This window comes from Micromonospora sp. NPDC048169 (assembly GCF_040652815.1).
GTDB lineage: Bacteria > Actinomycetota > Actinomycetes > Mycobacteriales > Micromonosporaceae > Micromonospora.
The window spans coordinates 113,020-170,690 of the sequence record NZ_JBEZMS010000004.1 but is presented as its reverse complement, the minus strand read 5'-3'; the positions used below and the strand labels follow the sequence as shown (position 1 = coordinate 170,690).

At 73.5% G+C, this 57,671-nt stretch carries 49 protein-coding genes (2 of these 49 only partly in view); 15 read left to right on the top strand and 34 right to left on the bottom strand.

Features of this window, described 5'->3' with window-relative positions:
* On the bottom strand, positions 1-167 hold the 5' end (the start) of the coding sequence (locus AB0D28_RS05730) for a vitamin B12-dependent ribonucleotide reductase (protein ID WP_269701242.1). Its footprint begins 2,731 nt before the window's first position; only the first 167 of its 2,898 coding nucleotides appear in the window; its start codon is at positions 165-167; its stop codon lies beyond the left edge, outside the window.
* A 34-nt stretch (positions 168-201) separates the two neighbouring features.
* Positions 202-702: a transcriptional regulator NrdR gene (nrdR, locus tag AB0D28_RS05725; protein WP_269701244.1), complete on the bottom strand. Its 501-nt coding sequence runs from the start codon at positions 700-702 to the stop codon at positions 202-204.
* Positions 703-1,192: 490 nt separating this feature from the next.
* Here nrdR and lexA point away from each other — a divergent pair, with 490 nt between their 5' ends.
* Positions 1,193-1,975 (top strand): transcriptional repressor LexA, encoded by a 783-nt coding sequence (lexA, locus tag AB0D28_RS05720; RefSeq protein WP_357382601.1) that lies wholly within the window; start codon positions 1,193-1,195, stop codon positions 1,973-1,975.
* A gap of 57 nt (positions 1,976-2,032) precedes the next feature.
* On the opposite strand, the gene AB0D28_RS05715 is transcribed toward lexA, so the two are convergent.
* Complete coding sequence (locus AB0D28_RS05715) at positions 2,033-3,787, bottom strand: hypothetical protein (protein WP_357382599.1); 1,755 nt, start codon at positions 3,785-3,787, stop codon at positions 2,033-2,035.
* 50 nt (positions 3,788-3,837) lie between these two features.
* Positions 3,838-5,301, bottom strand: coding sequence for a GTPase HflX (gene hflX / locus AB0D28_RS05710; RefSeq protein WP_357382597.1), 1,464 nt, complete (start codon positions 5,299-5,301; stop codon positions 3,838-3,840).
* A gap of 196 nt (positions 5,302-5,497) precedes the next feature.
* On the opposite strand from hflX, the gene AB0D28_RS05705 reads away from it, so the two are divergent.
* Positions 5,498-6,970: an NAD-dependent malic enzyme gene (locus tag AB0D28_RS05705; protein ID WP_357382595.1), complete on the top strand. Its 1,473-nt coding sequence runs from the start codon at positions 5,498-5,500 to the stop codon at positions 6,968-6,970.
* 304 nt (positions 6,971-7,274) lie between these two features.
* On the opposite strand, the gene dapF is transcribed toward AB0D28_RS05705, so the two are convergent.
* From dapF to AB0D28_RS05690, 3 genes are read right to left on the bottom strand one after another with little or no spacing between them, the layout of a single operon-like run.
* The gene (dapF, locus tag AB0D28_RS05700; RefSeq protein WP_357382593.1) at positions 7,275-8,123 is read right to left on the bottom strand and encodes a diaminopimelate epimerase; all 849 of its coding nucleotides are present in this window, start codon (positions 8,121-8,123) and stop codon (positions 7,275-7,277) included.
* A 7-nt stretch (positions 8,124-8,130) separates the two neighbouring features.
* Positions 8,131-9,036 carry a tRNA (adenosine(37)-N6)-dimethylallyltransferase MiaA gene (miaA, locus tag AB0D28_RS05695; RefSeq protein ID WP_357382591.1) on the bottom strand — a complete coding sequence of 302 codons (906 nt, stop codon included), beginning with the start codon at positions 9,034-9,036 and terminating at the stop codon, positions 8,131-8,133.
* Positions 9,033-9,752: a hypothetical protein gene (locus AB0D28_RS05690; RefSeq protein WP_357382589.1), complete on the bottom strand. Its 720-nt coding sequence runs from the start codon at positions 9,750-9,752 to the stop codon at positions 9,033-9,035. The genes miaA and AB0D28_RS05690 overlap by 4 nt, the downstream gene beginning before the upstream one ends.
* Before the next feature lie 201 nt (positions 9,753-9,953).
* Between AB0D28_RS05690 and AB0D28_RS05685 the strand changes: the two genes are divergently transcribed.
* A complete protein-coding gene (locus tag AB0D28_RS05685; RefSeq protein WP_357382587.1) occupies positions 9,954-11,162 on the top strand; it encodes a DUF349 domain-containing protein in 1,209 nt (402 codons plus the stop codon).
* Positions 11,163-11,494: 332 nt separating this feature from the next.
* Positions 11,495-13,117: a cellulase family glycosylhydrolase gene (locus tag AB0D28_RS05680; protein WP_357382585.1), complete on the top strand. Its 1,623-nt coding sequence runs from the start codon at positions 11,495-11,497 to the stop codon at positions 13,115-13,117.
* Between the two features lie 98 nt (positions 13,118-13,215).
* On the opposite strand, the gene miaB is transcribed toward AB0D28_RS05680, so the two are convergent.
* The 3 genes from miaB to selD form a co-directional block, all read right to left on the bottom strand.
* Positions 13,216-14,715, bottom strand: coding sequence for a tRNA (N6-isopentenyl adenosine(37)-C2)-methylthiotransferase MiaB (miaB, locus tag AB0D28_RS05675; RefSeq protein ID WP_357382583.1), 1,500 nt, complete (start codon positions 14,713-14,715; stop codon positions 13,216-13,218).
* Positions 14,716-14,974: 259 nt separating this feature from the next.
* Entirely contained in the window at positions 14,975-15,454 is a 480-nt protein-coding gene (locus AB0D28_RS05670; RefSeq protein ID WP_357382581.1) for a hypothetical protein, read from the bottom strand.
* A 213-nt stretch (positions 15,455-15,667) separates the two neighbouring features.
* The gene (gene selD, locus AB0D28_RS05665) at positions 15,668-16,657 is read right to left on the bottom strand and encodes a selenide, water dikinase SelD (RefSeq protein WP_357382579.1); all 990 of its coding nucleotides are present in this window, start codon (positions 16,655-16,657) and stop codon (positions 15,668-15,670) included.
* Positions 16,658-16,855: 198 nt separating this feature from the next.
* Between selD and AB0D28_RS05660 the strand changes: the two genes are divergently transcribed.
* The 4 genes from AB0D28_RS05660 (at position 16,856) to AB0D28_RS05645 (ending at position 20,209) form a co-directional block, all read left to right on the top strand.
* The gene (locus AB0D28_RS05660; RefSeq protein WP_357382577.1) at positions 16,856-17,611 is read left to right on the top strand and encodes an amino acid ABC transporter ATP-binding protein; all 756 of its coding nucleotides are present in this window, start codon (positions 16,856-16,858) and stop codon (positions 17,609-17,611) included.
* Between the two features lie 52 nt (positions 17,612-17,663).
* On the top strand, positions 17,664-18,599 hold the full coding sequence (locus tag AB0D28_RS05655; protein ID WP_357382575.1) for a glutamate ABC transporter substrate-binding protein: 936 nt from the start codon (positions 17,664-17,666) through the stop codon (positions 18,597-18,599).
* 78 nt (positions 18,600-18,677) lie between these two features.
* Positions 18,678-19,334, top strand: coding sequence for an amino acid ABC transporter permease (locus tag AB0D28_RS05650; RefSeq protein ID WP_357382574.1), 657 nt, complete (start codon positions 18,678-18,680; stop codon positions 19,332-19,334).
* The gene (locus AB0D28_RS05645; protein ID WP_357382572.1) at positions 19,331-20,209 is read left to right on the top strand and encodes an amino acid ABC transporter permease; all 879 of its coding nucleotides are present in this window, start codon (positions 19,331-19,333) and stop codon (positions 20,207-20,209) included. The genes AB0D28_RS05650 and AB0D28_RS05645 overlap by 4 nt, the downstream gene beginning before the upstream one ends.
* Before the next feature lie 67 nt (positions 20,210-20,276).
* Here the strand turns inward: AB0D28_RS05645 and rny are convergent, their stop codons facing one another.
* The 8 genes from rny to AB0D28_RS05605 all read right to left on the bottom strand — a co-directional run bounded on the left by rny (position 20,277) and on the right by AB0D28_RS05605 (position 28,690).
* A complete protein-coding gene (gene rny / locus AB0D28_RS05640; protein WP_357382570.1) occupies positions 20,277-22,043 on the bottom strand; it encodes a ribonuclease Y in 1,767 nt (588 codons plus the stop codon).
* A gap of 693 nt (positions 22,044-22,736) precedes the next feature.
* Complete coding sequence (locus tag AB0D28_RS05635; RefSeq protein WP_357382568.1) at positions 22,737-23,441, bottom strand: 3-keto-5-aminohexanoate cleavage protein; 705 nt, start codon at positions 23,439-23,441, stop codon at positions 22,737-22,739.
* A 49-nt stretch (positions 23,442-23,490) separates the two neighbouring features.
* On the bottom strand, positions 23,491-24,183 hold the full coding sequence (locus tag AB0D28_RS05630) for a regulatory protein RecX (RefSeq protein ID WP_357382566.1): 693 nt from the start codon (positions 24,181-24,183) through the stop codon (positions 23,491-23,493).
* A gap of 11 nt (positions 24,184-24,194) precedes the next feature.
* Positions 24,195-25,244: a recombinase RecA gene (recA, locus tag AB0D28_RS05625; protein ID WP_013284729.1), complete on the bottom strand. Its 1,050-nt coding sequence runs from the start codon at positions 25,242-25,244 to the stop codon at positions 24,195-24,197.
* A gap of 185 nt (positions 25,245-25,429) precedes the next feature.
* A complete protein-coding gene (locus tag AB0D28_RS05620) occupies positions 25,430-25,630 on the bottom strand; it encodes a DUF3046 domain-containing protein (RefSeq protein ID WP_073830228.1) in 201 nt (66 codons plus the stop codon).
* A gap of 4 nt (positions 25,631-25,634) precedes the next feature.
* Entirely contained in the window at positions 25,635-26,933 is a 1,299-nt protein-coding gene (locus tag AB0D28_RS05615) for an MFS transporter (protein ID WP_357382563.1), read from the bottom strand.
* A 69-nt stretch (positions 26,934-27,002) separates the two neighbouring features.
* On the bottom strand, positions 27,003-28,145 hold the full coding sequence (locus tag AB0D28_RS05610; RefSeq protein ID WP_357382561.1) for an acyl-CoA dehydrogenase family protein: 1,143 nt from the start codon (positions 28,143-28,145) through the stop codon (positions 27,003-27,005).
* A 20-nt stretch (positions 28,146-28,165) separates the two neighbouring features.
* On the bottom strand, positions 28,166-28,690 hold the full coding sequence (locus tag AB0D28_RS05605; protein WP_357382559.1) for a hypothetical protein: 525 nt from the start codon (positions 28,688-28,690) through the stop codon (positions 28,166-28,168).
* A gap of 82 nt (positions 28,691-28,772) precedes the next feature.
* Between AB0D28_RS05605 and AB0D28_RS05600 the strand changes: the two genes are divergently transcribed.
* Entirely contained in the window at positions 28,773-29,429 is a 657-nt protein-coding gene (locus tag AB0D28_RS05600) for a 4a-hydroxytetrahydrobiopterin dehydratase (protein ID WP_357382557.1), read from the top strand.
* A 1-nt stretch (position 29,430) separates the two neighbouring features.
* On the opposite strand, the gene AB0D28_RS05595 is transcribed toward AB0D28_RS05600, so the two are convergent.
* Both AB0D28_RS05595 and AB0D28_RS05590 read right to left on the bottom strand, forming a co-directional pair.
* Positions 29,431-30,129 (bottom strand): UdgX family uracil-DNA binding protein, encoded by a 699-nt coding sequence (locus AB0D28_RS05595; protein ID WP_357382555.1) that lies wholly within the window; start codon positions 30,127-30,129, stop codon positions 29,431-29,433.
* Positions 30,130-30,209: 80 nt separating this feature from the next.
* A complete protein-coding gene (locus AB0D28_RS05590) occupies positions 30,210-31,547 on the bottom strand; it encodes an aminotransferase class I/II-fold pyridoxal phosphate-dependent enzyme (RefSeq protein WP_357382553.1) in 1,338 nt (445 codons plus the stop codon).
* 38 nt (positions 31,548-31,585) lie between these two features.
* On the opposite strand from AB0D28_RS05590, the gene AB0D28_RS05585 reads away from it, so the two are divergent.
* Both AB0D28_RS05585 and leuE read left to right on the top strand, forming a co-directional pair.
* Positions 31,586-32,833: a bifunctional pyridoxamine 5'-phosphate oxidase family protein/GNAT family N-acetyltransferase gene (locus AB0D28_RS05585; protein WP_357382551.1), complete on the top strand. Its 1,248-nt coding sequence runs from the start codon at positions 31,586-31,588 to the stop codon at positions 32,831-32,833.
* Entirely contained in the window at positions 32,830-33,492 is a 663-nt protein-coding gene (gene leuE / locus AB0D28_RS05580; protein ID WP_357382549.1) for a leucine efflux protein LeuE, read from the top strand. The genes AB0D28_RS05585 and leuE overlap by 4 nt, the downstream gene beginning before the upstream one ends.
* 74 nt (positions 33,493-33,566) lie before the next feature.
* On the opposite strand, the gene AB0D28_RS05575 is transcribed toward leuE, so the two are convergent.
* From AB0D28_RS05575 to AB0D28_RS05530, 10 genes are all read right to left on the bottom strand, one after another.
* A complete protein-coding gene (locus AB0D28_RS05575) occupies positions 33,567-34,496 on the bottom strand; it encodes a sporulation protein (RefSeq protein ID WP_357382547.1) in 930 nt (309 codons plus the stop codon).
* 102 nt (positions 34,497-34,598) lie between these two features.
* Positions 34,599-35,663: a hemolysin family protein gene (locus AB0D28_RS05570; RefSeq protein ID WP_357382545.1), complete on the bottom strand. Its 1,065-nt coding sequence runs from the start codon at positions 35,661-35,663 to the stop codon at positions 34,599-34,601.
* Positions 35,660-37,015 carry a hemolysin family protein gene (locus tag AB0D28_RS05565; RefSeq protein ID WP_357382543.1) on the bottom strand — a complete coding sequence of 452 codons (1,356 nt, stop codon included), beginning with the start codon at positions 37,013-37,015 and terminating at the stop codon, positions 35,660-35,662. Before AB0D28_RS05565 ends, AB0D28_RS05570 begins: the two co-directional genes overlap by 4 nt.
* A gap of 163 nt (positions 37,016-37,178) precedes the next feature.
* Positions 37,179-37,514 (bottom strand): monovalent cation/H(+) antiporter subunit G, encoded by a 336-nt coding sequence (gene mnhG, locus AB0D28_RS05560; protein WP_357382541.1) that lies wholly within the window; start codon positions 37,512-37,514, stop codon positions 37,179-37,181.
* A 58-nt stretch (positions 37,515-37,572) separates the two neighbouring features.
* Positions 37,573-37,836: a monovalent cation/H+ antiporter complex subunit F gene (locus AB0D28_RS05555; RefSeq protein ID WP_357382539.1), complete on the bottom strand. Its 264-nt coding sequence runs from the start codon at positions 37,834-37,836 to the stop codon at positions 37,573-37,575.
* Positions 37,833-38,483: a Na+/H+ antiporter subunit E gene (locus AB0D28_RS05550; protein ID WP_357382537.1), complete on the bottom strand. Its 651-nt coding sequence runs from the start codon at positions 38,481-38,483 to the stop codon at positions 37,833-37,835. The genes AB0D28_RS05555 and AB0D28_RS05550 overlap by 4 nt, the downstream gene beginning before the upstream one ends.
* Positions 38,480-39,985 (bottom strand): Na+/H+ antiporter subunit D, encoded by a 1,506-nt coding sequence (locus AB0D28_RS05545; protein WP_357382535.1) that lies wholly within the window; start codon positions 39,983-39,985, stop codon positions 38,480-38,482. The genes AB0D28_RS05550 and AB0D28_RS05545 overlap by 4 nt, the downstream gene beginning before the upstream one ends.
* Positions 39,982-40,461 carry a Na(+)/H(+) antiporter subunit C gene (locus AB0D28_RS05540; RefSeq protein ID WP_357382533.1) on the bottom strand — a complete coding sequence of 160 codons (480 nt, stop codon included), beginning with the start codon at positions 40,459-40,461 and terminating at the stop codon, positions 39,982-39,984. The genes AB0D28_RS05545 and AB0D28_RS05540 overlap by 4 nt, the downstream gene beginning before the upstream one ends.
* Before the next feature lie 55 nt (positions 40,462-40,516).
* Complete coding sequence (locus tag AB0D28_RS05535) at positions 40,517-43,351, bottom strand: Na+/H+ antiporter subunit A (protein ID WP_357382531.1); 2,835 nt, start codon at positions 43,349-43,351, stop codon at positions 40,517-40,519.
* A 272-nt stretch (positions 43,352-43,623) separates the two neighbouring features.
* On the bottom strand, positions 43,624-43,947 hold the full coding sequence (locus AB0D28_RS05530) for a hypothetical protein (protein WP_357382774.1): 324 nt from the start codon (positions 43,945-43,947) through the stop codon (positions 43,624-43,626).
* A gap of 189 nt (positions 43,948-44,136) precedes the next feature.
* Here AB0D28_RS05530 and AB0D28_RS05525 point away from each other — a divergent pair, with 189 nt between their 5' ends.
* Both AB0D28_RS05525 and AB0D28_RS05520 read left to right on the top strand, forming a co-directional pair.
* Positions 44,137-48,804, top strand: a complete 4,668-nt coding sequence (locus AB0D28_RS05525; RefSeq protein WP_357382772.1) for a DEAD/DEAH box helicase — start codon at positions 44,137-44,139, stop codon at positions 48,802-48,804.
* 40 nt (positions 48,805-48,844) lie between these two features.
* Positions 48,845-49,651 carry an SAM-dependent chlorinase/fluorinase gene (locus AB0D28_RS05520; protein ID WP_357382529.1) on the top strand — a complete coding sequence of 269 codons (807 nt, stop codon included), beginning with the start codon at positions 48,845-48,847 and terminating at the stop codon, positions 49,649-49,651.
* A gap of 69 nt (positions 49,652-49,720) precedes the next feature.
* On the opposite strand, the gene AB0D28_RS05515 is transcribed toward AB0D28_RS05520, so the two are convergent.
* Positions 49,721-50,974: a hypothetical protein gene (locus AB0D28_RS05515; RefSeq protein WP_357382527.1), complete on the bottom strand. Its 1,254-nt coding sequence runs from the start codon at positions 50,972-50,974 to the stop codon at positions 49,721-49,723.
* A 107-nt stretch (positions 50,975-51,081) separates the two neighbouring features.
* On the opposite strand from AB0D28_RS05515, the gene AB0D28_RS05510 reads away from it, so the two are divergent.
* Positions 51,082-51,903, top strand: coding sequence for a DNA-formamidopyrimidine glycosylase family protein (locus AB0D28_RS05510; RefSeq protein WP_357382525.1), 822 nt, complete (start codon positions 51,082-51,084; stop codon positions 51,901-51,903).
* A 130-nt stretch (positions 51,904-52,033) separates the two neighbouring features.
* The gene (locus tag AB0D28_RS05505; RefSeq protein ID WP_357382523.1) at positions 52,034-55,696 is read left to right on the top strand and encodes a fibronectin type III domain-containing protein; all 3,663 of its coding nucleotides are present in this window, start codon (positions 52,034-52,036) and stop codon (positions 55,694-55,696) included.
* Between the two features lie 66 nt (positions 55,697-55,762).
* Here AB0D28_RS05505 and AB0D28_RS05500 read toward each other — a convergent pair whose 3' ends face one another.
* The 3 genes from AB0D28_RS05500 to AB0D28_RS05490 form a co-directional block, all read right to left on the bottom strand.
* Positions 55,763-56,524 (bottom strand): hypothetical protein, encoded by a 762-nt coding sequence (locus AB0D28_RS05500; RefSeq protein ID WP_357382521.1) that lies wholly within the window; start codon positions 56,522-56,524, stop codon positions 55,763-55,765.
* 17 nt (positions 56,525-56,541) lie between these two features.
* Positions 56,542-57,393, bottom strand: coding sequence for a PspA/IM30 family protein (locus AB0D28_RS05495; protein ID WP_357382519.1), 852 nt, complete (start codon positions 57,391-57,393; stop codon positions 56,542-56,544).
* Positions 57,394-57,519: 126 nt separating this feature from the next.
* Positions 57,520-57,671, bottom strand: partial view of a helix-turn-helix transcriptional regulator gene (locus AB0D28_RS05490; RefSeq protein ID WP_357382517.1) — the end only. 298 nt of this gene lie beyond the right edge of the window; only the last 152 of its 450 coding nucleotides appear in the window; its start codon lies off the right edge, out of view; its stop codon occupies positions 57,520-57,522.

The following is a 57,671-nucleotide window of genomic DNA, read 5'->3' as shown; positions in this document are numbered from 1 at the left end:
TCCCGCCAGTTCGTCATGACGACGTCGCGGCGCTCCCAGGCGACCTCGTCGTAAGGATGCACCCCCTCGGTCGTCCAGACGCGCTCGATCTTCAGCCCCGCCCCGGCCTTGTTCCGTGACCTGCTGGTCGTCACGCCCTCGCCCCCCTCGTCGGCACGGTCACCCACCGCGCCTCGTGTACCTGTCAGAAACCCGAAAATGTCAGCTGATCGCGCCGGCGGCGTCCGCCGCACCGGCACCGGCGCCCTCCCGGGCGCGCGCGGCGGCCCGCAGCGACTCGATCTCGCGCTCGAAGTCGGCGAGCGAGTCGAAGGAGCGGTAGACGCTGGCGAACCGCATGTAGGCCACCTCGTCGAGGTCGCGCAGCGGGCCGAGGATGGCCAGGCCCACCTCGTGGCTGGGAATCTCGGCCGCCCCCTTGGCCCGCACGGTCTCCTCGACCTTCTGTGCCAGCAGCGCGATCGAGTCGTCGTCGACCGGCCGCCCCTGGCACGCCTTGCGCACCCCACCGATGATCTTCGTACGGCTGAACGGCTCGGTCACCCCGCTGCGCTTGACCACCGCGAGCACCGCCTCCTCGACGGTGGTGAACCGCTTGCCGCACTCCGGGCACGACCGTCGCCGCCGGATGAGCTGGCCGTCGTCGGCCTCCCGCGAGTCGACCACCCGGGAGTCGGCGTGCCGGCAGTACGGACACCGCATTCGCCCGACCTCCTGTCGTCGATCGCGGGCACACCTACCGGCTCGCGGGCACGCGTCGACACGGCGGAGCCATCGTCGGATGACCGTCGCCGAGTGCGCGGTGCGGGAGTGCGTTCGGTAGTGGAACCCAACCTGTGGGCAACTTACGCCCGTGTGACTACTACATCTAGGGGTCGACCGTATGCCGAACCCCAAGCGAGGTCAAGTTGGTCGGCGTGTCCGGCGCGTCATCCGCATCACGCCCGGCGCGCCGCCACCGAGGAGCCCAACGGACGGCCTCCCGTGCCGGTCACGGGCGGCCGCGATAGAACATCCGTTCGAGCGGCGTACCCTTCTATCAGAACACCAGTTCGGAAATCCAGGAATTCGGCGCGACACGCCGACAGCAGGTCGTACAGATGTTTGAAAATGGCCGATCTCACCTATACGGTCAGACCACACGCACCACGAGCCGACGAGGCACCCCAGCGCCGACCAGGGAGGGACGGACGTGACCGAGGACCGGGCCAGCCGGCAGAAGAACCCGCAGCCGAACGACGGGGCGGGTCCTCCGGCGACCCGTCGCCCCCGCACCGCCCGCAGCCGCACCGCCCCCGCGGCGGTGCGTCCGGTCACCCCGGTGGTGAGCAGCTTCCCCGACCCGGCGACCGTCGACCTGACCGCCCGGCAGCGGCGGATCCTGGAGTTCATCCGCACCTGGGTCGAGCGGCACGGCTACCCGCCGAGCGTGCGCGAGATCGGCGAGGCGGTCGGGCTGGTCTCCCCGTCCAGCGTCGCCTACCAGCTCAAGGAGCTGGAGAAGAAGGGCTACCTGCGCCGCGACCCGAACCGGCCGCGCGCCGTCGACGTCCGGGCCCCGGGCGAGGCCGACGACGAGGCCGCCCGCGCGCAGCGGCCCACCCCGGCGTACGTGCCGATGCTGGGTCGCATCGCCGCCGGTGGGCCGATCCTGGCCGAGCAGGCCGTGGAGGACATCTTCCCCCTCCCCCGCGAGCTGGTCGGCGAGGGCGAGGTCTTCATGCTCCAGGTCAAGGGCGACTCGATGCTCGACGCGGCGATCTGCGACGGCGACTGGGTGGTCGTCCGGCAGCAGCCCAACGCCGAGGTCGGCGACATCGTGGCCGCGATGCTCGACGGCGAGGCGACGGTGAAGACCTACCGGCGCCGCGACGGGCACGTCTGGCTGATGCCGCAGAACCCGGCCTTCGACCCGATCCCCGGCGACGACGCCACCATCATGGGCCGCGTGGTGGCGGTGCTGCGCCGCATCTGAGCGACAGCGACGCAGAAGGGGTGACCGGTCCGCCGGTCACCCCTTCTGCGTGTCGTCTCAGTAGCGGTCGCCGCGGTACTCCCGGCCGCCGGACACCGGGCCGTACCGGCCCCTGTCGTCGTAGCCGTCGTCGCGCCGCGCGCCACGCGGATCCGGTCCGCGACGCGGCGGTTCGGCCCGGCCGCCCTCGCCGCGCGGTCCGCCGCCGTTGGGCTGTCCGCGATGCCCGGCCCCGCCGGGACCGCCGCCGTAGGCGCCACCCGGACCGCCACGGCCCGGACTGCCCTGGCCGCCGCCACCCGGGCCGCCACGACCGGGACCGCCCTGGCCGGCACCCGGTCCGCCCTGGCCTCCTCCGCCGTAGACGCCGCCACCGCGCCCTCCACCGCCGGCCGGGGCTCCGCCGCCGCCGTACACGCCGCCGCCCGGCGGACGGGTACCGCTCGGAGGACGGCCGCCACCCTGGCCGCGACCGCCGTCCTGGGGGCCGCCGCCGTACACGCCGCCGCCGGGCCGGCCACCGCCGTAGACGCCGCCGGACGCCGGACGGTCGCCGTTGGGCGCGCCGCCGTAGACGCCGCCCTGACCACCGCCGTAGACCCCGCCGCGCGGCGCCTCCGGCCGTTCCGCCGACGGGAAGCCGTTGTTGACCGGGAACTCGCCGCTGCGCTCGGGCTCGTCGGCGGGCGCCCGGGGCGCCGGCTTGCGCCGCGCCCGCAGGATGCCGAAGACGCCCGCGCCGACCAGGAGCGCGCCGAGCACCCCGACCGCCGCGATCAGGTACGTGATCTCGTCGAGCGAGAGCCCTTCGAGCCACGACTGCTTGGCGGCCGGTTTGGTCGGGGCCTTGCCGCCGTTGGGAAGCGCCTCCGCGCCCGTGGTGGACGGGGTGTAGCTGAGGATGTCGATCGGGTCCGAGTCGTCGAGCGTGCCGCCGTCGGAGACGGTGACGAACGACTTCCCGTCCGGCGTGTAGGAGATCGCCTCGCCGAACGGGTCGGCGAGCGGCGTGACCCGGGGCTTGCCGGTGGTGATCGCCTTGACGATGTCGCCGCCGGTGACGTCGAACTCGAACGCGTCGGCGTACGTGCGCAGCACCACCTTGCCGCCGTCGGGCGAGCGGGCGGCGCCGGTGACCAGCACCCGCCCCGGCGAGCCGAGCTTGTTGTCGGTGCTGGTCTTCGGGAGCGTGACCTCGCCGACCTTCTTCATCGGGATCGGCTCGGGGTTGCCGCTCGTCTTCAGCTTCGCCGTCGGGGTGTAGATCTCCGCCTTGCCGGAGAGCTCCTTCGTGATCACCAACGGCAGGTTGTCGTCGCCGACGAGCAGTGCCTCCGCGTCGTGCGGCTCCTTGCCCGGATAGGTGAGCCGGTGCAGCACCGGCTGCTTCGAGCCGCTCAGCGGCATCGTCCACACCGCGACCCGCTCCCGGCGGGTCTTCTTGTCGATGTTGTCGCCGGTGTCGGCGATCCAGAGCGTCTTGCCGTCCGGCCCGAGCGCCAGGTCCTCGGTGTCGAGCGGGCCGTCACCGGAGTAACGGACATCCTTGTCCACCTTGCACTTGGAGTCCAGGTAGAAGACCCGCTTGCGGGCGGGGTCGTCCGAGCTGTCGTTCACCACGACGTACCCGCCGTTGATGGCGACGAGCCCGGACAACTCGCGGAGGCGGCCGTCCTCGACAGTGCACTTCTTCTTGGGTGCCGCGGCCAGCACGGGGGCCGCGGCGGGGGCCGCCGGGGCCGGCCCGGCCGGCGCCACGACCGCGCCGACCAGGCCGAGCGCGAGCGTGACCGAGGAGACAACGTGCCGCATGACGCTCAGTGTCGCACGGAGCGGGTTTCCGGCGGGTGACGCCGGACGGCTCACCGCCCGGCGCCCACCCGCTCGTCGCTCGTCAGCCGGTCACCCGCCCGGTACGGCGCGAGCTCCGCGGCCAGCCCCTCGCTGACCCGTACGTGCAGCAGCGTGCCCTCGGGCAGGTGCGCGGTGCTGAGCACCTCACCCTGCCGGTGCGCCCGGGCGACCAGGTCACCCCGGTCGTACGGCAGCACCGCGCGCACCTCGACGGCCGGCCGCGGCAAGCGCCGCTCGACCACCTCGCGCAGCTCGTCGACGCCGCGCCCGCTGTGGGCGGAGACGAAGACCGCGTCCGGCCAGAGCCGCTTGAGCCGCAGCATCGTCTCCTCGTCGGTGGCGTCGGTCTTGTTCACCACCAGTAGTTCCGGCAGCCGGTCGGCGCCCACCTCGGTAAGCACCTCGCGGACCGCCCGGACCTGCTCCTCCGGGTCCGGGTGGGTGCCGTCGACCACGTGCACCACCAGGTCGGCGTCGGCGACCTCCTCCAGCGTCGAGCGGAACGCCTCGACGATCTGGTGCGGCAGGTGCCGGACGAACCCGACCGTGTCGGACAGCGTGTAGAGCCGCCCGTCGGAGGTGGTGGCCCGGCGGGTGGTCGGGTCCAGCGTGGCGAACAACGCGTTCTCCACCAGCACGCCCGCCCCGGTCAGGCGGTTGAGCAGGCTGGACTTGCCGGCGTTCGTGTAGCCGGCGATGGCCACCGCGGGCACCGCGTTACGGGTGCGCCGGGCGCGCTTGGTCTGGCGTACCGTCGCCATGCTCTTGATCTCGCGGCGCAGCCGCGCGATGCGGTGGCGGATGCGCCGCCGGTCGGTCTCCAGCTTGGTCTCACCGGGACCGCGCAGGCCCACGCCGCCGCCGGCGCCACCGCCGCGGCCGCTACCACCGGTCTGCCGGGACAGCGTCTCGCCCCAACCGCGCAGGCGCGGCAGCAGGTATTCGAGCTGGGCCAGCTCGACCTGCGCCTTGCCCTCCTTGCTCTTGGCGTGCTGGGCGAAGATGTCCAGGATCAGGGCGGTCCGGTCGACCACCTTGACCTTGGTGCGCTGCTCCAGGTTGCGCAGCTGGGACGGCGACAGCTCACCGTCGCAGATGATCGTGTCGGCGCCGGTGGACAGCACCACCGCGCCCAGGTCGTCGACCTTGCCGCGGCCGATGTACGTGGCCGGGTCGGGCCGGTTCCGGCGCTGGATCAGCCCTTCGAGCACCTGCGAGCCGGCCGTCTCGGCCAGCGCCGCCAGCTCGGTGAGGCTGTTGTCGGCGTCGGTCTGGGTGCCCTCGGTCCAGACGCCCACCAGGACGACCCGCTCCAGCCGGAGCTGGCGGTACTCGACCTCGGTGACGTCGGTGAGTTCGGTGGAGAGGCCGGGGACCCGCCGCAGCGCCTGCCGCTCCGACAGCTCGTACTCGCCTGTGGTGGCGTCGAGCTCGTCGTCCTCGTAGGGATGGAAGGTCTCCTGCTCGCGCAAACCGCGTCTCCTGTCCGTTATGTGCCACGCCGAGAATTTTCGGCGCGTGACAGCAATCCTGACATGTGTCAACGCCGGGCGCACCTGTGTTATGCCCGTGACGCTACCGACGGGTAGCGGGGGCGGATGCCGGTCCACCAGGGCGGGCGAGTAGAAATGCGAGTCGAGCCGCTCAGCGCCGACGGAGGAGTTTCTCGTGGCAAACACACGACTGCCGAGTGCCGGATTCTCCATCACCATCCGGATCGCGGTACCCGCCGACGCCTCCTCCATCGGCCGGCTCACCACCGCCGCCGGCGAGGCCGGGGCCATCGTCACCGCGCTGGACGTGGTCGACTCCGACCCCACGAACGTGATCGTCGACCTCACCTGCGACACCGCCGACGCCGGCCACGCGGACCAGGTGGTCGACGCGCTCACCGCGCTCGACGGGGTGGACGTACGCAAGGTCTCCGACCGGACGTTCCTGCTGCACCTCGGCGGCAAGATCGAGGTCACCCCGAAGGTCGCGCTGCGCACCCGTGACGAGCTGTCCCGCGCGTACACCCCGGGGGTGGCCCGGGTCTGCATGGCGATCGCGGAGAACCCGGCCGACGCCCGCCGGCTCACCATCAAGCGCAACACGGTCGCCGTGGTCAGCGACGGCACCGCGGTGCTCGGCCTCGGCAACCTCGGACCGGCCGCGTCGCTGCCGGTGATGGAGGGCAAGGCGGCCCTGTTCAAGCGCTTTGGCGGGGTGGACGCCTGGCCGGTGGTGCTCGACACCCAGGACACCGACGAGATCGTGGCGATCGTCAAGGCGATCGCGCCCGCGTACGGCGGGATCAACCTGGAGGACATCGCCGCGCCGCGCTGCTTCGAGATCGAGGCCCGGCTGCGCGAGGCCCTGGACATCCCGGTCTTCCACGACGACCAGCACGGCACCGCGATCTGCGTGCTGGCCGCGCTGACGAACGCGCTGCGCGTCGTGGGCAAGCAGCTCGCGGACGTCCGGGTCGTGGTCTCCGGCGCCGGCGCCGCCGGCACCGCGATCATGAAGCTGCTGCTGCGTCAGGGCGTGGGCGACATCATCGCGTACGACCGCAGGGGCGCCCTGCACCGCGACCTGCCGGACCTCAACCCGGCGTGGCAGTGGCTGGCCGAGAACACCAACAAGGAGAACTACTCCGGTGACCTGGCCGGGGCGGTACGCGGCGCGGACGTGTTCATCGGCGTGAGCGCGCCGAACCTGCTCACCGGCGACGACGTCGCCGCGATGGCGAAGGACTCGATCGTCTTCGCGCTCGCCAACCCCGACCCGGAGGTGGACCCGCGGGAGGCCCGCAAGTACGCCGCGGTGGTCGCCACCGGCCGTTCGGACCAGCCGAACCAGATCAACAACGTGCTCGCCTTCCCCGGCGTGTTCCGCGGCATGCTCGACGCGCACGCCGAGGAGTTCACCGAGGAGATGGCGATCGCCGCCGCGCGGGCCATCGCGGACGTCGTCGGCGAAGACAAGATCAACCCGACGGTGATCGTGCCGAGCGTCTTCGACTCCCGGGTCGCCCCGGCCGTGGCCGCGGCGGTACGGGCCGCCGCCCAGAACCCGGCCGCGACCCCCGCCCCGGCGGCCGACCCGGGCCCCGCCGACCTGCCCGAGATCGCCGCCAACGCCAGCGCCACCCCCTGACACCACCCGGCACCCGCTCCGACCTCCCAGCGCACGCGCACACCCTCCGCCTACACACGCGACCACGTCTCCCGGCCACGCACGCGGATTCGCCCGAGATCTTGGAAGGAAACGGCCCTCATAGGGGCCCGAATCGTCCAAGATCTCCAGCATCAGCGGCTCGGCGACCCGGCGTGCGGCCAGCCCCACCCGTCACCGTGTTGATCAAGGAGTTTGTGTCATCCGGAGTGCCGGAATCCGCCGCAAACTCCTTGATCACCGGGGAGGGGGCGGGGAGGGGCGGGGGCGGGAGGGCGGGGGTGGGCTACGGGTGGAGGGCTGCGGGAGTCAGGGTGCCTGTGGCCACCAGGACGGCGGGGCCGGAGAGCCAGCAGGAGTCGGCCGTGACGGTGACAGTGAGGCGTCCGCCGGGTACGTCCACCGCCACCGTGCCGGTGTCCAGGCCGGCGTCGCGCAACGCCACCGCGCCGACCGCGCACGCGCCGGTCCCGCAGGAGAGCGTCTCGGCCGAGCCGCGTTCGTAGACCCGCATCAGCACGTGCCCGTCGGTGCCGGCGACCGGCTCGCCCGGCGTGGTGAACTCGACGTTCACCCCTGACGGGAACGTCGAGGCGTCCACCTCGGGCGCGCGGGTGAGGTCGAGCGCGGCCAGCTCCAGCGCGGCGGGCAGCGGGCACACCAGGTGCGGGTTGCCGACGTCCACGGCGGTGCCGGGCACCGTCAGCCCGCCGAGCGTGGCGGTGGCCGTGTCGTACAGCCGGGGGCGGCGCATCTCGACCGCGACGTCGGCGCCCTCGACGCGGGCCCGCACCAGGCCGGCGCGGGTGGCGATGGGCAGCGTCCCGCCCGGCGGGGCGACGGCCAGCGAACGGTCCAGCAGGTAGCGGACGAACACGCGGGCCCCGTTGCCGCACATCTCGGCGAACGAGCCGTCGGAGTTCCAGTAGTCCATGAACCACTCGGCCTCGCCCGCGAGCGCGACGCCCTCGGGGTGTTTGGCGGCCCGTAGGACGCGCAGCACGCCGTCGCCGCCCAGCCCGCGCCGCCTGTCGCAGAGCGCGGCGACCAGGCCGGGTGTCAGGTCGAGGGTGCCGTCCGGGTCGGGCAGGATGACGAAGTCGTTGCCGGTGCCGTGACCCTTTGTGAACTCCACGCCCCCATCATCGCCGATGCTCGGCGACCGCCCGCAGGGCAGTGTCGAGAAACCCGGGTGAGGCCGAGTCCAGCCAGTGCACGCGCGGGTCACGCCGGAACCAGGAGCGCTGCCGCCGGACGAACCGGCGGGTGGCGCGGATCGTCTCCTCGTGCGCTTCGGTCTCGGTCAGCTCGCCGGCCAGGAACCGCAGCACCTGCTGGTAGCCGAGCGCCCGGCTGGCCGTCCGCCCGTCGGGCAGCCCCTCGCCGACCAGCGCCCGCACCTCGTCGACCAGCCCGTCGGCCCACATCCGGTCCACCCGCAGCGCGATCCGCTCGTCCAGCAGCGCGGTGTCCAGGTCCACGCCGAGTTGCACCGACGGGTAGTACGGCGTGGGCGACGGCAGTGACGCGGTGAACGGGGCGCCGGTCAGCTCGATCACCTCCAGCGCCCTGACGATCCGCCGCCCGTTGGTGGGCAGGATGCTCGCCGCCGCGCCCGGGTCCGCCTCGGCCAGCCGCGCGTGCAGCGGCAGCGAGCCGACAGCCGCGAGTTCCGCCTCCAGCCGCTCCCGCAGCGCCGGGTCGGTGCCGGGGAACTCGAAGCGCTCCAGCACCGCCCGCACGTACAGCCCGGAGCCGCCCACCAGCAGCGGCACCCGGCCCCGGGCCAGGATGTCGTCGACCGCCGCGCGGGCCAGCGTCTGGTATTCGGCGACGCTGGCCGGCTCGGTCACCGGCCAGATGTCCAGCAGGTGGTGCGGCACGCCCTCGCGCTCGGCCGGTGTCAGCTTCGCGGTGCCGATGTCCATGCCCCGGTAGAGCTGCATCGAGTCGGCGTTCACCACCTCGCCATCGAGCGCGTGCGCCAGCGCGATGCTCAGCGCCGACTTCCCGGCTGCCGTCGGCCCGACCACAGCGACGACTGTCATGCCCGCTCCCAGTTCGCCACGAAGTAGGCGACGCCGTAGGGCGCGCTGTGGTGGCTCAGCTCGCCGCGCCAGTCGCCGCCCGCCGCCCCGACCGCGCCGGCCAGCACCTGCCACGCCGCCCGCCCGGCGACCCGCAGCTCCGCCGACAGCCCCGGGTCCAGGCCGAGCAGGGCGTCGGCGTCCGCGCCGGCCAGCGCCGAGGCGACCCCCTCGTCGTACGCCTCGGCGCGCGGGTCGTCGTACCCCGGCGCCTTGACGCCCCGGCAGGCGGACCCGTCACCGAGCACGAGCAGCGCGACCCGCGGATCGTCGTCGTCGACCAGGCTCGCGCCGAACGCCGCGCACTCCGCCGGTGTGGCGTCGTGCGCCACCGACCGGGCCAGCCGGGGCAGTTCCGTGCCGGAGCGGTTCAGCAGCCAGGCGCCGACGGTCAGGCTCAGCGGAAGGCGGGTCCCACCAGCGCAGTTGACCTTCCAGAGCCGCACGTACCGGTCCAGCCCGAACGGGCGCAGCGAACCGTGCTCGGCGGTGGTGAAGCGGACGGTCTCGGGTCCGCCGCCGACCAGCAGAATCGCCTCGGGGCCGGCGGCGAGCAGCCGGGCGACCGCCGCGTCGGCAGCGGCGCGCAGGTCGTCCAGCTCGGGCGCGGCGGCGCCGGCCAGCTCGGGCACGATGAGCGGCGGGTGGGGGCAGACGGCGGCGGCGACCAGTGGCACGCCCCCAACCTATCGGGGTCCCCCGGTGCGTCCCCGCGCCGATCCGGTCATCGAGGGCGTACAACACCGTATGGTCACGGTCGGCGACAGGCGCTCGACACGGACGGGGGCGGACCTGTGACAATGCCGGGAGAAAGTTTGCTGCGCCGTGGCGGCGGCCGAGGGCTTTCCCCTCGACGCCGGGAGAACGAGGATGGGCACATGAGCGACTGGACTGCCTTCGGACGGGTCGACGAGGACGGCACCGTCTACGTCAAGACCGCCGAGGGCGAGCGGGTGGTCGGATCCTGGCAGGCAGGGGCACCGGAGGAAGGGCTCGCCCACTTCGCCCGGCGCTACGCCGACCTGGTGACCGAGGTCGATCTGACCGAGGCCCGGCTCAACTCGGGCGCGGCTGACGCCGGCCACTCCCTGACCACGATCCGCCGGATCCGTGGGTCACTGGCCGAGGCGCACGTGGTCGGTGACATCGACGCCCTCGCCGCCCGCCTGGACAAGCTGGCCGCCGTCGCCGAGGAGAAGGCCGGCGAGGCCAAGGCCGCCCGCGAGGCCGCCCGGGGTGAGGCGCTGGCGCGCAAGACCACCCTGGTCGAGGAGGCCGAGAAGCTGGCCGCCGAGTCGACCGGCTGGAAGACCGCCGGTGACCGGCTCAAGGAGATCCTCGACGAGTGGAAGACCATCCGCGGCGTCGACAAGAAGACCGACGGTGAGCTGTGGAAGCGGTTCGCCGCCGCGCGGGACGCCTTCACCCGCCGCCGGGGCGCCCACTTCGCCTCCCTCGACCAGCAGCGCAAGCAGGCGCAGACGGTCAAGGAGGAGCTGGTCGCCGAGGCGGAGAAGCTCAAGGAGTCCACCGACTGGGGTGTCACCGCCGGTCAGCTCAAGGACCTGATGGCCCAGTGGAAGGCCGCGCCGCGCGCCGCCAAGGAGGCCGAGCAGAAGCTCTGGGAACGGTTCCGCGCCGCGCAGGACGAGTTCTTCAGCCGCCGCAGCGAGGTCTTCTCGGCGCGCGACAACGAGCAGCGCGCCAACCTGGAGCGCAAGCAGGCCCTGCTGGCCGAGGCCGAGGCGCTGGACGTGGACGGCGACCCGAAGGGCGCCCAGGCGAAGCTGCGGGAGATCCAGGCGCAGTGGCACGAGGCCGGCCGGGTGCCCCGCGAGGCCGCCGCCGGGCTGGAGCGCCGGCTGCGGGCCGTGGACGACAAGGTCCGCGAGGTGATGGACTCGGCGTGGCGGCGCACCTCCAAGGAGGACAACCCGCTGCTGGCGCAGATGCGCGCCCAGGTCGCCGAGGCGGAGGACCGGCTGGCCCGGGCCCAGGCCGCCGGTGACGCCCGGCGGATCAAGGAGGCCGAGCAGGCGCTCGCCTCGAAGCGTCAGTTCCTCCAGCTCGCCGAGCAGGCCGGCTGACACGAGCGCCCCGGCCCGCGGGCCGGCGGACACACATCTCAGGGGAGCCCTCGGCCTGGTCGGCCGGGGGCTCTCCGGCTTTCCGCCGCCGGGTTGACGCATCGAGGCGCGCTGATCAGAATGAGCGGCGGAGCCAGGTTCCGGCACCGGCACGAGGGCATCGACGGCTGACAGACGCCGTCGACGATCGCCGGTGCGCATTTCCGCGAGTGGCCGTCCACGTGACCGGCCCGGCGCGCGCTGTCGCGCGTACTCGATGAGGAGCGGGCCGATCCTCCTGGTCCTGCCGCCCGCGGCGCCTGCGCGGCGCGGGCATCCGAAGTGGAGCTTCCATGCACCGACGCACCGCCCTCGGCGGCGCCCTGACGGCGCTCGCCACCGCGGCAGCAGGCGTTCTCGTCGCCGCCGCCGTCTCCACCGCACCGGCCGCCGCGGCGGCCGGTGGCACCGGCACCGGTTACCTGCACACCAGCGGCAACAAGATCGTCGACAGTACGGGCACGACAGTCCGGCTGACCGGCATCAACTGGTTCGGGATGGAGACCGACAACAAGACGTTCCACGGCCTGTGGTCGAGCAACCCGTGGCGTTCCCAGCTCGACACCATGGCCCGGCTGGGCTACAACACGCTGCGCATCCCGTACTCGAACGACGCGCTCAAGCCCGGCGCGACAGCGACCGGCATCAACGACTTCGTCAACCCGGACCTGATCGGGCTCTCCCCGCTGCAGATCCTCGACAAGGTCATCGACTACGCGGGCAGCAAGGGGATGCGGGTCATCCTGGACCGGCACCGGCCGACGTCGGCCGGGCAGTCGCCGCTCTGGTACACCTCGACGGTCTCCGAGGCGACCTGGATCAACGACTGGAAGACGCTGGCCCAGCGGTACGCCGGCAACACCACTGTGATCGGCGCGGACCTGCACAACGAGCCGCACGCCGAAGGCACCAACCCGGCCGCCACCGGCGCCTGCTGGGGCTGCGGCGACACCGCCCGGGACTGGCGGCTGGCCGCCGAGCGGGCCGGCAACGCGATCCTCGGCATGCAGCCGAACTGGCTGATCTTCGTGGAGGGGGTGAGCTGCCCGAGCGGCGGCCTGTCGAACGTCTGGGACAACGACCCCAGCAACGACGAGGACTGCGGCTGGTGGGGCGGCAACCTGTCCAAGGCCGGGCAGTTCCCGGTCCGGCTGAACGTGGCCAACCGGCTGGTCTACTCGCCGCACGAGTACGCCACCTCGGTCTACCGCCAGGCGTGGTTCGACGACCCGTCGTACCCGGCGAACATGCCGGCCATCTGGGACAAGTACTGGGGCTACCTCTACAAGCAGAACATCGCGCCGATCATGATGGGCGAGTTCGGCACCACGCTCCAGGACCCCAAGGACAAGATCTGGCTCCAGAACCTGATGGCGTACACCGGCACCGGCGTCAACGGCATGTCGTTCACGTACTGGTCGTGGAACCCGAACTCAGGTGACACCGGCGGCATCGCCAACGACGACTGGACCACTGTCAACCAGCCGAAGCAGGACATCCTCACGCCGTACCTGATCCCGCCGACCGGCGGTGGCGGCACCACCAGCCCGTCCCCCACCGGCACCCCGAACACCTCGCCGGCGCCCACCACCCCGCCGCCTCCGGTGACCGGCGGCTGCACCGCCACCTACAAGCAGATCAACTCCTGGGCGGGTGGCTTCCAGGGCGAACTGACGGTGAAGAACACCGGCACCGCGGCGGTGAACCCGTGGTCGGCCACCTGGACCTGGCCGTCCGGGGTGACGCTCGCCAGTGGCTGGAACGCCACTGTCACGCAGTCCGGCACCACTGTGACCGCCGCCGCGCCGGCCTGGGCGTCGTCGCTGGCGCCGGGCGCGTCGGTCACCGTCGGCTTCACCGCCAACGGCACCGCCGCCGCCCCCGCCACGGTCAGGCTCAACGGCACCGCTTGCTGACCGTGCAAGGAAGGGCCCCTTATTAACGCCTGTGGTAGAGGAAGGGCCCCCTTTTAACACTGAGTGTTAAGAGGGGGCCCTTCCTTACGCGGGGGCGGTCAGTGGGCGGCGCAGCCGCCGGTGGGGGCCGGTGACGGGGCCGGCGCGCCGATCGTCGGCAGTCCGAGCAGCACCCCGGGCGTACGCGGGACCTGTCCCGCCTCGGCCGCGTCCCCGGCCGGGGTACGCCGGTGCGCCAGCGGGGCTCCGTCGGCGTTGAGGTGGTGCGGGGCGGCGTACGTGACAGTGGTGTGCACGACGTCGCCGGGGCGGATCCGGCCGGCCAGCTCACCTGTGGCGAAGTGCACGAGCCGGCCGTCGCGGGCCCGGCCGGACATCCGGCCGGTGCGCTCGTCCTTGCGGCCCTCGCCGACCGCCACCAGGACCTCGACGGTCTCCCCGACCAGCTTCTTGTTCTCCGCCCAGGTGATCTCCTCGACGCAGGCGATCAGCCGCTCGTAACGCTCCTGCACGACCTGCTTGGGCAGCTGCCCGTCCATCGTGGCGGCCGGGGTGCCGGGTCGCTTGGAGTACTGGAACGTGAACGCCGAGGAGAACCGCGCCTCCCGGACCACGTCGAGGGTGCGGACGAAGTCGGCCTCGGTCTCGCCCGGGAAGCCGACGATGATGTCGGTGGTGATCGCCGCGTCCGGCATCGCCGCCCGCACCTTCTCGATGATCCCCAGGTAACGCTCCGAGCGGTACGAGCGGCGCATCGCCCGCAGCACGTCGTCCGAGCCGGACTGCAACGGCATGTGCAGCGAGTGGCAGACGTTGGGCGTCTCGGCCATCGCGGCGATCACGTCGTCGGTGAAGTCCTTCGGGTGCGGGCTGGTGAACCGCACCCGCTCCAGACCGTCGATGTCGCCGCAGGCGCGCAGCAGCTTGCCGAACGCGTACCGGTCGCCGAACTCGACGCCGTAGGAGTTGACGTTCTGCCCGAGCAGCGTCACCTCCAGCACGCCGGAGTCGACCAGCGCGCGGACCTCGGAGAGGATGTCGCCGGGGCGGCGGTCCTTCTCCTTGCCGCGCAGGGACGGCACGATGCAGAACGTGCACGTGTTGTTGCAGCCGACGGAGATGGAGACCCATCCGGCGTACGTCGACTCGCGCCGGGTCGGCAGCGTGGAGGGGAAGACCTCCAGCGCCTCCAGGATCTCCACCTCGGCGGCGGCGTTGTGCCGCGCCCGGTCCAGCAGCGCCGGCAGCGAGCCGATGTTGTGCGTGCCGAAGACGACGTCCACCCAGGGGGCCTTGCGGACGATGTCGCCGCGGTCCTTCTGTGCCAGGCAGCCGCCGACCGCGATCTGCATCCCGGGGTGCTTCGCCTTCACGGGGCGCAGATGGCCCAGGTTGCCGTAGAGCCGGTTGTCGGCGTTCTCCCGGACCGCGCAGGTGTTGAACACCACCACGTCGGGCTGATCGTCGGCCTCGGCGGCGCGCACGTACCCGGCGTCTTCGAGGAGGCCGGAGATGCGCTCGGAGTCGTGCACGTTCATCTGGCAGCCGTACGTACGCACCTGGTAGGTGCGCGGGCTGCCCGCGGCTGCGGTAGTCATGACCCGGACAGCGTATCCGGGTGGTGCCGGTCTGCTCGAACGAGGCGGAGCCGGGTACGTCCGGAAGATCTCCGGGTTCCACACCCCAGCGGCGGCACGACACCGCCGCGTTCGACGTGGACGCCGTGGCCGCCGCCACCGCGACGCCGCCTCGTGGTGCGCGACCGCAGCCGGCGGCCCGGGGCTGAGCCGGGCCGCCGCCCGCTCGCCGCCGGCCGGGCACGGCGGGCCCGGCCTTCACCCGGCGGCGTGGCCGCGCTCAGGCGGCGGCGAGCGCCGGGGCGACCGAGTCGGGGGCCCAGCGGGAGCGGTGGCACTGCGACCAGCCCCGGCAGCGCGGGTCGGCCTGTGTGCAGAGCCGGTGGTGGCTGAGCACCTCGCCGTCGTCGGTGTCGGCCACGTCGAAGTGCACCGGGCGGATCGTGCCGTCCGGCGCGACAAGCAGGTGCCGGCCGGCGTCTAGCGTGTCGTCACGCATCAGGCAGTTGCGGCCCATCAGCCGGGCCAGCGCCGCGAGCGCGGGCAGCTCGGCCAGGCTCTCGGGCACGCCGTAACAGTCGACCACGGTGCCGTACAGCCCGGGCGCCTCCCACACGTCGCAGACCACCGCGTACGCGGGGAGCCGGACCGGGTCGGCGACGGCCATGGGCATCACCACCCGGCCGAGCGCCTCGGCCAGCGCCGGGTAGACCTCCACCGGCTCGCCGCCGTCGATTCTCCAGTTCCACAGCTCGGTCATGCCGCCTCCTCGCTGCGCTCGTTCCACCGGCCTCCGGATCGGGCCTTACTGACGATGGTGGAGGGCATTTGCCCTCAGCCGGGCGCAAGTTACCGGTCTGTGACCATTCCGGGCAAAATTCCCTCGGGCGACGTTGCCCAGAGTAGCTGGAAGATGACAGTTTATCGGGTACGGTGCCGCGCCGGCGGCCCGGCCACGCCGCGAGTCGCGGCTCTAGCGGACCCGGATCCGGTGCTCCGAGGCCGGCAGCAGCTCACCGATCACCGTGCCGCCCGGCACCTCACCGGCGACCAGCAGGCCACCGGAGGTCTGCGCGTCGGCCAGCAACAGCCGCTCCCCCTCGTCGGCGCCGCCGAAGTCGGTCCACGGGGTGACCCATTCCAGGTTGCGCCGGGTGCCGCCGCTGACGAACCCGTCGCGCAGCGCCTCCCGCGCACCCGGCAGGTACGGCACCGCCGCCGCGTCGATCGCCACCGTCAGACGGCTCGCGCGGGCCAGCTTCGAGGCGTGCCCGAGCAGGCCGAAGCCGGTCACGTCGGTGCCGCAGCGGATGCCCGCGGCGATCGCCGCGCGGGCCGCGTCCCGGTTGAGGCTGGCCATCGAATCGACCGCCTCCGGGAAGCGCTGCCCGGTCTGCTTGTGCCGGGTGTTGAGCACGCCCACCCCGAGGGGCTTGGTCAGCGACAGCGGCAGGCCGGCCCGCCCGGCGTCGAGCGTGATCAGCTCGTCCGGCCGGACCACGCCGGTGACCGCCAGTCCGTACTTCGGGCCGTCGTCGTCCACGCTGTGCCCGCCGGCCAGGTGGCAGTCCGCCTCCCGGGCCACGTCCAGACCGCCGCGCAGCACCTCGCGGGCCATCTCCGGCGGCAGTACGCCGCGCGGCCAGCAGAGCAGGTTGAGCGCGACAAGCGGGGTGCCGCCCATCGCGTACACGTCGGAGAGCGCGTTCGCGGCGGCGATGCGCCCCCAGTCGTAGGCGTCGTCGACCACCGGGGTGAAGAAGTCGGCGGTGCTGACCAGGCCGGTCCGCTCGTCCAGCCGGACCACCGCGGCGTCGTCGCCGTTCTCCAGGCCGACCAGCAGGTCGGCCGAGCCGCCGGTGGCGCCGAGACCGGCGACCATCGCCTCCAGTTCGCCCGGTGGGATCTTGCAGGCGCAGCCGCCACCGCGGGCGTAGTCGGTCAGCCGGATCGCGTCGATCATCGCCTCATGATCTCCCGCCTGCGGCGACGGCGCCAGTCGGCCCACCCGACGGTGACGAAATTCGGACGGGCCGGTACGCCGGTGATCGGTGTTACCGCTCCGTGACCATCTGAGTTGCGTTCTGCCACATCACGCCGCCTACAGTTGCCCAACCGGGGGTCGACCGACACCCGAATTCCGCCATGGACGACAGGGACGGTGGACGACGTGACGACGGGCGACCCGCTGATCGTGCTCGACGGGGTCAACAAGTGGTTCGGGCCGCTGCACGTGCTCGACGACGTGTCCCTCTCCGTCGAACGGGGCGAGGTGGTCGTGGTCATCGGCCCGTCCGGCTCGGGGAAGTCGACGCTTTGCCGCACCATCAACCGGCTGGAGCCGATCGACAACGGCACCATCACCTTCGACGGCCAGCCGCTGCCGGCCGAGGGCAAGCCCCTGGCCAAGCTGCGCAGCGAGGTCGGCATGGTGTTCCAGTCGTTCAACCTCTTCGCGCACAAGACCATCCTGGAGAACGTCACGCTGGGGCCGGTCAAGGTCCGCAAGGAGAAGCCGGCCGCGGCCCGTGAGCGCGGGCTGGCGCTGCTGGAGCGCGTCGGCATCGCGAACCAGGCCGACAAGTACCCCGCGCAGCTCTCCGGCGGCCAGCAGCAGCGGGCGGCGATCGCCCGCGCGCTGGCGATGCAGCCCAAGGCGATGCTGTTCGACGAGCCGACCAGCGCCCTGGACCCGGAGATGGTCGGCGAGGTGCTGGACGTGATGACGTCGCTGGCCCGCGAGGGCATGACCATGGTCGTGGTCACCCACGAGATGGGCTTCGCCCGGCACGCGGCCAACCGGGTCATCTTCATGGCCGACGGCAAGCTGGTCGAGGACGCGCCGCCGGCCGAGTTCTTCGCGAACCCGCGCAGCGAGCGGGCCAAGGACTTCCTCTCCAAGATCCTCACTCACTGAGCGCCCGTATGTGGAGCCGCCACGTCGGCCCCATCGAAGAAGGAGAATGAGTATGCGTTTCAAGCGCGTGGCGGCGGTGGCCATGATGGCTTCGCTCGCCCTGTCCGCGGCGGCCTGCGGCAAGGAGGGGGACCCCGCCCCCAGCGGCGGCGGCAACGCCAGCGGCGGCGCCCAGGGCGACAGCTGCAGCAGCTCGGGCGTGACCTTCACCCCCAAGGCGGACGCCAACGTCGCCGGCAGCCCGGCCTTCGAGAAGATCAAGTCGGCCGGCAAGGTCGTCATCGGCGTCAAGTTCGACCAGCCGAACCTCGGCTACAAGGACGCCCAGGGCAAGCGCTGCGGCTTCGACATCGAGATCGCCCAGTACGTCGCCAGCACGCTCGGCGTCGACCCGGCGAAGATCGAGTACAAGGAGATCGCCTCCGCCAACCGGGAGACCGCCATCAAGGGTGGCGAGATCGACTACTACGTCGGCACGTACTCGATCACCGACAAGCGCAAGAACGACGTCTCCTTCGCCGGCCCGTACTTCGTCGCCGGCCAGGACCTGCTGGTCCGCAAGGACGAGTCGTCGATCACCGGCAAGGACACCCTCAAGGGCAAGAAGGTCTGCTCGGTCACCGGCTCCACGCCGATCCAGAAGATCCGCGACGAGGGCCTGACCGAGGGCGAGAACATCGTCGAGTTCAAGACCTACTCCGAGTGCGTCTCGCAGCTGCTCGACAAGAAGGTCGACGCGGTGACCACCGACGACGCCATCCTCAAGGGCTACGCCGCGCAGAACCCGGACGAGCTCAAGGTCGTCGGCCAGCCGTTCAGCACCGAGAAGTACGGCATCGGCCTGCCCAAGGACGACAAGGCGCTGCGTGACTACGTGAACAACCAGATCGAGGCCGCGTTCACCGACGGCACCTGGAAGAAGGTCTACGACGGCACGCTCGGCAAGTCCGGCTCGCCGGCCACCCCGCCGCAGCTCGAGCGGTACTGACGGTCCGCACCGACGTCGGGCCGGGCGGGGAGGTCGTCCTCCCCGCCCGGTCCCGTCTGGAGAGAGTGAGAGCGAGGTATGGGCGAGTTCTTCCGCGTCCTGACGGACAACGCGAGCCTGTTCCGCGACGGGTTCTACAACACAGTCAAGTTGTTCCTGATCGCCGGCGTGGGCAGTCTCGTCCTCGGCACACTGCTCGGCGCGATGCGGGTGTCCCCGGTCCCCGCGCTGCGCGCGTTCGGCGCCACGTACGTCAACCTGGTCCGCAACACCCCGCTGACGCTGGTGTTCGCGTTCCTCGTCTTCGCGGTGCCGAAGCTGGACGTGAACATCGACTACTTCAACAGCGCCTGCATCGCCCTGATCGCCTACACGTCGGCGTTCATCTGCGAGGTGATCCGCTCCGGCGTGAACACTGTGGCCACCGGGCAGGCCGAGGCCGCGCGGGCGCTGGGCATGACGTTCGGCCAGGTGCTCACGCTGATCGTGCTGCCGCAGGCGCTGCGGGCCATGGTCCCGCCGATGATGAGCGTGCTCATCGCCATGCTGAAGAACACCACGATCGCCGCCGGCTTCTCGGTGCTGGAAGCGGGCGCCATCCCGGCGTACATGTCGGAACGGGGTGAGCCGCAGTTCGTCGTGCTCACCTGGATCGTGATCGGCTTCCTCATCCTGATCCTCCCGCTGGTGGTGCTCCAGCGGTTCCTCGAGCGCAAGTGGGCGGTGGCCCGATGAGCAGCAGCAGCGTCCTCTACGACATCCCCGGCCCGAAGGCCCGGCTGCGCAACCGGATCCTCGGCATCGTCGCGATCGCCGCGATCGTCGCGCTGCTCGCCTTCGTGGTCTACAAGTTCGACCAGACCGGCCAGTTCGAGGCCCGCAAGTGGGAGCAGTTCCAGTACGCGGCCGTGCAGCGGGAACTACTCAACGGCCTCTGGGCGACGCTGAAGGTCGCCGCCGTCGCCACCGTGCTGGCGCTGCTGTTCGGCGCGTTCTTCGCCAGCGCCCGGCTCAGCGACAAGGTGTTGTTCCGCGCTCCGGCCACGTTCGTGGTGGAGCTGTTCCGCGCGATCCCGCTGCTGATCCTGATCTTCTTCGGCTACTACGTGCCGTTGCAGTACGGCTGGCCGATCGACAAGTTCTGGGCGCTGGTCATCGGGCTGACCCTCTACAACGGCTCGGTGCTGGCGGAGATCTTCCGCGCCGGCATCAACGCCGTGCCGTACGGGCAGTCCGAGGGCGCGTACGCGGTGGGCATGCGCAAGAACCAGGTGCTGCGGCTGATCCTGCTGCCGCAGGCGTTCCGGTCGATGCTCCCGGCGATCGTGAGCCAGCTCGTCGTGCTGCTCAAGGACACCGCGCTCGGCTTCATCATCACGTACCCGGAGCTGCTGTTCGTGGGCAAGCAGATCGGCGGCCGGCTGGCCTTCGGCCTGCCGTACGTGCCGACGTACCTCATCGTCGCGGCCATCTACATCAGCATCTGCGGCCTGCTGTCGGTGCTGGCCTGGTGGCTGCAGAAGCGGCTGACCCGGCTGCCGCGCAGCGCCGCCAAGCCGGTGGCGTCGACGCAGACCGACGGTGGGACCGGCGCCACGCGGCTGGTCTGAGCCGGCGGACGCGAAACGGGCGGGTGGGGTTCTTCCCCACCCGCCCGTTTCCCGTCCTGCCGCTGGATCAGCGGGCGATCTCGGTGACCCGCGACTCGCGCACCACTGTCACCCGGATCTGCCCCGGGTAGGTCAGCTCCTCCTCGATCTGCTTGGCCACGTCCCGCGCCAGCACCGCCGCGCCGATGTCGTCCACGTCGTCCGGCTTGACCATCACCCGGATCTCGCGGCCCGCCTGCATGGCGAAGACCTTCTCCACGCCCAGCTTGCCGGCCGCGATCTCCTCGATCCGCTCCAGCCGCTTGACGTACGCCTCAAGGCTCTCCCGCCGCGCCCCCGGCCGCCCGCCCGAGCAGGCGTCCGACGCCTGGGTCAGCACCGCCTCGATGGTCTGCGGCGGCACCTCGTTGTGGTGCGCCTCGATGGCGTGCACCACGTCCTCGCTCTCGCCGTACTTGCGGGCCACGTCCGCGCCGATGATCGCGTGGCTGCCCTCCACCTCGTGGGTGAGCGCCTTGCCGATGTCGTGCAGGAACGCGCACCGCTTGATCGTCGGCACGTCCAGCCGCAGCTCGGCGGCCATCACCCCGGCGATGTGCGCGCTCTCCACCAGGTGCTTGAGCACGTTCTGCCCGTACGAGGTGCGGTAGCGCAACCGGCCCAGCAGGGTGACCAGCTCCGGGTGGATCTCGGTGATGCCCACCTCGACCAGCGCGTCCTGGGCGGCCCGGTGGCACAGCTCCTCCACCTCCTGCCGGGCCAGGTCGTACACCTCCTCGATCCGGTGCGGGTGGATCCGGCCGTCGAGGACCAGCTTCTCCAGCGTGACCCGGCCGACCTCCCGGCGTACCGGGTCGAAGCAGGACAGCAGCACGGCCTCGGGGGTGTCGTCGATGATCAGGTTGACGCCGGTGACCGACTCGAAGGCGCGGATGTTGCGCCCCTCCCGGCCGATGATGCGCCCCTTCATCTCGTCGCCGGGCAGGTGCAGGACGCTGACCACGCTCTCGGCGGTCTGCTCGCTGGCGACCCGCTGGATGGCGTCCACCACGATGTTGCGGGCGCGCTGCTCGGCGCTGCCCCGGGCGTCTGCCTCGATCTCCCGGACCAGCAGCGCGGCCTCCCGCTTCGCCTGCCCCTCGATCGACTCGACCAGCTCGGCGCGGGCCGCGTCGGCGGTCAGCCCGGCCACCCGCTCCAGCTCCCGGCGGCGCTGCTCCTCCACCTCGGTCAGCGCCCGCTCCCGCTCGGCCAGTGCGGCCTCCCGGACGGCCAGGGCCGCGGTGGCGGCGGTGAGCTGCCGCTCGCGCTCGGCGAGCCGTTCCACCTCCTCGGTGTGCAGCCGCTCCCGCTCGTCCATCCGGGCGGCGCGGCGTTCCACCTCGGCCGCCTGCTCCCGGGTGGTGGCGGCCAGCACCGCCACCTCCCGCTCGCCGCTACGCCGCGCTGCGGTACGCAACTGCTCGGCGTCCGCCTCGGCCTGCTTGTGCGCCCGCTCCAGCACCGTGTCGGCCTCGGCCCGGGCGTCGTCGAGCACCCGCCGCGCCTCGGCCCGGGCGGCCTTCGCCTCGGCCTTGGCGGCGGCCGCCTCGGCCCGGGCCGCGGAGGCGGCGGACTTCGCCACGTCGATCGTGCTGTTCACCTCGTCGGCGGCGGTCCGCAACGCCGCGAGGGACTGCTCCTGCCGGTCCTTCTCCGCGATGAAGGCCGGGTCCTCCGGCGCGGGTGCCAGGCTGAGCCGCTTGAGGGTACGCACGCCGAACAGCACGGCGCCGACCACCACCGCGACGAGCAGCAGCACGACCACGAGGAGGACGATGTCGAAGGCGCTCATCCGGCCGCTCCGAACCGGCACGCGGACACGCCCGCCCGCCGGGGCCCGGTGGCGGTACGGGGCGTGTCGCCCGTCGCGGAGGGGCCGTGTGGCAGTCCGCCGGTGAACCTGTGCCGCCCTGCCATGGCCGCCTCCCCCTGAACGTCGGCGCCGCAGCACGCGTGAAGGACACGCGCCTGCGGCTCTGGACGCCCGACCGGAGCGGCTGGCTGTGGGCAGCTTTCCGTCGGCGGTGTCCCCGTGAGGGCACCGCTGGCGGCCGGTTGCAGTTGTCGGAGGCTCCGAAGGGTCCGGAGCGCCCGTCAAGGGCCGGTGTAGCTGGCCAAAGTGATGCTGTTCTGTTACGAGATCTATGTTGTGCGCTTAGCCTGCGCTGGTCGGGCAAAGTGAGCCTGTATGGCGAGGCTAGGTCGCGAGGTGCCGTTCGGTCAAGGAGTCATGATCAAACCACCCGGACGGAGAGAAGTTGCCGCGTCACTCAGTGGTGTCCAGATGCCGGACACCCCCGGACAAACCTCACCCTCACTCCCGCGACTTGACCTCCCGACCTGCCCATACCCTCCCACGCTCATGATCCACTCCCCTGCGCAGGCCGCCACTCCACCCTCCCACCCCCGGTGATCAAGGAGTTGACGTCCACCCACGACCCCCCGAGCGACACAAACTCCTTGATCACCGCCCTGGCCGGGTGAATCAGCGGGCGGTGGTGGTCAGGGCGGTGGTCACCAGCGCGGCGTTGTCGGGAGCAGGGGTGCCGTCGGGCAGCAGCAACGTGTCCTCCAGGCCGATCCGGGTGTGCAGGCCCCGCCGGACCGCCTCGGCGTACACCGGCCAGGTGGCGGGGCCCTCGCCGTGCAGCAGCACCGGCGGGTGCCCGCCGGGCAGCGCGGCCAGGATCGCCGCGGCGTCGGCGAGCGCCGTCTCGACCTGCTCGGCCACGCACTCCACGAGGATCCGTCCGGTGGGCGCGGACCAGCGGCGCCAGGCGTCGACAGCCGCCGGGGTCCAGAGACCGGCCTCGACCATCACGCCACGCTCACCCAGGGCGGCGGCGACCTCCGCCGCTCCCGGTTCGTGGGCGTTCACCGAGGCGAAGTCGGGCAGCACCGTCCAGGCGCGGACGGCGGCGACCCGCTCGGCCGGGTCGGGGACGATCCAGGCGCCGGTGCTCACCCCGACCGGCAGGCCGGGCCGGGCGGCCCGGATGGCGGTGACGGCTGCGGCGATCACCGCCGGGCCGAGCGACTCGGCGCCGGTGTCGTCGCGCGGGTGCACATGCACCGCCGCCACCCCGGCGGCCGCGCAGCGCACCGCGTCGGCGGCCAGTTCCGCCGGGGTGAGCGGCACGGCGGGGTGCTCGTCCCGCCGTCGTGTGCCGTTGAGACACGCCTTCAGCACTGGTGTGCCTCTCCTCGGGACGGAAGCCGCGACCCGGGCGGCCAGTCGGTCAGTCGAGCCGGCGGGAGTCGAGGTCGTGTTCGGCGTCGGCCATCGCGTCGGCGTCGATGTGCTCGGCGAACTCGGCCGCCTCGGCGCTCTGCGCGGCCAGCGCGTCCTTCACCGCCCGGATCGCCACCCCGGGCGGGTAGCCCTTGCGCGCCAGCATCCCGACCAGGCGGCGGAACACCGCGTCCGGCTCGCCCCGGGCGCTGCGCAGCTTGCGCTCCACCAGGGCACGGGCGGTCTCCGCCTCGGTCTCCTCGTCCAGCCCGTCCAGGGCGGCGCCGGCGACCTCGCCGTCGACGCCGCGCTGGCGCAGCTCGTTGGCGAGCGCCCGGCGGGCCAGCCCACGGCCGGCGTGCCGGCTGCTCACCCAGGCACGGGCGAAGGCGGCGTCGTCGACGATGCCCACCTCGTCGTAGCGGTCGAGGACCTGCTCGGCGACCTCCTCGGAGATGCCGCGACGGGCCAGCGCGCCGGCCAGCTCGGCCCGGGTACGCGGACGCACCGCGAGCTGCCGCAGGCAGATCTCCCGGGCCAGTTCGGCCTCGTCGCGCGGCGGAGCCGGAGCCTCCCCAGCATCGGGCTCCGCCGCGCGATCACGGCGCCCCCGGCGGGGCCGGGGCGTGCCTGTGGCGTCGCCCGTACGGGGTGGGCCGGCATCCCAGCCCCGGCCCGTACGGGCGCGTCGTCCTGCCACGGGTCAGCGGATCAGAAGTCGACCGGCGGCAGTTCCGGGCCACCGGCGGCGTCGCCCGCACCACCGGTGCCGACGCCGAGCTTCTCCAGGATCTTCTTCTCGATCTCGGCCGCCACGTCCGGGTTCTCGCGGAGGAACTCGCGGGCCTTCTCCTTGCCCTGGCCGAGCTGGTCACCGTCGTAGGTGTACCAGGCGCCGGACTTGCGGATGATCGCCTGCTCCACGCCGACGTCGATCAGCGAGCCCTCACGGGAAATGCCCTTGCCGTACATGATGTCGAACTCGGCCTGCTTGAACGGCGCGGCGACCTTGTTCTTCACGACCTTGACCCGGGTGCGGTTACCGACCACGTCGGTGCCGTCCTTGAGGCTCTCGATGCGGCGCACGTCGAGCCGGACCGAGGCGTAGAACTTCAGCGCCCGGCCACCGGTGGTGGTCTCCGGGCTGCCGAACATCACGCCGATCTTCTCGCGGAGCTGGTTGATGAAGATCGCGGTGGTGCCGGTGTTGTTGAGCACACCGGTGATCTTCCGCAGCGCCTGGCTCATCAGCCGGGCCTGGAGACCGACGTGGCTGTCGCCCATCTCGCCCTCGATCTCGGCGCGCGGCACCAGGGCCGCCACCGAGTCGATCACGATGATGTCGATAGCGCCGGAGCGGACCAGCATGTCCGCGATCTCCAGCGCCTGCTCGCCGGTGTCCGGCTGCGAGACCAGCAGGGCGTCGGTGTCGACGCCGAGGGCCCGCGCGTACTCCGGGTCGAGCGCGTGCTCCGCGTCGATGAACGCGGCGATGCCGCCGGCCCGCTGGGCGTTTGCGACCGCGTGCAGCGCGACGGTGGTCTTACCGCTGGACTCCGGACCGTAGATCTCGACCACCCGGCCGCGGGGCAGACCGCCCACGCCGAGCGCCACGTCGAGCGCGATGGAGCCGGTCGGGATGACGGCCGTCTGCACGACGGGCCGCTCCCCCAGGCGCATCACCGAACCCTTGCCGAACTGCTTGTCGATCTGAGCGAGAGCAAGGTCGAGCGCCTTCTCCCGGTCAGGCCCTGCTGCCATCGTTGCCACCCCTGCCTTCGCCGGCGTCTTTCCTGAGCTTCGCGTCACGCGGGACACGCTAGGCGCTGGGTCCGACAGAAAACCAGCCGACGGGCCGTGAGCTGTGGACGAGCACCCCGCTGTGGACAATAGCCGAACAGGTGTACGACTGGGCAAGCGACACGCGGGATCGACGAAAAGGCTGCTCAGCGTAGCCGGGCGGGCACCCGGTCGGGATACGCGGCGACCACGGCGCGCCACACCACGTGCGTTTGCTCACCGGCGGCGAGGGCCTGCTCGATGGTCCGCCCGTCGAGCTGGGACAGCACCTGGTCCCTGGCGATGCTGGCCGCGTAGCCGGGCCCGAACGCCTCCTCCAGCCGCGTCCAGAAGTCGGTCAGCCGCACGTGTTCAGTCCTCCTCGTCGAGTGGTGCCGTGGCGGGACGGCGCAGCGCCAGCGCCACCAGCGGCACCACGGCGATCGCCGACAGCAGGGTGAGCGTCGGGTACCCCACGGCCCGCATGACGAACCCGCTCGCCGCCGCCGCGCCCGCCCCGGCCAGCCCCATGAGCAGGTCGGACAGGCCCTGCACGCCGGGCCGGTCGGCGGTCGGCACCGACTCCGACAGCAGCGTCGAGCCCGCCACCATCGTGCCCGACCAGCCCAGCCCGAGCAGCGTCAGCCCCACCGACAGCAGCGGTGTGTCGTGCCCGGCGGTGCCGGAGACCGCGCACGCGGCCAGCAGCAGCGCCACCCCGCCGAGGATCACCGGGCGCCGGCCGAACCGGTCGGTGAGCCACCCCACCACCGGCGACAGCGCGTACATGCCGGCGATGTGCAGGCTCAGCACCAGGCCGACCACCGGCAGCACGTCCTCGTCGGAGTGCCACTCGCCGAGGTGCACCGGGGTCATCGACATCACCGCGACCATCACCAGGTGACCCACCGCGACAGCGGCGATGCCGAGGCGCGCGGCCGGCCTGCGGCGTACCGTGCGCCACGCGGCGACCATGCCCCCGCGGCGGGTGGCCGCGGGCGCGGCGTCCGGCACCGGCTCGGCCACCGCCAGCCGGCGCGCGGTGAGCAGCGGGTCCGGCCGGAGCAGGACCAGGATGACGACGGCGGCCAGCGTGAACGCGACGGCGCTGAAGGCGAACGGCCCGGACAGCGCCGGCAGACCCCAGCCCCGGGTGGTGTCGTCGGCGAGCGCGGCGAAGTTCGGCGCGGCCACCGCGCCGATGGTGGTGGCCCAGACCACCATCGAGAGCTGCCGCCCCCGGCGGTGCGGCTCGGCCAGGTCCACGGCCGTGTAGCGGGCCTGGAGGTTGGCCGCCGTGCCGCCGCCGAACAGCAGCATGCCGGCGAAGAGCAACGGCACCGCGCCGGTCACGGTGGCGACCACCACCAGCACGCCGCCCACCGCGCCGGCCAGGTACGCGAGGACCAGCCCCGGCCGCCGGCCGCGCGCGGCCATGAGCCGGGTGACCGGGATGGCCAGCAGTGCGCCGCCGACCACTCCGGCGCTCTGCGCCAGCCCGGCCAGCGCGGTGCCGGCGACCCGGGCGGCGAGCAGCGCGCCGACCGAGATGCCGATGGTGACGCCGATGCCGCCGATGATCTGGGTGAGGAACAGCAGCCGGACGGTACGCCGCTGGACGCGGGCGACATCCGGCCGGGGCGGGGCCGGCGCGGTCAGGTCGACGGACATGCTGCGCTCCTGGTGGGGATGGGTGTCCCATCCTCCCGCACCGGTCCGGCCGACCGGCACCCGGTTCGGCTACAGGCCGAGACCCCGGCCGATGATCTCCTTCATGATCTCGGTGGTGCCGCCGTAGATGGTCTGCACCCGGCTGTCCAGCCACGCCTTCGCCACCGGGTACTCCGCCATGAAGCCGTAGCCGCCGTGCAACTGCACGCACCGGTCGGCGACCTTCGTCTGCAACTCGGTGGTCCACCACTTGGCCTTCGCCGCGTCGGTCACCGAGAGGCGGCCCGCGTTGAACTCGGTGACGCAGTGGTTGACGAACGTCCGCGCGATGGTGACCTCGGTGTCCAGCTCGGCCAGCAGGAACCGGTTGTGCTGGAACCGGCCGATCGGCCGCCCGAACGCCTCCCGGGAACGGGCGTACTCGATGGTGAGCGCGAGCAGCTTCTCGCACGCCGCCACCGCTGCCACGGCGATGCTCAGCCGCTCCCGGGGCAGGTTGGCCATCAGGTGGTAGAAGCCGTGGTTCTCGGTGCCGATCAGGTTTTCCGCCGGCACCCGGCAGTCGTCGAAGAACAGCTCGGCGGTGTCGTTGGCCTTCAGGCCCACCTTCGCCAGGCGGCGGCCCCGGCTGAAGCCGGGCGTGCCGCTCTCCACCACGACCAGGCTCACCCCGTGCGCGCCCTGGTCCGGCGCGGTCTTGGCCACCACGACCACCAGGTCGGCCATCTCACCGTTCGTGATGAACGTCTTCTGCCCGTTGAGGACCAGGCTGTCGCCGTCGCGGACCGCGGTGGTGCGGATGCCCGCCAGGTCGCTGCCCGCGCCCGGCTCGCTCATCGCGATGGCGGTGACCAGGTCGCCGGAGCAGAAGCCCGGCAACCACCGCTTGCGCTGGTCGCCGGTGGTCAGCTCGGTCAGGTACGGGGCGACCACGTCGTTGTGCAGCCCGAACCCCAGACCGGTGCACCCGGCGGCGACGATCTCCTCGTCCAGCACCGCGTTGAACCGGAAGTCGCGCTGCCCGCCGCCGCCGTACTCCGGGTCGACGTCCGGGCCGAGCAGCCCGGCCGCGCCGGCGGCCCGCCACACCTGCCGGTCGACGATCCCGTCGGCCTCCCACTGCTCGTGGTGCGGCACCGCCTCCCGGGCGAGGAACCGACGGCACAGGTCGCGGAACTCGTCGTGGACGGGCTCGTAGAGATGCTGCTCCATGGCGGCAAGTCTGACACCGCTCAGCCGCCCCGGACAGGGGCGAGCGCCGCTCGTAGCCGGCGCTCCCGGAGGCCGGTGCGGACGGCCTCGGCCAGGATCGCGACCAGGACGATCCCGAACCCGACGGCGGCGGATTCCCACCCGGTGCGGATCGCGAGCACGATCAGCGGGCCGAGCAGCAGGACGCCACCGGCGGCCCCGAACAGCGCTCCCCGGCGTACCACCGGAAGGTTGTCCGCCACCGCCGCGCGTCCCGCCTCGTCGACGGGCGGCTCGCCCCGGCGCAGCCCGGTCTCGGTGACCGCCCAGGCGGCGGCCCGCTCCGCCTCGGCGGCGCCTGGTTTCTGAAACCAGTTCAGCATGAAGAACATGAGCCCGTAGATCACCCCGTGCAGACCGGCGTCGAGCACCGCTACCTGTACGGACTCGTCCCGATCCCAGAGCCGGATGGCCAGCCAGGCGACTCCGGCGAACGCCATGGAGATCACGTAGGGGCCGGGAGCGCCGAACCGGAGAAACGCCACGCGAGGTCGGGGTTCCGCCATGCCGGAGCCGTACCCTCGCGCGCCGTCCGGTAATCCCCTGTGGACGGTGGCGGGCGGACGTGCGGCACGCCAGGATGGCCGGATGAGCACACTCACGGGGAAACAGGTCGCCGAGGCCGGGCTGGACGGGTGGACGTACCTGCTGGGGGCGTTGCAGACGCGCATCCGTACCCCCGATTTCGCGGCCGGGATGGCGCTGGTGGCCGCGGTCGGCGCGGAGGCCGAGCGGGTCGATCACCATCCCGATCTGGACCTGCGCTACACCCACGTGGACGTGCGGCTCTGGTCGCACGACGCGGGCGGCGTGACCCAGCGTGACCTGCGGCTGGCCCGGTTCATCTCGGGGCTGGCCGCGGACGCCGGGCTCACCCTGTCGGCGGCCGGGCTGGCCCGCCTGGAACTCGCGCTGGACACCCCGGCGCACGCGGCGGTGCTGCCGTTCTGGCGGGCGGTCCTGACCTGGCAGGCACCGGGCGGCCGGGGCCCGGACGACGACGAGGTACGCGACCCGGACGGCGTGCTGCCGACTGTCTGGTTCCAGCGCTCCGGCCGGGACGAGCCCCGGCAGCGGTGGCACCCGGACGTGTGGGTCGACCCGGCCGAGGTGGACGCGCGCATCGCCGCCGCGCTGGCGGCCGGCGGCACGCTGGTCAGCGACGCGGAGGCGCCGAGCTTCTGGGTACTCGCCGACCCGGACGGCAACCGGGTCTGCCTCTGCACCTGGCAGCAGCGCTCCTGACTCAGCGCAGCGCCTTCGCGGCCACCTTCAGGTCGGCGACCAGGCCCTCGTAGGCCACGTCCTGGTTGTCGGCGCGCAGCACCGCCGACGGGTGGATGGTGGCGAGCAGCCGGGCCGCCGGGGCGTCGGCGACAGCGCCCGTCCGGTCGACCGGCACGCGCTCGAAGTCCTCCGGATGCTGGGCGGCGGCGGGCCAGGGCAGCAGCTCACCTCGCTGCTTCGTCACCCGGAAGCTCGGGCCGAGCAGCGCCTTGGCGGCGGTGGCGCCGAGCACCACCACGATCTCCGGGCGCAGCCGGGCGAACTCGGCGACCAGCCACGGCCGGCAGGCGGTGACGTGCACGCGGTCCGGGGTCTGGTGGATGCGCCGCCGGCCGCGCAGCTCGAAGCGGAAGTGCTTGACGGCGTTGGTCAGGTAGATCTGGGCGGGGTCGAGCGCCGCGTCGTCGACGGCCTTGCGCAACAGCCGCCCGGCCGGGCCGACGAACGGCAGCCCCTTCTGGTCCTCGATGTCGCCCGGCTGCTCGCCGACGAAGACCAGGCGGGCGTGCTCGTCGCCGCGGCCGAAGACGGTCTGGGTGGCGTCCCGGTACAGCTCGCAGCCCCGGCAGTCGCCCGCCGCGGCGCGCAGCTCGTCGATGGTGTCAGCCGACGGCGGGATGAACTCCTGTGCGCCGGGTGCGCTCTCGGTCTCGGCCATGCCGATCGTTCTACCCCGTTCGGCGGCGCGCACGCGAGCGGCCCGCCGCGCTGTCCGGAGGTGTTAAAAAGGGGCCCTTCCTATACCGAATGCGTTAAGAGGGGGCCCTTCCTTCCGGCGGTGAGCGCGTCGGCCAGCGCGGGGATGTCGGCCTCGTCCAGCGCGCTCACCGAGACGCGCACGGCGGGGTCGGCGGCGATCCGGTACAGGCCGCCGGGGGCGAGCGCCCACCCGGCGTCGCGCAGGGTCGTGACCGCCACCGTCTCGTCGGGCACCGGCACCCAGACGTTGATCCCGGTGCGCCCGTACGCGGTCACCCCGCGCTCGGCCAGCGCCTCGACCAGCCCGTCGCGCCGCCTGTCGTAGCTGTCCGCCGCGCGCCGCACCAGACCGGCGGTGGCCGGGTCGCGCCAGAGCGACACGACCAGGCGTTGCAGCACTGTGGACACCCAGCCGGCGCCGACCCGCGCGCGCCCGGCCACCCGGGCCACAGTGGCCTCGTCGCCGGTCAGCACCGCGAGCCGCAGGTCGGGCCCGTAGGGCTTGCTCACCGACCGGACGAAGGCCCACGCCGGGGTCGCCCCGGCGAGCGGGTGCAGGGGTACGCGGGCCAGCTCGGCGGCGTGGTCGTCCTCGATCAGCAGCAGGTCGGCCCGGCCGGCGAGCAGCGTGCGCAGCGCGTCGGCACGGGCGGCGGAGACCGCGGCGCCGGTCGGGTTCTGCGCCCGGCTGGTCACCACGAGCGCCCGGACCCCGGCGGCGAGCGCCGCCCGGACGCCGCCCACTGTGGGGCCCTCGTCGTCCACCGGCACCCCGACGGTACGCAGGCCGAGCGCCGCGATCAGGTCGAGCAGGTTGGCCCAGCCCGGGTCCTCCACCGCCACCGCGTCGCCGGGGCGCAGGTGGGCGGCGAGCAGCCGTTCGATGCCGTCGAGCGCCCCGCCGGTGACTGTCAGCTCGCCGGCCGGCACGCGATCGGCGGCGAGCCGCTCCCGGGCCAGGGCGGCCAGGTCGGGCAGCACGGCGTCGGTCGCGTACCCGCCGGGGGGTCCGATCTCGGCGGCGAGCGCGGCGAGGTGCGGGCCGAGCGGCGGCAGCAGCCGGGGGTCGGGCTGGCCGGCGGAGAGGTCACGGCCGCCGGGCAGCGGTGGGGGCAGCAGGGCGGCGCGGCGGGCGGCGACCGGCGGGCGGGGGCGGACCCGGGTGCCGTGCCGGCCGGCGGTCGCGACCAGGCCGCGTTGCCGCAGTTCCTGGTACGCCTTCGCGACGGTGGCCGGGCTGACGTCCAGCTCGGCGGCGAGCGCGCGGACGGCGGGCAGGGGGTCGCCGGGGGCCAGGTCGCCGGTGCGGATGCCGGATTCGACGCTTGCCGAAATCGCGGCGGAGGTGGACCCGACGATCTGATAATGTGCTGCCACAGTTTAGTGATTGTACTAGAACAAAGGTGGGATGTCACGTGTACCCCCCGACCGCCCGCACCACCGCCACCCGCACCCGCGACCGGATGCACTACGACCGCGCCACCGCGCACGCGCTGCTGGACGAGGCGTACCACTGCGCGCTGTCGTTCACTGTTGACGGTGAGCCGCGCATCCTGCCGACCCTGCACGTGCGCGTCGGCGACACGCTCTACCTGCACGGGTCCACCGGCAGCCGGCCGCTGCTGGCCGCCCGGGGCGAGGCCGGTCTCCCGGTCTGCGTCGCCGTCACCCACCTCGACGGGCTGATCTACGCCCGCTCCCAGTTCCACCACAGCGCCAACTACCGGTCGGTGGTGGCGCACGGCACCGCCCGGCTGGTCGAGGACGCCGGCGAGAAGGCGCGGGTGATGACCGCGCTGGTGGAGAAGGTGGCCGCCGGCCGGTCCGCCGACAGCCGCCCGCCGAACCGGCGCGAGCTGGCCGAGACGGCGGTGCTGGCGCTGCCGCTGCGCGAGGTGTCGGTACGGATGCGCACCGGCGGCGTCAACGACGAGCCGGCCGACGAGGCGCTGCCGTACTGGGCCGGTGTGGTGCCGCTGCGGCTCACGCCGGGCCGCCCCGAACCGGCGCCGGGGGTGAGCGCGCCGGTGCCGGCGTACCTGCGGGCGGCCCGGTCGCCGTGGCACGAGCCGGCGGCGCTGCGCGGCGAGCACGTGGTGCTGGAGCCGCTCGACCTCGCCCACGCCGACGAGCTGTACGCAGCCACCGCCGACCCGCAGGTGTGGCGGCACCTGGGCGGCACGCAGCCGGCCGACGCCGCCGAGATGCGCCGGGTCATCACCGACTACCTGGACGCGCAGGAACGCGGCGAGCAGGTGTGCTGGGCGCAGCGCTGCGCCACCACCGGCGCGGTGGTCGGCACGACCTCCTACTACGAGATCGACCCGGTACGCCGCTCGCTGGCGATCGGCTACACCTGGCTGGGCCGCCCGTGGTGGCGTACCGGCGTGAACACCGAGGCGAAGCTGCTGCTGCTCGGCCGGGCCTTCGACGAGCTGGACGCGGTCCGGGTGGTCTGGCACACCGACATCCGCAACGAACGCTCCCAGCGGGCCATCGAACGGCTCGGCGCAAGCCGGGAGGGCGTGCTGCGGCAGCACAAGCAGCGCGCCGACGGCTCCTGGCGGGACACCGTGCAGTACTCGATGCTCGCGCGGGAGTGGCCGACGGCACAGGTCAGCCTGCGGGAAAGGCTTCGCCCGACGGCGGGCGCGGCGTCATGATGTCCGGCGTGCTGGGGATCACCGACATCTGGACGTACGTGCTGGGCACCGTGGCGATCGTGCTGCTGCCCGGCCCGAACTCGCTCTTCGTGCTGGCCACCGCCGCCCGTCGCGGCGTGGCCACCGGTTACCGGGCCGCCGCCGGAGTGTTCGTCGGCGACGCGGTGCTGATGATCCTCTCCGCCGCCGGGGTGGCCTCGCTGCTCCAGGCGTATCCCCCGCTCTACCTGGTGATCAAGTACGCCGGCGCGGCGTACCTCGGTTATCTGGGGCTGGCCATGCTGCGCGGCGCGTGGCGGCGCTGGCGCGACCGCAACGACCCGGCCACGCCGCGCCTGATCGACGAGGTGGAGCCGGCCGGGCAGCGGGAGCCGTTCCGGAAGGCGCTGGTGATCAGCCTGCTCAACCCGAAGGCGATCCTGTTCTTCGTGTCGTTCTTCATCCAGTTCGTCGACCCCGGGTACGCCTGGCCGGCGCTGTCGTTCCTGCTGCTCGGGCTGATCGCCCAGGTCGCCAGCGCGCTCTACCTGACCGTGCTGATCTTCACCGGCACGTACCTGGCGGCCCAGTTCCGGCAGCGCCGCCGGCTCGCCGCGAGCGGCACCACAGCTGTCGCCGTGCTGTTCCTCGGCTTCAGCCTCAAGCTCGCCGCCGGCTGAGGTGTAAGGAAGGGGCCCCTATTAACACCTCCGGTAGAGGAAGGGCCCCTTCTTAACAAGGCACGCGCACACGCTCACGTGCCGTCGCCGCCTCCGCCACCACCGCCGATGCCCGCGCCGCCGGCCGTACCCCCGAGCCCGTAACCCGGCGCGACCGGGCGGTCGGGGCGGCGGCTGACGTGCGCCGACTCGCGAATCGTGGCCGACCAGTCGGCGTGCGAGGCGGCTGCCGCGTGCCTGTCGATGGCATGCCGCAGCCAGCCGTCCACTGTGGCCACCCAGTCCCGTTTGTCGGCGCCGGCGTGCCAGACCCGGAACCGGCTGATGCTCTGGTGGGTGATCCCGGCCAGGGAGAGCCGCCGGTCCAACCAGAGCAGCACTTCCGTGCCGGCCGAGTCGGTCAGCATGATCATTTCGAGTTCGGTCATCGGGCCGGCATAGAGCGGGGCGGCCCAGAAGCCGTACCACTGCTGGAACGGCAGCGTCTGCTCCACGCCCGGCAGCCGGCCGTCCCGCAGCCCCGCCTGCCGGATCGCGAAGCCGAGCGTGTCCAGCGCGGCGAGCACGTGCTCCTGCGTGGGCAGCGGGTGGATCAGCACCGGCACCATCGCGCCCTGGTCCGCCTCCGGGTCCACCGACACCTCGGTGCGCAGCCCGGTACGCAGGCTCAACAGCGGCACCCCGCCGTACGTGGTCACCGGCGACTCCCACGGCAGCGGCACGGCGAAGTCGACAGCGCGCCGCCGCCCGGCCGGCACCACGAACCGCCCCGCGATCGTCCACGTCCGGAACTGCACCAGGCGGCGCGGCGCCTCCGGGTCCTCCGGTTCGACCTGGGTGACCAGCCCGAGCCGGATGTGCCGGACCGGCACGTCCGAGCCGCCGGCGCTGAGCGTCACCCGGCCCGGCAGACGCAGGCCCGGCCGGGTGCTCGGGTTGGGCACCGTGGTGCTCACCGAGAGCCCGGTCCAGGCGGAGTCCCGCGACACGCCGGTCAACCGCATGCCGGGGCTTTCCCGCTGCCCGCCCGGCCATGCCCGCCGGAACGGACGCCGGCCCGGCGAGATGGGGACACCACCTCGCCGGGCCGGCATGGATCATGACGGTCAGCGCATCCGGCGGCCTCGCGGCACCGGGTCGGTCTCGTCGTCGAACTCGCCGATGACCTCCTCCAGGAGGTCCTCCAGCGCGACGAACCCGATCGGCCGGGTCGGCCCACCGCCGTTGCTCACCAGCGCGAGCTGCGCCTGCTGCGCCCGCATGGCGGTCACCGCCTCGGTCACCGACGCCTCGGCCGGCAACGTGAAGGCGTTGGTCATCAGCTCCTCAGCGGTCGCCGGGCGGCCGGTGGTGACGGCGCGGACGGCCTCGCGTACGTGCACCAGGCCGCACACCTCGCCACCGCTGTCGACCACCGCCAGCCGGGAGCGGCCGCTGTCGCGGGAGACGTGCTCGATCCGCTCGGCGGTCTCGCTGCGGCCCACCGTGACGATCCGGTCGAACGGCTCCATCACCTGGGCGACGGTGGTGCCCTGGAGCTCCAGCATGCTGCTGAGCAACTGGTGCTGCTCGGCGCCGAGCAGCCCGTGTTCCCGGGACTGCTCCAGCAGGATGCGCAGCTCGTCCGGGCCGTGCACCTGGGCGAGCTGGTCCTGCTGCTGCACCCCGAACAGGCGCAGCATCGCGTTCGCGAGCCCGTTGAGCACGGACAGCACCGGCCGGACGATCCGGGCGAACGCCCGGAACGGCAGCGCCAGCAGCATCGCCGACCGCTCCGCGTCGGTGATCGCCCACGACTTCGGGGCCATCTCGCCGACCACCAGGTGCAGGAACGTCACGAGCGACAGCGCGAACACCAGCGCCACCACGTGGCTGACCGCCTCGGGCAGGCCCAACGCGTGCAGCAGCGGGCTGAGCAGGTGCTCGATGGCCGGCTCGGCCAGCGCGCCCAGACCCAGGGTGCACAGCGTGATGCCCAGCTGCGCGCCGGCCAGCATCAGGCTCAGCTCGCGGACGCCGTCCAGCGCCGCGCGGGCCGCCCGGCCGCCACCAGCGGCCGCCTGTTCCAGCCGGTACCGCTTGGAGGCCACGAGCGCGAACTCGGCGGCCACGAAGAACCCGTTGAGCGCCAGCAGCACCCCGGAGAAGATCAACGCGAACCCGGGGCTCATGCGGCACCCTCCCCGGACACCGAGGCGGCGGGCCGCAGCCGCACCGAGTCGGCCACGTGCCGGTCCACCGCCAGCACCTCGACCAGCACCCGCGGGCCGCCCGCCGACCCGTCGCCGTCCGTGGCAACCGGGATCTCCAGCAGGTCACCGACCTCGGGCACCCGGCCCAGCTCCCGCATCACCAGACCGGAGAGCGTGTCGTACTCGGGCGCCTCGGGCAGTTCGATGCCGGTGCTGTCGGCGACCTCGTCGATGCGCCAGCGCGCCGGCACCACCCAGGAGCCGTCCTCCTGCCGGGCCGCGGCCCGGTCCGGCGGGTCGTCCTCGTCGCGGATCGGCCCGACCAGCTCCTCGGCCAGGTCCTCCAGCGTGATCACGCCGGCGAAGCCGCCGTACTCGTCGACCACGCAGGCGAGCTGCCGGTGCCCGGACCGCAGGCGGTCCAGCACCGTCGGCAGCGGCAGCGTCTCGGGCACCAGCAACGGGGGTACGGCCACCGCGTCGACCCGGGTGGTCGCGCGCTGCGCCGGGGGCACCCCGAGCACGTCGGCGATGCCGACCACGCCGATCAGGTCGTCGACGCCCTCGGCCCCGCTCACCGGGAACCGGGAGTGGCCGGTGTCCAGCAGCTCGACGATCCGGCTGACCGGCTCGTCGGCCCGGACGGTGTGCACGTCGACCCGGGGCACCATCGCCTCCCCGGCGGTCAGCTCCCGGAAGTCCAGACCCCGGTCCAGCAGGTCGGACATCTCGGCGTCGAGATGCCCCTCCTCCCGGGACTCGGCGATGATCTGTTCCAGGTCCTGCGGGGTGGCGCCGCTGGGCAGCTCCTCGATCGGCTCGATGCCGATCCGGCGGAGCAGCCGTACGGCGGCCCGGTCGAACAGGGTGATCAGCGGACCGGCGATCTTCAGGTACATCAGGGTGGACCGGGACAGCGCCCGGGCGAGCGGCTCGGCCCGCGCGATGGCCAGGTTCTTCGGGGCCAGCTCACCGAGGACCATCTGCACCACTGTGGCGATGATCAGGGCGAGGGCCACCGACAGCGGCAGCGACAACGAGCTGGACAGGCCGGCCAGGCCGAGCAGGTCGGCCAGCCCGGCGCCCAGGTACGGCTCGGCGACGTAACCGACCAGCAGGGCGGTCACGGTGATGCCGAGCTGCGCGCCGGACAGCATGAACGAGAGCCGCCCGGTCACCTCCAGGGCCCGGGCCGCGGCACGGTCGCCACCGTCGGCGAGCTGCTTGAGCTTGCCCCGGTCGACGGCGACGTAACCGAACTCCTGGGCCACGAAGTAACCGGTGGCGGCGGTGAGGACGGTGATGAGAAGGAGACCGACGAGGATCAGCACGGGAGGTTCAGGGCTCCCGGGGTCGTCGGGGAGGGAATTCGCCGGGTATGACCCGGCCGGCTACTGCTGCCCTCCGGGGCAGGAGAGTCGATCATGCGGCCCATTTTATCGGGCACCGCTGGATGTTCGCTGAGGGTGCCGGGAAGCCCCCCGCACGTCCGGTTCAGCGTCCGGCCAGTTCGTCGACGTCCAGCAGCGCGCGGTCGACCCGCCCGGAGCGGTACGCGGCCCGGCCGATCATCTGCGCGGCCACCGGAGCGGTGGAGAGCTGGAAGAGCGCCACCAGGACCAGCATGCCCAGATCCGAGGGGGTACGCAGGCGCAGCGCCAGCCCGGCCAGGAGCAGCAGGACGCCCAGCACCTGCGGCTTGGTGGCGGTGTGCATCCGGTCCAGCACGTCCGGGAAGCGCACCAGCCCGATGCCGGCGACCAGGCCGAGCGCCGCCCCGGCCAGCAGCAGGAACCCACCCACCCAGTCCGCGACGGTGGCCGCGCTCACGCTGATCCGCCGTTCGTTCGCGACTGCGGGGCTCGCAAAACCGGCTCACTCCTCGCGCTCACGCTTCAGCCCGGACCGCGAAGCGCACCAGCGACACCGACCCGATGAAGCCGAGCAGGGAGAGCACCACCAGGACGGGCAGCGTGGTGGCGTGCCGGTTGACAGCGGCCTCCGCCCCGACCGCGGCGAGCATCGCCGTCAGCAGCAGGTCGGCGCCGACGACGCGGTCGAGCAGGGACGGTCCTCGGTAGATCCGGGTCAGGGCGAGCAGCGCGGTGGCCGAGAGCAGCACCGTGAGCGCGACGGCGAGCAGGGCAGTCACTGTTGGTTCCTCCGTTCGACGGGTTCGAGGTCGAGCCGGCGTACCTCGTCGGGAGATCCGATGGCACGCACGATGCGCCGTTCGACGGCGAGCACGCGCTCGCGGCTGCCGGTGATGTCCTCGGGTCCGCGTACGTCGAGCACGTGCACGTAGAGCACGCCCCGGGTCCGGTCGACGTCGAGGATCAGCGTGCCCGGCACCAGCGAGATCACCTCGGCGGTGAGCGTCAGGTTGAGGTCGGTGCGCACGCGCAGCGGCACCGCGATGATCGCGCCGCGCGGGCGGTAGCCGAAGCGCAGCGCCACCGCTGCCACGTGGAGGCTGGCGCTGACCAGCTCCGCGACGAACGTGGCAGCGAACACCAGCAGCGCGCGGGGGCGTACCCGGCCGCCGAACGTGACCGGCGGCAGCGGGAAGAACAGCAGCACCGCCGCGCCGACCACCAGGCCGGCGACCAGGTTGCCCCAGGACACGTCGCCCCACAGCAGCATCCACGCGACGACCAGCCAGCCGAGCGCGACCGCCTGGTCCCGCCGCCGCCCGCCCCGGCCGACGGCCGACGCGGGGGCGTCCGGGACGGGCGCCGCCCGGGGTACGCCGGCGGGCTCCCCGGTCGGGCCCCCGCCCGGGGGCAGTTCATCGGTCACGGCACGTCCCGGGGCAGGACCGCCCGCACGTACGGGGTGCGCTCGCGCAGGTCGGTGGCCGCGTCCGAGGTGACCTGGAACAGCGGCCCGGCCACCAGCGTGAACAGCACGCCCAGCGCCACCAGTGCGGTGGTCGCGCCGACCATCAGCCCGGGCAGCCGGGCCGGCGGGGTGGCGGTGGCCAGCCGGGGCTCCCGCCAGAACGCGATGTTCCACACCCGGGAGGCGGCGTAGAGGGTGAGCAGGCTGGTGAGCGTGCCGGCCGCGACGAGCACGGCGGGCAGCACGCCACCGGCCGCCACGCCGGCCTGGAGCAGTCCGAGCTTGCCGAGGAAGCCGGAGAACGGCGGAATGCCGGCGAGGTTCATAGCGGGGACGAAGAAGAGCACGCCGAGGGTCGGGGCGACCCGTGCCAGGCCGCCGATGCGCCGCAGGTCGGTGCTGCCCGCACGTTCCTCGACCAGGCCGGCGACCAGGAACAGCGTGGTCTGGATGGTGATGTGGTGCACCACGTAGAAGATCGCCCCGGACAGGCCGGCGACGCTGCTCAGCGCCACCCCGAAGATCATGTAGCCGATGTGGCTGACCAGCGTGAACGACAGCAGCCGCTTCAGGTCCGACTGCGCCACCGCGCCCAGGATGCCGACCACCATGGTCAGCCCGGCCACCACCATCAGCAGCGTGGCGACCTGGCCGCCGGGGAACAGCAGCGTCTCGGCGCGGATGATCGCGTACACGCCGACCTTGGTGAGCAGGCCGGCGAAGACCGCTGTCACGGGGGCGGGCGCGGTCGGATAGCTGTCCGGCAGCCACGCCGACAGCGGGAACACCGCCGCCTTGATCCCGAACGCGAGCAGCAGCGTCAGTTGCAGGGTCAGGCGTACGCCCGACGGCAGCGCGTCCAGCCGGCCGGCGAGCTGCGCCATGTTCAGCGTGCCGGTGGCCGCGTACACCAGTCCCACCGCGGACAGGAACAGCAGCGACGACAGGATGCTGACCACCACGTACGTCGATCCGGTGCGCAACCGCGCCTCGGTGCCGCCCAGCGTGATCAGCACGAAGCTCGCGGCCAGCAGGATCTCGAAGCCGACGAAGAGGTTGAACAGGTCCCCGGCGAGGAAGGCGTTCGTGACACCGGCGGTCAGCACCAGGTACGTCGGGTGGTAGATGCTCACCGGCGCGGTCTCCCCGGTCTCGCCCCGGCCCTGGCCGATCGAGTAGAGCAGCACGCACAGCGTCACCGCCGAGGAGACGAGCACCATCAGCGCCGCCAGCTGGTCCGCCACCAGCACGATGCCCACCGGCGCCGGCCAGCCGCCCACGTGCACCACCACCGGCCCGGAGCCGTACGCCCGCACCAGCAGCACCGCCGCCACCACGAGGACGCTGGACAGGCACAGCACGCTTATCCACCGCTGCAACCCGGGCCGGCCGGACAGCAGGAGGGTGAGCGCCGCGCCGAGCAGCGGCACCACCACCGGCAGCGGAACGAGCGCGGTCACGAGGCGTCCCCCCGATGCAGCCGCCGCCGGGCCGGCTCCGGGTCCACCTGCTCCGGGTCGTCGTCCGGGCCCTCGCCGCCGTGGTCCGCAGTGGACACCTCGTTGCTCTCGGCGAGCCGGACGATCTGCCGGTCCTCCAGGTCGTCCTGCACCTCGTCGTCACCGCTGGTGTACCAGCTCCGGTAGGCGACGGCGAGCAGGAACGCGGTCAGCCCGAACGTGATCACCACGGCGGTGAGCACCATTGCCTGCGGCAGCGCGTCGCTCATCTCGCCCCGCGAGGTGGAACCGACGAGCGGCGCGGCGCCGGACCGCCCGCCGAGCAGGATGAGCAGGTTCACGCCGTTGCCGAGCATGATGATGCCGAGCAGGATCCGGGTCAGGCTGCGTTCCAGCAACAGCATGACGCCGGCGGCGACGAGCACCCCGACGGCCAGCACCAGCACCAGCGTCGGCCCGGCCGCACCCCTGTTCACTGAGCCACCTCTGTTCGCGACTGCGGGGCTCGCAAACCCGGCTCACTCCTCGCGCTCACGAGGGACCCTCCCGCTGGACCACCAGCCCGTGCCCCGCATCGCCCGCGGCCTCCACGTGCCGGTCGACCTCGGCGCCCAGGCTGCGCAGGATGTCCAGGATCAGCCCGACCACCACGAGATAGACGCCGACGTCGAAGAACAGCGACGTGACCAGGTAGAAGTCGCCGACCACAGGCAGCCACAGGTTGACCTTCACGCTCTGCAGCACCTGGCCGGTGAGCGCCAGGCCGAGGACGCCGCTGCCGACCGAGATGCCCAGACCCGCGCCGAGCACCGTGCCGGCACCGACCGGCGCCGCCTCGGCCAGCTCGTACCGGCCGCCGGCCAGGTAACGCAGGGCCAGCGCCAGCCCGGCCACGAGCCCGCCGGCGAAACCGCCGCCGGGCGCGTTGTGCCCGGAGAACAGCAGGAACAACGAGAAGATCAGTACGGTGTGGAAGATCAGCCGGGTGACCACCTCGAAGACGATCGAGCGCCGCCGTTCCGGCAGCGTCTGCCCGCCGCGCAGCCACACCGTGCGCCGGTCCCCGGCACGCAGCGCGGCCGGTGGCGGGCGGCGAGGGCGCGGCCCGGTGCGGGAACGCTCGTAGATCAGGCTGGCCACGCCGGTGGCGGTCACCACGAGCACCGAGATCTCCCCCATCGTGTCCCAGGCGCGGATGTCCACGAGCGTCACGTTCACGACGTTGCGGCCGTACCCCTGCGTGAGGGCCAGGTCCGGGAAGGCCGCGGAGATCGACGGCGCCCGCCGCGCCCCGGCCGCGACGAGCGCCAGACCGGCCATCACCACGCCGGCGGCGACCCCGATGCCGCGCCGCACCCAGCGGCTGCGGCGCAGCGGGCGGGCCGAGAAGCGCTCCGGCAGCCGCCGCAGCACCAGCACGAACACCGCGATCGTGGCGGTCTCCACCAGGAACTGGGTCAGCGCCACGTCCGGGGCGCCGTAGAGGACGAACATCATCGCGGTGCCGTAGCCGGTCACGCCGACGAGCAGCATCGCGGTGAGCCGGCGCCGCGCGCCCACCGCGAGCAGCGCGGCGACCGCGATCACCACGCAGACCACGAGCTGGGCCGGGTTGTCCCAGACCGCCAGGTCGACCCGCCACGGCGCGGTGGCGATCATCGCTCCCCCCGGCACGAACACCAGCGCGAGCAGCACGGTGCCGAGGTACTGCGGCAGGGAGCCGCGCTGGGTGGCGCCGGTGACCTCGATGGCGAGCCGGTCGAAGCCGTGCGTCACCCACTCGTACCCCTGGTTGCCGCTCACCGGCGAGCGCAGCCGGTCCAGCGCGGGCGCCAGCGGGCCGCGGACCAGGTGCAGCACCACACCGCCGGCCAGCACCAGGGCGGACAGGCCGAGCGCCGCCGTGGGTCCGTGCCAGAGCGCCAGGTGCTCCTCGACCGGCCCGAACAGCTCGGCGTACGGCTCGAACAGGCCGCTCAGCCACCCGGCGGCCGGACCGGCGGCGAGCCCGGCCACGGCGAGCAGCGCCGGGGGTACGAGCATCGCGGCGGGCGGCCGGGCCAGCTCGGTGTCCGGCACGCCGGGCCGGGTGACGAACGCGCCCCAGAGGAACCGGATGCTGTACGCGACGGTGAGCGCGCTGCCGGCCACCAGCACGATCAGGACCAGTGGATCGCCGGTGAACGCGGCGAGCGCCGCCTCCTTCCCGACGAACCCGAGCAGCGGCGGCACCCCGGCCATCGAGGCGGCGGCCAGCGTGGCGACTGTGGCCAGCACCGGCGCGGCCCGTCCCACCCCGGACAGCTCCCGCAGGTCACGGGTGCCGGCCTCGTGGTCGAGGATGCCGACGACCAGGAACAGCGCCGCCTTGAACAGGGCGTGTGCGGCCAGCATCGCCACGCCGGCCAGCGCCGCCTTCGGGGTGCCCGCCCCGAACACCACTGTGAGCAGGCCGAGCTGGCTGACCGTCCCGTACGCCAGCAGCAGCTTGAGGTCGGTCTGCCGCAACGCCGCCCACCCGCCGATGACGAGCGTGACCAGGCCGGCGACCACTGTGACCGGGCGCCACCCGTCGACCGGGGCGAGCACCGGGCCGAGCAGTCCGATGAGGAAGATTCCGGCCTTCACCATCGCCGCCGCGTGCAGGTACGCGCTCACCGGCGTCGGGGCGGCCATCGCCACCGGCAGCCAGGCGTTGAACGGGAACACCGCGGACTTCGCCAGCGCCCCGGCGAGGATGAGCAGGACCGCGACGGTCAGGTACCCGCCGCCGGGCAGCGGCGCGGCCGCCACCGCCGACCACCGGTAGCCGCCGGCGTGGTGGCCGAGCAGCAGGAACCCGACGAGCATGGCCAGCCCGCCCAGCGTGGTCACGGTGAGCGCCTGCGCGGCGGCCCACCGGCTGGACCGGCGTTCGGTGCTGTGCCCGATGAGCAGGTAGGAGAAGACGGTGGTCAGTTCCCAGAACACGTAGAGCAGCAGCAGGTCGTCGGAGACGACGAGGCCGAGCATCGCACCGGCGAAGGCGACCATGACAGCGGCGAACCGGGCCAGGCCGGTCGACCCGGGCGGGAAGTAGCGGGCGGAGTAGACCAGCACCAGCGCGCCGACGCCGCCGACGAGCAGCAGCATCAGCCAGGACAGCGTCGTGACCCGCAGCGCCACGTCGAGCTGGAGCTGCGAGATCCAGGGGTACGTCTCGACGACCGCGCCGCCGTCGCGTACCGCACCGGTGTGCGCCGCCGCCCAGACCGCTGTGGCGGCCGGGGCGAGCGCGAGCAGCAGGCAGGCGCGCGGACCCCACCGGCGGACCAGCAGCGGGGCGAGCAGGGCCGCCACCAGGTGCACGATCAGCAGGACGAGCACGCGTACTCCCGGTCGAGGTGACAGCGCGCGAACACGCTGGTGTCACAACCGATCACACGCCACAGAGGCACCGAACCGGGCCGTTTTCTCCAAAACCCACCCATATCCCCAGCCCTCACCGCCCGCCACAGGCTCCCCACCCACTCCTCCCCCCGGCGGTGATCAAGGAGTTTGTGTCCGTCGGCGCGCCTGATCCGCCTGCAAACTCCTTGATCACCGGAGTGGGGCGCGGGAGGGCCGGGGGTGGGGCGCGGGAGGGCGGCGGGGTGGGGTCAGGGGGTGGGGTTGGGGGTGGCCAGCTGGTGGGCGGCGCGGTCGACGGCGCGCTGGGCGGCGGCCAGGGAGCGCAGTGGCAGCCGGGCGTCGCGGCTCTCCCGGCGCTGGACGAAGTAGTGCACAGCGGCCCGGACCCGGGCCCGGTCGGCGGCGCTGGACCGGGCGGTGGCCAGGATCATCTCGCGCAGCCGTGCGGCCAGTTCCTCGGCCAGCTCCAGATCGGGGCCGTGCAGACCGGCGCGCAGCACGGCCAGGCGACTGTCGACCTTACGGATGAGCACGTCGGTTCCCGGCCCCAGGACTCGTTCCTCGACGGTCATCCACGCCTCCACCCCACGCCGCATCGCGAGTGAAGTTACTTTATGTTGCAGCCCACAAGCAAGCAGTTAAGTAAGACTTAACGGAATAATCGTCCATTCCATTCTTCGACCGCTGTGCGCGGGACGCAACGGTCCGGCGGCGGGCCGGATGTCACACCCGCGCGGCAGGATGGGTGCGTGGCGGACGAGGTGACCCCGTCAAGCAGGTCAGGCGGGTCAGGCAGGTCAGACGGGGTGCTGGCACAGTTCGGCGCGGCGACCCGGGAGTGGTTCACCGCGGCGTTCGCCGCGCCCACCCCGGCCCAGGAGGGCGCCTGGCGCTCGGTGGCCGCCGCACGCAACGCCCTTGTCGTCGCGCCGACCGGCTCCGGCAAGACGCTCGCGGCGTTCCTCTGGTCGCTCGACCGGCTCGCCAAGGAGCCGCCGCCGGCCGACCTCCGGCGCCGGTGCCGGGTGCTCTACGTCAGCCCGCTCAAGGCGCTCGCCGTCGACGTGGAACGCAACCTGCGCGCCCCGCTCACCGGCATCCGCCAGGCCGCCTCCCGGCTCGGCCTGGCCCCGCCGGACATCACCGTCGGGATGCGTACCGGCGACACCCCGGCCGACGAGCGCCGGGCCTTCGCCCGCACCCCGCCGGACATCCTCATCACCACGCCCGAGTCGCTGTTCCTGCTGCTCACCTCCGCCGCCCGCGACTCGCTGCGCGGCGTCGACACGGTGATCGTGGACGAGGTGCACGCGGTGGCCGGCACCAAGCGCGGCGCCCACCTGGCGCTGTCCCTGGAGCGGCTCGACGCGCTGCTGGAACGGCCCGCGCAACGGATCGGCCTGTCCGCCACCGTCCGGCCGATCGACGTGTGCGCCCGCTTCCTCGGCGGCGCGCGCCCGGTCGACGTGGTGCAGCCGCCGGCCGACAAGACCATCGAGGTCAGCGTCCAGGTCCCGGTGGAGGACATGACCCGCCTCGACGAGCAGGAGCCGCCGGAGGACGACCTGGGCGGCCTCGCCCCCCGCCGTGCCTCGATCTGGCCGGCCGTCGAGGAGCGGGTGTTCGCGCTGATCCGCGCGCACCGGTCCACCATCGTGTTCACCAACTCCCGGCGCAGCGCCGAACGGCTCTGCGCCCGGCTCAACGAGCTGGCCGCCGAGGAGATCGAGGCGGCGTCCGCCCCGGAGGGCAGCCGCGTGGCCCGGGGCGGGGAGCCGGTGCGCGTATCCGATCTGCTGCCCGGCGCCGACGGCCCGCCGCCCGGTGCCGGGCCCGGGCCGGTGCGGGCGCCTCGGCAGCCGGCGGAGGTGATGGCGCAGGCCGGCGCGGCGGCCGGTGCGCCGGCGGTGATCGCCCGGGCGCACCACGGCAGCGTCTCCCGGGAGGAGCGCAAGCAGATCGAGGAGGCGCTGAAATCCGGCCGGCTGCCCGCCGTGGTCGCCACGTCCAGTCTGGAGCTGGGCATCGACATGGGTGCCGTCGACCTGGTGGTGCAGATCGAGGCGCCGCCGAGTGTGGCCGCCGGGCTGCAACGGGTCGGGCGGGCCGGGCACCAGGTCGGCGCGGTCTCGCGCGGCGTCGTCTTCCCCAAGCACCGGGGCGACCTGCTCTCCTGCACAGTGGTGGCCGAGCGGATGGGTGCCGGGGCGATCGAGGAGCTGCACTACCCGCGCAACCCGCTCGACGTGCTGGCCCAGCAGATCGTCGCGATGGTGGCGCTGGAGCCGTGGCGGCTCGGCGACCTGGCGGTGCTGGTCCGGCGGGCGGCGCCGTTCGCGGAGCTGCCCGACTCGGCGCTGCACGCGGTGCTCGACATGCTCTCCGGGCGCTACCCGTCCACCGCGTTCGCCGAGTTGCGCCCGCGGCTGGTCTGGGACCGCGCCACCGACGTGCTGACCGGCCGGCCCGGCGCGCAGCGGCTCGCCGTGACCAGCGGCGGCACCATCCCCGACCGGGGCCTGTTCGGCGTCTTCCTGGCCGGCGCGGAGCGGGCGGCGCGGGTCGGTGAGCTGGACGAGGAAATGGTCTACGAGTCCCGGGTGGGTGACGTGTTCCTGCTCGGCTCGTCGTCCTGGCGGATCGAGGAGATCACCCCCGACCGGGTGCTCGTCTCCCCCGCACCCGGGCAGGCGGCCCGGATGCCGTTCTGGAAGGGCGACCAACTCGGCCGCCCGGTCGAGCTGGGGCGGGCGATCGGCGCCCGGGTCCGGGCGCTGCTGCGGCAGTCCGACGCCGACGCGGTGGCGGCGCTGCGGGCCGGCGGGCTCGACGACTGGGCCGCCGGCAACCTGATGAACTACCTGCGCGAGCAGAAGGCGGCCACCCGGTCGCTGCCGGACGACCGGACGGTGGTGGTCGAGCGGTTCCGCGACGAGCTGGGCGACTGGCGGCTCGCCGTGCACTCGGTCCTCGGCGCGCGCGTCAACGGGCCGTGGGCGCTGGCGATCGGCCGCCGGCTGGCCGAGCGGTACGGCGTGGACGCCCAGGTCATGCCCTCCGACGACGGCATCGTGGTGCGCCTGCCGGACACCGCGGACACACCACCCGGCGCCGACGTGGTCGTCTTCGAGCCGGACGAGATCACCCAGCTGGTCGAGGAGTCGGTGGGCACGTCGGCGCTGTTCGCGTCCCGGTTCCGCGAGTGCGCGGCCCGGTCGCTGCTGCTGCCCCGGCGCGACCCCCGGCGGCGGCAGCCGCTGTGGCAGCAACGCCAGCGCGCCTCGCAGCTGCTCGACGTGGCCCGCGAGTACGCCGACTTCCCGGTCACGCTGGAGGCCGCCCGCGAGTGTCTTCAGGACGTCTTCGACCAGCCCGCCCTGGCCGGGCTGATGCGCGACCTGGCCGCCCGCAAGGTACGCCTGGTCGAGGTGGAGTCCGAGCGCCCGTCGCCGTTCGCGCGGTCGCTGCTGTTCGGGTACGTCGGCGCGTTCCTCTACGAGGGCGACGCCCCGCTGGCCGAGCGGCGGGCCGCCGCGCTGGCGCTCGACTCCGGCCTGCTCGGCGAGCTGCTCGGCCGGGTCGACCTGCGGGAACTGCTCGACCCGGAGGTGCTCGCCGAGACCGCGCGCCAACTGCGCTGGCGCACCGAGCAGCGGCGGCCCCGCGACCCGGAGGACGTGGTCGAGCTGCTGCGCGTGGTCGGCGACCTGAGCGGCGCCGAGCTAGCCGAGCGCGGCGTGCCGGAGTCGTGGACCGACGAGCTGGCGGCGGCCCGGCGGGTGCTGCGCGTCCGTATCGCCGGGGAGGATCGGTGGGTGGTGGTCGAGGACGCCGCCCGGCTGCGCGACGCGCTCGGGGTGGCGCTGCCCGTCGGCGTCGCCGAGGCATACCTCGCACCGGTGGCCGATCCGCTCGCCGACCTGGTCGCCCGGTACGCCCGCACGCACGGCCCGTTCGCGGCCGCCACCTGCGCGGCCCGGTTCGGGCTCGGCGTGTTCGTGGTGGAGCAGGCACTGCGGCGGCTCGCCGCGACCGGCCGGGTGGTCTCCGGCGAGTTCGCCCCGGACACGGTGGGCACCCAGTGGTGCGACGCCGAGGTGCTGCGCCTGCTGCGCCGCCGCTCGCTCGCCGCCCTGCGCCGGGAGATCGAACCGGTGCCGCCGCGCGCGCTCGCCGCGTTCCTGCCCCGCTGGCAGCAGGTCGGCTCGTCGGCCCGGGGCGTCGAGGCGGTCGCCGCCACCGTCGAGCAGTTGCAGGGCGTGAGCGTGCCGGCGTCCGCCCTGGAACGCCTGGTGCTGCCCGCCCGGGTGGCCGACTACTCCCCCGCCCAGCTCGACGAGCTGTGCGCCGGCGGGGAGGTGGTGTGGGCCGGCGCGGGCGCGATCTCCGGCGGCGACGGGTGGGTGACGCTCGCGTACGCCGACGTCGCGCCGCTGCTGCTCCCGCCGCCGGACGAGGCACTGACGCTCACCCCGCTGCACGAGTCGGTGCTCGACGCGCTCGCCGACGGGCAGGCGCTGTTCTTCCGCTCGCTGTCCGACCGCATCGGCGCCACCGACGACGCCGCCCTGTCCGGCGCGGTGTGGGATCTGGTGTGGGCCGGTCACCTCACGAACGACACGCTCGCACCGCTGCGGGCCGCGCTGGGCGCGGGCGGGGCGCACCGCTCCCGGCCCTCGGCGCCGCGCACCCGCTACCGCCGTCCCGGCCGGGTGGCGCTGCCCAGCCGGAGCGGTCCGCCCACGATGGCCGGGCGCTGGTCCCGGCTGCCCGAACGCGACAGCGACCCCACCCGCCGCGCCGCCGCCCTGGCCGACCTGCTGCTGGAACGGCACGGCGTGGTGACCCGGGGCGCGGTCGTGGCCGAGCAGGTCACCGGCGGTTTCGCCGGGGTCTACCCGGTGCTGTCCGCGATGGAGGAACGCGGGGCGGCCCGGCGCGGCTACTTCGTCGAAGGGCTCGGCGCGGCGCAGTTCGCGGTGCCGGGCGCGGTGGACCGCATCCGGGCGCTCGCCGACGACACCCAGGGCCGGGGCGGGCCGACGGTAGTGCTCGCGGCCACCGACCCGGCGAACCCGTACGGCGCGGCGCTGCCCTGGCCGGAACGAGTCGTCGACTCCGGCGACGGCGCGGCACCGGCCACCGGCCACCGGGCCGGGCGCAAGGCGGGCGCGCTCGTCGTGCTCGTCGGCGGCGACCTGGTGCTCTACGTCGAGCGGGGCGGCCGGACGATCCTGTCCTTCACCGACGACACCGACACGCTCGGCGCGGCCGGCAAGGCACTCGCCGACGCGGTGCACTCCGGTGCGCTCGGCGCGATCTCGGTGGAACGCGCCGACGGCGAGGCCGTGCACGCGTCCCCGCTGCGCGACGCGCTGACCGCCGCCGGTTTCCGCGCCACCCCGCGCGGCCTGCGCCTGCGCGGCTGACCGCCGGTGGTTCCGGGGAGCGGGAACGTAGGGTGTGCCGGTGGCCTCGATCTCGCTGACCACCGACTACGGGCTCTCCGACGGGTTCGTGGCGGCGTGCCATGGCGTGCTGGCCCGGCTCGCCCCGGCCGTCCGGGTGATCGACGTGACGCACCTGATCCCACCGGCCGACGTACGCCGGGGCGCGGCGGTGCTCGCGCAGACAGTGCCGTACCTGCCGTGGGGCGTGCACGTGGCGGTGGTCGATCCGGGTGTCGGCACGACGCGGCGCGGGATCGCGCTCGCCGCGCCCGGCGGGCTGCTGGTCGGGCCGGACAACGGGCTGCTGATCCCGGCCGCGGAGGCGCTCGGCGGGGTGACCGACGCGGTGGAGCTGACCAATCCGGACTGGCTCGGCCCGGTCGTGTCCCGCACGTTCCACGGGCGGGACGTGTTCGCGCCGGTGGCCGCTCGGCTGGCGCTCGGCGCGTCGCCGGCCGAGGCGGGACCGGCAGTCCACCCGGGCACGCTGGTCCGGCTGCCGGACCCAGTGGTACGCGCGGAGCCCGGCGGCTTCAGCGCCGAGGTGCTGACCGTCGACCACTTCGGCAACGTCCAGCTCGCCGCGCCGGGCACGCTGCTCGACGGCCTGCCGTCCCGGGTGCTGGTGAACGGCCACGAGGCGGTCCACGGCCGCACGTTCGGCGACGCTGACCCCGGCGCCCTGGTGGTCTACGTCGACTCGGCCGGCCAGGTCGCGGTAGCGGTGAACACCGGCCGAGCCGCCGACACCCTCCACGCCACCCCAGGCGCCCTGGTCACCATCACCCGTCTCCCCCGCGATCTTGCAGTTGGTGCCCCGGCATAACGGGCGAATGCCCCCGGGGCAGGGCCGAAACTGCAAGATCGCGGAGGAAAGCCCTCGGGAGGGCGCCGCTCAGCAGCGGGGGACTGTGCCGCCGTAGATCGAGGACAGGTACGCGTGGCTGACGTAGTTGCCGCCGACCAGGCGGTACCACCTCGTCGTCGTGCGGTACGTGCCGGCGATGCGCTGCCCGGTCACGTAGCACTGCACCGGCACGTGGGCGTACGTGGCGGCCAGCCCCCGGCTCGCGTACGAGGTGCTCGCCCCGGCGCGCAGGTTCAGCGGCCCGGAGCCGACCACCGCCCGCGCCCCGCCGCCGGTCCACAGCAGCGTCACGTCCACCCACGCGTTGTCGGTGAGCCGCAGCCCGTCCCAGAACGTGCCGTCGGCCAGGTCCAGCCCGGCCGGGTTGCGGACGGTACGGCCGAACTGGTCGCGCCCGCCGTTGTAGCCGTTCTGGTACGCCGCCTGCGCCTCCGGCAACCCGCGCGGCAGGTCCTTCCAGTTCTCCCGGATCGACGCCGGGTTCCACCAGTCGTCCCGGGTGTTCCAGGGCCCGACGTCCCAGACCGGGGCGTACTCGCAGCGGCTGCCGCTCGTCGTGCAGACCTTTACCGTGTAGTCACCGGTGTTTCGCGGGGACAGGCCGCGCCGGGTTGGCAGCGCCGCGAAGTGGTCCCGGGTGGCCACTGTGTGCCCGTTGGCGGTGGTGCCGCCGACCAGGCCGATCCGGGTGGCGTACACCCGGTAGGTGAGCGCGGCGGCCGGCTGGACCGCTGTGGTGGTGACCCGGTCGGCGGCCAGGGTCAGACCGGTCACTGTGGCGTCCGACGCGGCGTCGCGGGTGGTCAGCACGACGCGCGCCTGGACCCGGCTGACCGGCTGGTCGAAGACCGCCTCGGCGCCGTCGCGCCACTCGGTCCAGCCACGGGCACGCCAGCCGCGCACCTGGGCCACCGCCGTACCCCCGTCGCCGGTGCGGGCGGCGAGCTGTGCGCGTACCCGGGTCGCGGGTTTCTCCAGGGCGCGCGGCGCGGAGAGCAGGATGCCCTCGGCGAGCGGTCCGGCGACGGCGGCCGGGCGGGTGCGGACGGTGGGCCGCGGGTCGGCCAGCCGCAGGCGGCCGGACCGCCAGGCGACGTTGACGTCGTCGCCGCCGGCCACGGCGAGGTCGACGGACCAGCGTTCGGGACCGGCGGCGCGGGACGGCGCGGCGGTGGGCGGGGGCGCGGCCGGCGCGGGCGTGCCGGGCAGTCCGGCGGCCACGGTGAGCAGGGCGGTCAGGGCGGTCAGGGCGACGACGGTACGACGTCGTGAATGTGCCATGGGCATCTCCTCAGAACCCCCTGATCCTGGCGTTTCCGCAGATCAAGTGGAACCTCAGTACAAATAGCGACACATGCGAATTCCGCTCGGTAGGGGACAATGGCGGGGTGCCCGAAGGCGACACCGTCTGGAACACCGCGCGCGTCCTGCAACGCGCGCTGGCCGGGGCCCGGCTCACCGGGTCCGACTTCCGTGTGCCACAGCTCGCCACCACCGACCTGACCGGCTGGACCGTGCGCGAGTCGGCGAGCCGGGGCAAGCACCTGCTGCTGCGCCTGACCGGCACCGACGCCGAGCCCTGGACGCTGCACTCGCATCTGCGGATGGACGGCGCCTGGCGGGCGTACGCCCCGGGTGAGCGCTGGACCGCGCGGCCGGCGCACCTGATCCGGGTGGTGCTCCGCTCCCCCGCCGCGGTCGCCGTCGGCTACCACCTGCACGAGCTGGCGCTGGTGCCGACCGCCGACGAGGAGTCGCTCGTCGGCCACCTCGGCCCGGACCTGCTCGGCCCGGACTGGGACGCCGACGAGGCGGTCCGCCGGCTCGCGGCCGACCCCGACCGCACCATCGGCGAGGCGCTGCTCGACCAGCGCAACCTGGCTGGGGTGGGCAACCTCTACAAGTGCGAGGTGCTGTTCCTGCGCGGCGTGTCGCCGTGGACGCCGGTCGGCGCGGTGCCGGACCTGCCCGGCACCGTCGCGCTGGCCCAGCGGCTGCTCGCGGCCAACCGGGGCCGGTGGACGCAGAGCACCACAGGCGTGTTGCACCGGGGCGGCACCAGCTACGTCTACGGCCGCCGGACCCAGCCGTGCCGCCGCTGCGGGACCGCCATCCGCAAGGAGGAACTGGGCGAACGGGTCACCTACTGGTGTCCGTCCTGCCAGCCCGGCGTGGAACTTCCACGAAACGCCGAAGATCAGTCGAGATAGGGACGATTGGGTACTTCCCCCTCACCCCTCTGACATCGCATGCTGCGGTGGACCGCTCACGGATCGTCAGCAGCGCGTACGCCCGCCACGCCGGGGTGTCGGCCGGCGCGCCCCGACCCCGGGGAGAGCCATGGTGCTGTTCCGCCGCAGCCGGCCCGGACGCCCGGACCACGCCGCCGCCGTCGTCGTCGCCGAGGAGACCGCGCCGGCCGGTCCCGTCGCGCCCACCGTTCCCCCCGCTCGCGGGCACGACGAAGCCGCTCGCGGGCACGACGAGGAACCGACCGGCGGGCCGGCGCCGGCGCGCCTGGACCCGGCCGACGTCCCGCGCCTGTTCGGCCCGGTGCCGAACACCGCCGCCAGCCCGCTGCCCACGCTCGACCCGGACGGCCGCCCGGTACCAGGCACCGGCATCCGCAAGTTCGTCGACCCGCTGCCGCTACCAGGGCAGCCGGCCACCGCCGGGCTCGGCGCCCGCCTGCCGGTCGCCGTCCCGGACACCATCACCTGGCCGGGCTGCGACTACTACGAGATCGGCCTCCAGGAGTACGCGCAGCGTCTGCACCGCGACCTGCCCGCCACCCGGCTGCGCGGCTACCGCCAGCTCAACCTGGGCACCGACACCTCCGGGCACAACACGGTCAGCCCGCCCGGCCGCCCCTGGCACCTCGGCCCGATGATCGTGGCCCGGCGGGGCCGCCCGGTCCGGATCAAGTTCATCAACCAGCTTCCCACCGGCCGGGCCGGGGAGCTGTTCCTGCCTGTCGACGAGACGGTCGACGGCGCCGGCGCCGGGCCGCTCGACGGTCCCGCGCCGTACCCGCAGAACCGGGCCGTACCGCACCTGTCCGGCGCGCAGACCGGGTGGATCAGCGCCGGCAACCCGTGGCAGTGGGTCACCCCGGCCGGCGAGATCACCCCGTACCCGGTGGGTGTGGGTGTGACGCCGGTGCCGGACATGCCGCCGCCCGGTGCGGGCGCCACCACGCTGTACTTCCCGAACGAGCAGAGCGGCCGGCTGATGTGGCTGCACGACAACACGCTCGGCCTGTCCCGGCTCACCGTCTACTCCGGGCAGATCGCGCTCTACCTGCTCACCGACCCGGCCGAGGAACGGCTCGTCGAGGACGGCGTGCTGCCCGCCGAGCAGTTCCCGCTGGTGATCGAGGACAAGACGTTCGTACCGGACGACGCGCAGCTCGCCGCCCAGGACCCCACCTGGGACCGGGACCGCTGGGGCGCCAAGGGCAGCCTCTGGCACCCGCACGTCTACCAGCCCCGGCAGAACCCGTACCGGCTCACCGGCACCAACCCGACCGGGCGCTGGGACTACGGGCCGTGGACCCACGACCCGGACGGTGGCGCCAGCCCGTGGGTCGCCCCGGTGCCGAACCCGCACCACGACCCGGACACCGACACCGACGAGCCGCCGCTGGCACCCGGTGTGCCGCACCCGTCGGCGGTCCCCGAGGCGTACGGGGACACCCCGCTCGTCAACGGCGTGGCCTACCCGTACCTGGAGGTCGCGCCGCGGGCGTACCGGTTCCGGATCCTCAACGCCTGCGCGGACCGGGCGCTCAACCTCCAGCTCTACCGGGCCGCCTCCGACGCGCCGATGTGGGGCGAGGACGGCAGCCCCGGCGACCCGGGCGCCGGTGAGGTGCCGATGGTCGAGGCGGTACACGCACCGGGACGGCCGGCGTACTGGCCGGCCGACGGGCGCGACGGCGGCGTACCCGACCCGGCCGCCGCCGGACCCGAGATGATCCAGATCGGCAACGAGGGCGGCCTGCTCCCCGCCCCCGTCGTGCTGACCAACCGGCCGGTGGACTACCGGTACGACAGGCAGGACCCGACGGTGCTCAACGTGGACGGGCACGCGCTGCTGCTCGCCCCCGGCGAGCGGGCCGACGTGGTGGTGGACTTCTCCACGGTGCCGCCGGGCAGCACGCTGATCCTCTACAACGACTGCCCCGCGCCGCTGCCCCGGTTCGATCCGCGCCACGACCACCACACCGGCGCGCCGGACCGGACCGCCGCCGGTGGCCTGCCCCCGACCCGGCCCGGGTACGGCCCGAACACCCGTACACTGCTCCAGATCCGGGTCACCGGCACCCCGGCGCAGCCGTACGACACGCGCCGCCTGGCCGACCGGCTCCCGGGGGCGTACGCGCGCAGCCAGCCGCCGCCGATCGTGCCGCAACCGGCGTACGACACCGCGATCGGCACCTCCACCCCGCGCCCGACGCTCGTCCCGGCGCGGGCCGCCTCGGTCACGTTCACCCCGGCCGGCGCGACCGCCCCGGTCACGTTGCCGCTGGCGGTGAAGTCGGTCGGACAGGTGTTCGAGCCCCGGCACGGTCGCGCGGTGGGACGGCTCGGCGTCGGCCACCCGGTCAGCGGACCGCTCGCGCCGGCCACCCTGCCGCTGGGACCTGCCGACCCGGCCACCGAGGTGCTGCACGCCACCGACCCGGCAGTGGCGGTCGGTGCGCCCGGTGACGGCACGCAGCTCTGGCGGATCGTCGGTGACGCCCCGCGCACCCATCCCGTGCACATCGAGGGCTGCGACGTGCAGGTGGTCAACCGGGTCGGCTGGGACGGCACGGTCCGTCCGCCGGACCCGGGCGAGCTGGGCTGGAAGGACACCGTCCGGGTCAACCCCCGGGAGGACGTCGTGGTGGCGCTGCGTCCCGTACCGCCCGCCCTGCCGTTCAAGATCGGCGACAGCGTACGGCTGCTCGACCCGGCCCGCCCGGCCGGCGTACGGCTCGACGCCGGTCCGGTCAGCCCGGTCGACGGCCGCCCCGCGGTGGTGGTCAACCAGATGGTCAACCTCGGCTGGGAGTACCGCTGGCAGACCCGCTCGGCCGGACTACGCGACCAGGGCATGAGCCGCCCGCTGGTCCTGCGCGTCGCGCCCAAGGCACCGACCGGGCTCGGCGCCACCCCGGCGCCCGGCGGCGCCACCGCGCTGCCCGCCATCGCGCTGACCTGGACCGGCAACGGCAGCCGGCCCGTGCCCACCAGCCACCGGCTGCAACGCGCCACCGACAGCGCCTTCACCACCGGGCTGACCGAGATCACCGTGGCCGCCACCGCCACCCGCTACACCGACGCCACAGTCACCCCCGGCGTCACCTACCACTACCGGATCCGGGCCGAGAACGCGGTGAGCTGCTCGTCCTGGTCGAACGCCGTACCGGCGGCGGTGCACCTGGCCGCGCCGACCCGGCTGACCGCGGTGCTGCCGCCGAACGCGCCACTGCGGGTGGCGCTGCGCTGGGCCAACCACTCCTTCGCGACGGGGGTGGACGTGCAGCGGGCCACCAACCCCACGTTCACCAGCGGCCCGGGCACCACTGCCATCGCCGTGGGCGAGGCCCACGTGGACCCGGCGGTCGCACCGGACACCACGTACTACTACCGGGTACGCACGACGTACCTGGGTGCCGCCTCCCCCTGGTCGACGGTGGCCGCGGTGACCACCCCGGCCCGGCCGGCCGCACCGACCGGGGTGAGCGTCACCACGAGCGCGTCCGGGCCGGACACGGCCACCGTGACGGTGAGCTGGTCGGCGCAGACGCCGGCCGGACCGGGTGCCGGGTTCATCGTGCAGCGCGCCACCGACGCCGCCTTCACGCGCGAACCGGCGACCTTCCACGTCACCGGCCGAGGCTTCACGAACACCGGCCTCGCGCGCGGGGTCACCTACCACTACCGGGTACGCGCGACGAACGTCGTGGGCACCTCCCCCTGGACTCCCCCCACCACCAAAACCACCCCCACCTGACCCCGCGCCTTCAGGGTCGATCATGAAGTTGGGGGAGGTTCCAGAGGGGCGGGGCGGGACTCGCCGTCAGGGGGCTCGGAGGGGGGTGCGGAGTTCGGCCAGGGCGGAGGCTACGCCGTGCAGTAGGTCGGTGGCCTCGGTCAGGCGCGCGGCGGACGGGTGCTCGGTGTTCGGACGGGCGTCCTCGGCCACGTAACCGGCCGCTGCCACCACCAGCCGCTCGTACGCGGCCACCCCGTCCTCCAACTGCGCCACCAGCGAGGCGTGCACCTCGTTCAGCGGGCTCTGCGGCGTCAGCTTCGCCGCGCGTTCCACGCCCGCCACCCGGTTCGCCAGCTCGCGCAGGGACCGGTCCGCCTCGGCCGCCTCCCGTACCGCCGGCTCGGCCAGCCCGGTCAGCCGCCCGGCCAGCCCGGCCAGGGTGAGCGCGGCCCGGTCCAGCCGGGCCCACGGCTCGGCCGCGGCGGTGCCGCGCAACGCGAGGCGGGAGCGGACCCGGCGTGCCTCGGCCAGGACGCCCGGCCCGACGGGCAGCCGCTCGACGGCGGCGACCAGCCGGGCGCGGGAGCGGGCCGCGGCCTCGGCCGGGTCGAGTGCGGGCGGGGCTGGCACGGCGGCCAGCGCGCGGTGGTCGGCCCAACGCCAGACGGCCACCGCAATCGCGCTGCCCGCGGCGCCGGCCCAGGCCGCGTCCGGCAGGCCCAGTCCGGCGTACGGGGTCAGCACCGCGGCGGCACCGCCGAGCCCTCCGGCCAGCACGCTCCACCGTCGCGCCGAGTTGCGCAGTCTGCGCAGCCTGCGGAAGTGCCGGGCCCGTTCGTCCGCCATGGTGTCCGCCCCTTCCGTCAGCTGGTCGTGGTCTCCCCGGTGCCACGATCCCGGCTCATGCTGGCCCGGATCTCGTCGAGCCGGGCGGTGGCGGCCGGGTCGGTCGGCTGTCCCACCGCCGGGGTCTCGTGCCGGGCACCGAGCTGCTCGCCGGCCATGCTCGACCGGATCTGCTCCAGTCTCGCCGATCCGGACGAGTCGAGGGTCGCCTTCTGGATCTCCAGCATCCGGCCCTCGACCGAGTTGCCGGCCAGCTCGGCCCGGCCCATGGCGGTGGCGTAGCGGCGCTCGATCCGGTCGCGGACCTCGTCCAGCGACGGGGTGCTGGCGGGCGCGGTGAGCGACGACATCGACTCCAGCGAGCGGGCCACGCTCTCCTGCATCTTGGCCTGCTCCAGCTGGCTGAGCAGCTTGGTGCGCTCGGCCAGCTTCTGCTGGAGGATCATCGAGTTGTTCTCGACCGCCTTGCGGGCCTGCGCGGCCGCGCCCAGCGCCTGGTCGTGCAGCGTCTTGAGGTCTTCCAGCGCCTGCTCGGCGGAGACCAGCTGGGTGGCGAGCATCTGGGCGGACTGCTCGTAGCGCCCCGCCTCGGTCTCGTCTCCCTTGCCGCGGGCCTGGTCGGCCAGCACCAGCGCCTGCCGCGCGTTGCCCTGGAGCTGTTCCACCTCGGTCATCTGCCGGGACAGCTTCATCTCCAGCTGGCGCTGGTTGCCGATCACCGCCGCCGCCTGCTGGACCAGCGCCTGGTGCTGGCGCTGCGCCTCCTCGACGGCCTGCTGGATCTGCACCTTCGGATCCGCGTGCTCGTCGATCTTCGCGCCGAAGAGCGCCATCAGGTACTTCCAACCCTTGACGAACGGGTTAGCCATCTCCGCCTCGTCCCCTCAGTAGCGTCGCGTCTACATCGTTCCAGCCGGACGCCACTCCGGCACCCGTACGCTCCTGATCAACAGTACGACGCGGACGCCAGCACTGCCCACGGCGCGGCAGCCGGGTCAGGCGGCGCAGACCACGTCCCGCTCGGCGGGGCGTACCCGGGTGCTGCGCAGCGTGGCCTTGAGTGGCGAGTCCTGCCGGACCTGGACGGCCACGGCGCCGTCGGAGGTGACCTGCCGGACCCCACGGTTGGTGGTCTTGCGCACGGCGG

What these genes read in the sequence shown, in the direction of transcription:
- AB0D28_RS05685 (WP_357382587.1), top strand. Translation starts at nt 9,954, where the DNA reads ATGAGCGACTGGACTGCCTTCGGACGGGTCGACGAGGACGGCACCGTC.
- AB0D28_RS05530 (WP_357382774.1), bottom strand. Translation starts at nt 43,947, where the DNA reads ATGACCGTCGAGGAACGAGTCCTGGGGCCGGGAACCGACGTGCTCATC.
- AB0D28_RS05575 (WP_357382547.1), bottom strand. Translation starts at nt 34,496, where the DNA reads ATGCGGTTGACCGGCGTGTCGCGGGACTCCGCCTGGACCGGGCTCTCG.
- AB0D28_RS05615 (WP_357382563.1), bottom strand. Translation starts at nt 26,933, where the DNA reads ATGTCCGTCGACCTGACCGCGCCGGCCCCGCCCCGGCCGGATGTCGCC.
- recA (WP_013284729.1), bottom strand. Translation starts at nt 25,244, where the DNA reads ATGGCAGCAGGGCCTGACCGGGAGAAGGCGCTCGACCTTGCTCTCGCT.
- AB0D28_RS05650 (WP_357382574.1), top strand. Translation starts at nt 18,678, where the DNA reads ATGGGCGAGTTCTTCCGCGTCCTGACGGACAACGCGAGCCTGTTCCGC.
- AB0D28_RS05605 (WP_357382559.1), bottom strand. Translation starts at nt 28,690, where the DNA reads ATGGCGGAACCCCGACCTCGCGTGGCGTTTCTCCGGTTCGGCGCTCCC.
- rny (WP_357382570.1), bottom strand. Translation starts at nt 22,043, where the DNA reads ATGAGCGCCTTCGACATCGTCCTCCTCGTGGTCGTGCTGCTGCTCGTC.
- AB0D28_RS05645 (WP_357382572.1), top strand. Translation starts at nt 19,331, where the DNA reads ATGAGCAGCAGCAGCGTCCTCTACGACATCCCCGGCCCGAAGGCCCGG.
- AB0D28_RS05655 (WP_357382575.1), top strand. Translation starts at nt 17,664, where the DNA reads ATGCGTTTCAAGCGCGTGGCGGCGGTGGCCATGATGGCTTCGCTCGCC.
- AB0D28_RS05670 (WP_357382581.1), bottom strand. Translation starts at nt 15,454, where the DNA reads ATGACCGAGCTGTGGAACTGGAGAATCGACGGCGGCGAGCCGGTGGAG.
- AB0D28_RS05570 (WP_357382545.1), bottom strand. Translation starts at nt 35,663, where the DNA reads ATGAGCCCCGGGTTCGCGTTGATCTTCTCCGGGGTGCTGCTGGCGCTC.
- miaB (WP_357382583.1), bottom strand. Translation starts at nt 14,715, where the DNA reads ATGACTACCGCAGCCGCGGGCAGCCCGCGCACCTACCAGGTGCGTACG.
- AB0D28_RS05500 (WP_357382521.1), bottom strand. Translation starts at nt 56,524, where the DNA reads ATGGCGGACGAACGGGCCCGGCACTTCCGCAGGCTGCGCAGACTGCGC.
- AB0D28_RS05610 (WP_357382561.1), bottom strand. Translation starts at nt 28,145, where the DNA reads ATGGAGCAGCATCTCTACGAGCCCGTCCACGACGAGTTCCGCGACCTG.
- AB0D28_RS05680 (WP_357382585.1), top strand. Translation starts at nt 11,495, where the DNA reads ATGCACCGACGCACCGCCCTCGGCGGCGCCCTGACGGCGCTCGCCACC.
- miaA (WP_357382591.1), bottom strand. Translation starts at nt 9,036, where the DNA reads ATGACAGTCGTCGCTGTGGTCGGGCCGACGGCAGCCGGGAAGTCGGCG.
- AB0D28_RS05600 (WP_357382557.1), top strand. Translation starts at nt 28,773, where the DNA reads ATGAGCACACTCACGGGGAAACAGGTCGCCGAGGCCGGGCTGGACGGG.
- nrdR (WP_269701244.1), bottom strand. Translation starts at nt 702, where the DNA reads ATGCGGTGTCCGTACTGCCGGCACGCCGACTCCCGGGTGGTCGACTCG.
- AB0D28_RS05495 (WP_357382519.1), bottom strand. Translation starts at nt 57,393, where the DNA reads ATGGCTAACCCGTTCGTCAAGGGTTGGAAGTACCTGATGGCGCTCTTC.
- leuE (WP_357382549.1), top strand. Translation starts at nt 32,830, where the DNA reads ATGATGTCCGGCGTGCTGGGGATCACCGACATCTGGACGTACGTGCTG.
- AB0D28_RS05715 (WP_357382599.1), bottom strand. Translation starts at nt 3,787, where the DNA reads ATGCGGCACGTTGTCTCCTCGGTCACGCTCGCGCTCGGCCTGGTCGGC.
- AB0D28_RS05595 (WP_357382555.1), bottom strand. Translation starts at nt 30,129, where the DNA reads ATGGCCGAGACCGAGAGCGCACCCGGCGCACAGGAGTTCATCCCGCCG.
- AB0D28_RS05515 (WP_357382527.1), bottom strand. Translation starts at nt 50,974, where the DNA reads ATGGCACATTCACGACGTCGTACCGTCGTCGCCCTGACCGCCCTGACC.
- AB0D28_RS05505 (WP_357382523.1), top strand. Translation starts at nt 52,034, where the DNA reads ATGGTGCTGTTCCGCCGCAGCCGGCCCGGACGCCCGGACCACGCCGCC.
- selD (WP_357382579.1), bottom strand. Translation starts at nt 16,657, where the DNA reads ATGATCGACGCGATCCGGCTGACCGACTACGCCCGCGGTGGCGGCTGC.